The organism is Xaviernesmea rhizosphaerae (assembly GCF_001938945.1).
Classification (GTDB): Bacteria; Pseudomonadota; Alphaproteobacteria; order Rhizobiales; family Rhizobiaceae; genus Xaviernesmea; species Xaviernesmea rhizosphaerae.
In genome coordinates, this window is record NZ_MKIO01000032.1 from 1 (window position 1) to 43062 (window position 43062).

44 protein-coding genes and 3 pseudogenes are annotated in these 43062 nt (G+C 61.8%); 24 read left to right on the forward strand and 23 right to left on the reverse strand.

Annotated elements, in window-relative coordinates; genetic code table 11:
- The 5 genes and pseudogenes from BJF92_RS26085 to BJF92_RS26335 form a co-directional block, all read left to right on the forward strand.
- Positions 1–648, forward strand: a pseudogene (locus BJF92_RS26085) (IS630 family transposase); the annotation flags it as partial.
- 304 nt (positions 649–952) lie between these two features.
- Positions 953–1879: an ArdC family protein gene (locus BJF92_RS14975; protein ID WP_075635569.1), complete on the forward strand. Its 927-nt coding sequence runs from the start codon at positions 953–955 to the stop codon at positions 1877–1879.
- 218 nt (positions 1880–2097) lie between these two features.
- Positions 2098–2625: a hypothetical protein gene (locus BJF92_RS26325; protein WP_342585795.1), complete on the forward strand. Its 528-nt coding sequence runs from the start codon at positions 2098–2100 to the stop codon at positions 2623–2625.
- Positions 2626–2742: 117 nt separating this feature from the next.
- Entirely contained in the window at positions 2743–3060 is a 318-nt protein-coding gene (locus BJF92_RS26330; RefSeq protein ID WP_342585796.1) for a hypothetical protein, read from the forward strand.
- A 122-nt stretch (positions 3061–3182) separates the two neighbouring features.
- Complete coding sequence (locus tag BJF92_RS26335) at positions 3183–3362, forward strand: hypothetical protein (RefSeq protein ID WP_342585797.1); 180 nt, start codon at positions 3183–3185, stop codon at positions 3360–3362.
- 576 nt (positions 3363–3938) lie between these two features.
- On the opposite strand, the gene BJF92_RS25790 is transcribed toward BJF92_RS26335, so the two are convergent.
- The gene (locus tag BJF92_RS25790) at positions 3939–4133 is read right to left on the reverse strand and encodes a hypothetical protein (RefSeq protein ID WP_198931559.1); all 195 of its coding nucleotides are present in this window, start codon (positions 4131–4133) and stop codon (positions 3939–3941) included.
- A gap of 127 nt (positions 4134–4260) precedes the next feature.
- On the opposite strand from BJF92_RS25790, the gene BJF92_RS14985 reads away from it, so the two are divergent.
- Positions 4261–4572: a DUF736 domain-containing protein gene (locus BJF92_RS14985; RefSeq protein ID WP_075635570.1), complete on the forward strand. Its 312-nt coding sequence runs from the start codon at positions 4261–4263 to the stop codon at positions 4570–4572.
- 319 nt (positions 4573–4891) lie between these two features.
- Entirely contained in the window at positions 4892–5041 is a 150-nt protein-coding gene (locus BJF92_RS25795) for a hypothetical protein (protein WP_198931560.1), read from the forward strand.
- A 202-nt stretch (positions 5042–5243) separates the two neighbouring features.
- Here the strand turns inward: BJF92_RS25795 and BJF92_RS14990 are convergent, their stop codons facing one another.
- Complete coding sequence (locus tag BJF92_RS14990) at positions 5244–5498, reverse strand: WGR domain-containing protein (RefSeq protein WP_075635571.1); 255 nt, start codon at positions 5496–5498, stop codon at positions 5244–5246.
- A 391-nt stretch (positions 5499–5889) separates the two neighbouring features.
- Between BJF92_RS14990 and BJF92_RS14995 the strand changes: the two genes are divergently transcribed.
- The 4 genes from BJF92_RS14995 (at position 5890) to repC (ending at position 10301) form a co-directional block, all read left to right on the forward strand.
- Positions 5890–6069 (forward strand): hypothetical protein, encoded by a 180-nt coding sequence (locus tag BJF92_RS14995; RefSeq protein WP_075635572.1) that lies wholly within the window; start codon positions 5890–5892, stop codon positions 6067–6069.
- Between the two features lie 606 nt (positions 6070–6675).
- Positions 6676–7893 carry a plasmid partitioning protein RepA gene (gene repA / locus BJF92_RS15000; protein ID WP_075635573.1) on the forward strand — a complete coding sequence of 406 codons (1218 nt, stop codon included), beginning with the start codon at positions 6676–6678 and terminating at the stop codon, positions 7891–7893.
- Complete coding sequence (repB, locus tag BJF92_RS15005) at positions 7890–8885, forward strand: plasmid partitioning protein RepB (RefSeq protein ID WP_075635574.1); 996 nt, start codon at positions 7890–7892, stop codon at positions 8883–8885. The genes repA and repB overlap by 4 nt, the downstream gene beginning before the upstream one ends.
- Positions 8886–9083: 198 nt before the next feature.
- Positions 9084–10301, forward strand: a complete 1218-nt coding sequence (gene repC / locus BJF92_RS15010; protein ID WP_075635575.1) for a plasmid replication protein RepC — start codon at positions 9084–9086, stop codon at positions 10299–10301.
- Between the two features lie 29 nt (positions 10302–10330).
- Here repC and BJF92_RS15015 read toward each other — a convergent pair whose 3' ends face one another.
- The 3 genes from BJF92_RS15015 to BJF92_RS15025 are packed head-to-tail and all read right to left on the reverse strand — an operon-like array spanning position 10331 to position 11625.
- Positions 10331–10567 (reverse strand): GapR family DNA-binding domain-containing protein, encoded by a 237-nt coding sequence (locus tag BJF92_RS15015; protein ID WP_075635576.1) that lies wholly within the window; start codon positions 10565–10567, stop codon positions 10331–10333.
- A gap of 48 nt (positions 10568–10615) precedes the next feature.
- Positions 10616–10936 (reverse strand): ribbon-helix-helix domain-containing protein, encoded by a 321-nt coding sequence (locus BJF92_RS15020; RefSeq protein WP_075635577.1) that lies wholly within the window; start codon positions 10934–10936, stop codon positions 10616–10618.
- Complete coding sequence (locus BJF92_RS15025) at positions 10933–11625, reverse strand: ParA family protein (protein WP_075635578.1); 693 nt, start codon at positions 11623–11625, stop codon at positions 10933–10935. The genes BJF92_RS15020 and BJF92_RS15025 overlap by 4 nt, the downstream gene beginning before the upstream one ends.
- 567 nt (positions 11626–12192) lie before the next feature.
- Between BJF92_RS15025 and BJF92_RS15030 the strand changes: the two genes are divergently transcribed.
- Positions 12193–12579 (forward strand): hypothetical protein, encoded by a 387-nt coding sequence (locus BJF92_RS15030; RefSeq protein WP_143524050.1) that lies wholly within the window; start codon positions 12193–12195, stop codon positions 12577–12579.
- Positions 12572–15778: an LPD7 domain-containing protein gene (locus BJF92_RS15035; protein ID WP_075635605.1), complete on the forward strand. Its 3207-nt coding sequence runs from the start codon at positions 12572–12574 to the stop codon at positions 15776–15778. The genes BJF92_RS15030 and BJF92_RS15035 overlap by 8 nt, the downstream gene beginning before the upstream one ends.
- Before the next feature lie 290 nt (positions 15779–16068).
- Here BJF92_RS15035 and BJF92_RS15040 read toward each other — a convergent pair whose 3' ends face one another.
- The 3 genes and pseudogenes from BJF92_RS15040 to BJF92_RS15050 form a co-directional block, all read right to left on the reverse strand.
- Positions 16069–16284: a hypothetical protein gene (locus BJF92_RS15040; RefSeq protein WP_075635580.1), complete on the reverse strand. Its 216-nt coding sequence runs from the start codon at positions 16282–16284 to the stop codon at positions 16069–16071.
- Positions 16284–16699: pseudogene (locus tag BJF92_RS15045) on the reverse strand (PIN domain-containing protein). The gene BJF92_RS15040 and the pseudogene BJF92_RS15045 overlap by 1 nt, the downstream one beginning before the upstream one ends.
- A complete protein-coding gene (locus BJF92_RS15050; protein ID WP_075635581.1) occupies positions 16696–16944 on the reverse strand; it encodes a FitA-like ribbon-helix-helix domain-containing protein in 249 nt (82 codons plus the stop codon). The pseudogene BJF92_RS15045 and the gene BJF92_RS15050 overlap by 4 nt, the downstream one beginning before the upstream one ends.
- 225 nt (positions 16945–17169) lie before the next feature.
- Between BJF92_RS15050 and BJF92_RS15055 the strand changes: the two genes are divergently transcribed.
- Together BJF92_RS15055 and BJF92_RS15060 are read left to right on the forward strand one after the other, a co-directional pair.
- Positions 17170–17727 (forward strand): polysaccharide deacetylase family protein, encoded by a 558-nt coding sequence (locus BJF92_RS15055; protein WP_245294776.1) that lies wholly within the window; start codon positions 17170–17172, stop codon positions 17725–17727.
- Positions 17688–18371, forward strand: a complete 684-nt coding sequence (locus tag BJF92_RS15060) for an aspartate/glutamate racemase family protein (protein ID WP_143524051.1) — start codon at positions 17688–17690, stop codon at positions 18369–18371. The genes BJF92_RS15055 and BJF92_RS15060 overlap by 40 nt, the downstream gene beginning before the upstream one ends.
- 212 nt (positions 18372–18583) lie before the next feature.
- Here the strand turns inward: BJF92_RS15060 and BJF92_RS15065 are convergent, their stop codons facing one another.
- The 3 genes from BJF92_RS15065 to BJF92_RS15075 are packed head-to-tail and all read right to left on the reverse strand — an operon-like array spanning position 18584 to position 20276.
- Entirely contained in the window at positions 18584–19633 is a 1050-nt protein-coding gene (locus BJF92_RS15065; protein ID WP_075635584.1) for a tyrosine-type recombinase/integrase, read from the reverse strand.
- A complete protein-coding gene (locus BJF92_RS15070) occupies positions 19633–20019 on the reverse strand; it encodes a type II toxin-antitoxin system VapC family toxin (protein WP_075635585.1) in 387 nt (128 codons plus the stop codon). Before BJF92_RS15070 ends, BJF92_RS15065 begins: the two co-directional genes overlap by 1 nt.
- Positions 20019–20276, reverse strand: coding sequence for a type II toxin-antitoxin system VapB family antitoxin (locus tag BJF92_RS15075; RefSeq protein WP_075635606.1), 258 nt, complete (start codon positions 20274–20276; stop codon positions 20019–20021). Before BJF92_RS15075 ends, BJF92_RS15070 begins: the two co-directional genes overlap by 1 nt.
- Before the next feature lie 169 nt (positions 20277–20445).
- On the opposite strand from BJF92_RS15075, the gene BJF92_RS15080 reads away from it, so the two are divergent.
- From BJF92_RS15080 to BJF92_RS15095, 4 genes are all read left to right on the forward strand, one after another.
- Entirely contained in the window at positions 20446–21399 is a 954-nt protein-coding gene (locus BJF92_RS15080) for a DUF1403 family protein (protein WP_075635586.1), read from the forward strand.
- Between the two features lie 2 nt (positions 21400–21401).
- The gene (gene scpB, locus BJF92_RS15085) at positions 21402–22088 is read left to right on the forward strand and encodes an SMC-Scp complex subunit ScpB (RefSeq protein WP_075635587.1); all 687 of its coding nucleotides are present in this window, start codon (positions 21402–21404) and stop codon (positions 22086–22088) included.
- A gap of 502 nt (positions 22089–22590) precedes the next feature.
- A complete protein-coding gene (locus BJF92_RS15090) occupies positions 22591–22740 on the forward strand; it encodes a hypothetical protein (RefSeq protein WP_425356473.1) in 150 nt (49 codons plus the stop codon).
- A gap of 258 nt (positions 22741–22998) precedes the next feature.
- Positions 22999–23391, forward strand: a complete 393-nt coding sequence (locus tag BJF92_RS15095) for a nuclear transport factor 2 family protein (RefSeq protein WP_075635589.1) — start codon at positions 22999–23001, stop codon at positions 23389–23391.
- Between the two features lie 10 nt (positions 23392–23401).
- Here BJF92_RS15095 and BJF92_RS15100 read toward each other — a convergent pair whose 3' ends face one another.
- The 3 genes and pseudogenes from BJF92_RS15100 to BJF92_RS15110 all read right to left on the reverse strand — a co-directional run bounded on the left by BJF92_RS15100 (position 23402) and on the right by BJF92_RS15110 (position 27377).
- Entirely contained in the window at positions 23402–25873 is a 2472-nt protein-coding gene (locus tag BJF92_RS15100) for an ATP-binding protein (protein WP_143524052.1), read from the reverse strand.
- An 890-nt stretch (positions 25874–26763) separates the two neighbouring features.
- Positions 26764–27087, reverse strand: a complete 324-nt coding sequence (locus BJF92_RS15105; RefSeq protein WP_075635591.1) for a helix-turn-helix domain-containing protein — start codon at positions 27085–27087, stop codon at positions 26764–26766.
- Positions 27077–27377, reverse strand: a pseudogene (locus BJF92_RS15110) (type II toxin-antitoxin system RelE/ParE family toxin). Before BJF92_RS15110 ends, BJF92_RS15105 begins: the two are co-directional and overlap by 11 nt.
- Before the next feature lie 206 nt (positions 27378–27583).
- Between BJF92_RS15110 and BJF92_RS15115 the strand changes: the two are divergent.
- Positions 27584–28423: an IS5 family transposase gene (locus tag BJF92_RS15115; protein WP_075635592.1), complete on the forward strand. Its 840-nt coding sequence runs from the start codon at positions 27584–27586 to the stop codon at positions 28421–28423.
- A 223-nt stretch (positions 28424–28646) separates the two neighbouring features.
- Here the strand turns inward: BJF92_RS15115 and BJF92_RS15120 are convergent, their stop codons facing one another.
- The 9 genes from BJF92_RS15120 to BJF92_RS15160 all read right to left on the reverse strand — a co-directional run bounded on the left by BJF92_RS15120 (position 28647) and on the right by BJF92_RS15160 (position 38018).
- Positions 28647–29459, reverse strand: a complete 813-nt coding sequence (locus BJF92_RS15120; protein ID WP_075635593.1) for an ABC transporter ATP-binding protein — start codon at positions 29457–29459, stop codon at positions 28647–28649.
- A 10-nt stretch (positions 29460–29469) separates the two neighbouring features.
- Positions 29470–30510 (reverse strand): FecCD family ABC transporter permease, encoded by a 1041-nt coding sequence (locus tag BJF92_RS15125; RefSeq protein WP_075635594.1) that lies wholly within the window; start codon positions 30508–30510, stop codon positions 29470–29472.
- Positions 30507–31538, reverse strand: coding sequence for a FecCD family ABC transporter permease (locus tag BJF92_RS15130; RefSeq protein ID WP_075635595.1), 1032 nt, complete (start codon positions 31536–31538; stop codon positions 30507–30509). Before BJF92_RS15130 ends, BJF92_RS15125 begins: the two co-directional genes overlap by 4 nt.
- Positions 31535–32503, reverse strand: a complete 969-nt coding sequence (locus BJF92_RS15135; protein ID WP_075635596.1) for an ABC transporter substrate-binding protein — start codon at positions 32501–32503, stop codon at positions 31535–31537. Before BJF92_RS15135 ends, BJF92_RS15130 begins: the two co-directional genes overlap by 4 nt.
- 230 nt (positions 32504–32733) lie before the next feature.
- Positions 32734–34161 carry an MATE family efflux transporter gene (locus BJF92_RS15140; RefSeq protein ID WP_075635597.1) on the reverse strand — a complete coding sequence of 476 codons (1428 nt, stop codon included), beginning with the start codon at positions 34159–34161 and terminating at the stop codon, positions 32734–32736.
- 6 nt (positions 34162–34167) lie between these two features.
- A complete protein-coding gene (locus tag BJF92_RS15145) occupies positions 34168–35226 on the reverse strand; it encodes a PLP-dependent cysteine synthase family protein (RefSeq protein WP_075635598.1) in 1059 nt (352 codons plus the stop codon).
- Positions 35223–36557, reverse strand: coding sequence for a type III PLP-dependent enzyme domain-containing protein (locus tag BJF92_RS15150; RefSeq protein WP_075635599.1), 1335 nt, complete (start codon positions 36555–36557; stop codon positions 35223–35225). Before BJF92_RS15150 ends, BJF92_RS15145 begins: the two co-directional genes overlap by 4 nt.
- Entirely contained in the window at positions 36548–37543 is a 996-nt protein-coding gene (locus BJF92_RS15155) for an ornithine cyclodeaminase (RefSeq protein ID WP_075635600.1), read from the reverse strand. Before BJF92_RS15155 ends, BJF92_RS15150 begins: the two co-directional genes overlap by 10 nt.
- Positions 37443–38018, reverse strand: a complete 576-nt coding sequence (locus tag BJF92_RS15160; protein ID WP_075635601.1) for a ParB N-terminal domain-containing protein — start codon at positions 38016–38018, stop codon at positions 37443–37445. The genes BJF92_RS15155 and BJF92_RS15160 overlap by 101 nt, the downstream gene beginning before the upstream one ends.
- A gap of 175 nt (positions 38019–38193) precedes the next feature.
- On the opposite strand from BJF92_RS15160, the gene BJF92_RS15165 reads away from it, so the two are divergent.
- Genes BJF92_RS15165 through BJF92_RS15180 form a run of 4 tightly spaced genes read left to right on the forward strand, consistent with a single transcriptional unit; the run spans position 38194 to position 42843 of the window.
- The gene (locus BJF92_RS15165) at positions 38194–39714 is read left to right on the forward strand and encodes an ABC transporter substrate-binding protein (protein WP_075635602.1); all 1521 of its coding nucleotides are present in this window, start codon (positions 38194–38196) and stop codon (positions 39712–39714) included.
- Entirely contained in the window at positions 39702–40643 is a 942-nt protein-coding gene (locus BJF92_RS15170) for an ABC transporter permease (protein WP_075635603.1), read from the forward strand. Before BJF92_RS15165 ends, BJF92_RS15170 begins: the two co-directional genes overlap by 13 nt.
- Positions 40640–41443 carry an ABC transporter permease gene (locus BJF92_RS15175; RefSeq protein WP_075635604.1) on the forward strand — a complete coding sequence of 268 codons (804 nt, stop codon included), beginning with the start codon at positions 40640–40642 and terminating at the stop codon, positions 41441–41443. The genes BJF92_RS15170 and BJF92_RS15175 overlap by 4 nt, the downstream gene beginning before the upstream one ends.
- Positions 41440–42843, forward strand: coding sequence for an ABC transporter ATP-binding protein (locus BJF92_RS15180; protein ID WP_198931561.1), 1404 nt, complete (start codon positions 41440–41442; stop codon positions 42841–42843). The genes BJF92_RS15175 and BJF92_RS15180 overlap by 4 nt, the downstream gene beginning before the upstream one ends.
- Positions 42844–43062: the final 219 nt, after the last annotated feature.

Consider the following 43062-nt stretch of genomic DNA (forward strand, 5'->3'; position numbering starts at 1 on the left):
AATGGGCTACCGCAAACTCTCGGCTCGCCCCAGGCATCATGCCCAGGATGCCGAGGCGGCTGAGGCATTTAAAAAAACTTTTCCGCCGCAGTGGCAGAGATCGCCGCCGGTTCCTCCAAGGGCAAAGTGATCGAAATATGGTATCAGGATGAAGCCCGTGTCGGGCAAAAGAACAAGATCACCCGCCGCTGGGCCAAGCGGGGATCGAGGCCATCCGCCCCCCAATGACCAGCGGACACGCTCGGCCTATATCTTCGGCGCGATCTGCCCCAGGCACGGCAAGGCCGCAGCCCTCGTCACGCCTTGGGTAGCGATACCCATGCCATGAACCAGCACCTGATCGAGATATCCCGCAACGTCGCGGACGATGGCCACGCTATCCTCATCATGGATCAGGCCGGATGGCACATGTCCAACAACCTCATCGTTCCTGAAAACATTACCATCCTGCCACTGCCGCCCAAGTCACCCGAGCTGAACCCGGTCGAAAACATCTGGCTGTTCATGCGGGACAACTGGCTCTCAAACCGTGTCTTCAAGTCATACGAGGAGATCGTTGACCCTTGCGGCTACGCCTGGCGAAAACTCCAGCAGCGGCCATGGAACATCATGTCCATCGGCCGACGCCAATGGACCCATGGGTTCTGATCAATGAGGGTTGGTATAACTCTTCGCAAAGGAACGTTATTTGCGTTCCTGCGCCCAGGATCAGGCGATATCGTGAAATCTGGAGAGGGAAAAGAAGGCTGCGGCCATCGCAACTCCGTCCCGTTTCGGGTCCTGCCGCGGCCTGCCGTTCGCGCAACGGCTTTGCCGTCCTCCACTTCGTTCCGGCCCTTCGGCTGGCGCCTGCGTCGCCCGCTTGGGTGCGCGACCGTCCCTCGCCCCCGGCTTCTGGACCCCCGTGACGGGGTCGCGATCGGCGCGACCTCCGTGAACGGAGGTTCTGGAAATGAAGAGAAAAAGCCAAGGCGCATGCCTGGATGTTTACAGCCGCATCACCGAAAAGATCGTCGCCGATCTTGAAAGGGGCGTTCGTCCCTGGATGCGGCCCTGGCATTGCGGACATGCTGCGGGCAGGGTGGCGAGACCGCTGCGCCACAACGGTTTGCCCTATTCGGGGATGAACGTACTGCTTCTCTGGTCGGAGGCGGTCGCGCGAGGGTTCGCCGCACCGATCTGGATGACGTTCAAACAGGCCGTCGAACTGGGCGGCGCGGTTCGCAGGGGCGAAGCCGGAACGACGGTGGTCTTCGCCAGCCGCTTCACGAAGACCGAAAAGGACGCTCATGGCGGTGACGTCGAGCGCGACTTCCCTTTCCTGAAGACTTACACCGCCTTCAACGTTGAGCAGATCGATGGGCTGCCGGAGCGCTATTACGGTCCCGCTGCGCCCGTCCAGAACCCGGCCGAGCGGATCGAACACGCTGACCGCTTCTTCGCCAATACCGGTGCGATGATCAGACATGGCGGTGACAAGGCCTTCTTCTCATCCGCCGGCGACTTCATCCAGATGCCTGCGTTCCAGATGTTCAGGGACGCGGCGAGCTATTATGCGACGCTCAGCCATGAGAGCTGCCACTGGGCCGGCGGCCCCAACCGGTTGAACCGTGATCTAAGCCGCTATCATAAGGACCGATCCGAACGCGCCCGGGAGGAGCTCATTGCAGAGCTTGGCAGTTGCTTCCTTTGCGCGGATCTCGGCATCGCTCCCGAGCTTGAGCCGCGGCCGGATCATGCGAGCTACCTCGCCTCATGGGTTAAGGTTCTATCGGACGATCGTCGTGCCATCTTCCAGGCCGCAGCCCATGCGCAAAGTGCGGTCAGCTATTTGCATAATCTCCAGCCTGCTCCAGCCGGCGAAAGAGAGGCCGCCTGATGACGACCTCGCTCTCCCCTCGCCCGCTGAGCCTTGCATGTTCATCGAGCAAGCGAGACGACCCGACATCCATGCCCGCAATCCAGCCTTATAACGATCCGCTTTGGCAAACGCTTCGTACCGCCGATCCTCATCGTGAAAAGGCCTAGGTCGTCTTCCTCTCCGCGACGCTCGGCTTCCGTGCAGCCAGCACCCCGATCGAGTTCTACGATGCCCGGATGGCATCCGACATTGCCGAACGCATGGAAGCCGGCAGTCTTGGAACCCGATGGCCGCGGATAAAAGCCCGCCGCCACGTAATGCCCGAAGGCGAACATCCCGGAATGCATATCGCATTGATGCCCGGCTATCGTCGCTGTTCGTTCAACGATGTCGCCCTGGCAGGTTGTCATCTCTATCTCGACGTCATGCGCCATTTCGCCGAGCTGTTCCGGGATGCGGCTATATCACCGCTGACTGATGCGCGGATCACCAAGATCAACGGTCCGGTCGGCATGATGCGCCGAGACCTGCGGACCTGGTTGCTCGGGAGCATATCTGATGATCCTCGATCCTTTAACAGAAGGGCAGGGCCAGGCGCCGTCCTCCATCCGACTGCGCGTGCTTCCGCTCCTCGCCGGAGCCCAGTCCACCACCCTGACGCCGTTGGCGGCGTCTGGCGAGATCGGGTCGAAGCCCGATTGCGCGATCTTCACGGATACCGGCCGGGAGTCCAAGCTCGCGTTACGATCACCTCGATCGCCTGAAGTCACCCAATGCTCTGCCGTTCCCGGTCCACATCGTCTCGGCCGGGAACATTCGCGGCAAACTGATCGACACGGCTGCTGGCCGGCGCTGGGCATCGCCCCCGGCTTTTGCAAAGCATGACGCCGGCTGGCACCGAAGCACCCGACATCGATGAAAGTGAGGATGGCAAACTGGTCGAGATCGTCACCCAGCGGACATCGACCGAGGCCACGTCCATCGGCATGATCCGCCGCGCCTGCACGACCGACGACAAGCTCGTTCCTACTTCCCGGAAAATCCGCGAACTGCTCGACCTGACGCGAAAGCGGTTTCCTGCCATTCCGGTCGTGGAGCAGTGGATGGGCATCAGTGCGGGTGAAGCGAGCCGGATAAAGCCGAGCTTCGAGGTTTGGCCGGTCAAACCCTTATCACTGATCGAGAAGCGGATGACGTAGCGCTATGGTCTGGCATGGTTGCGGCGGCACGAATATCCCGAGCCTCCGCAATCCGCCTTTATCGGCTGCCCGTTCCATGATGACATGCGTTGGAGCTTCATGTGCGGGCATGATGCCAATACGTGGGGGTCAACGCGGTCGAGATCGATCACAAGCTGCGTACCGGCCTGTGGGGCACCTGCGGCGAGATTTATCTGCACCGGTCCTGCCTGCCGCTCGATGAGGTCGATCTGTCGACAGCTGGCGACCAAGGTCGACACGATCTGTGGCCGAACAAATCCGAGGGGATGTGTGGTGTCTGATCATTCCTCCGAACCGGAGGTGTGGTCTCCTTCAGATTGGTCCTAAGCAACACGGCCGTTCCGGAGATTGCCGATGGATATGAAATCAAGCAGTACGTCCTGAGACACGATCCCGATTGAAGCGCGTGATGGTGCTGCAGGTTGCCCAGCTTTCAACTGGAACGGACTACCGGTTCCGTTGCAGCGTCCTGGAAAGCCCCCCTGATCCGCAGCAGTGGTTATTCCCTGGGCAGTCGATTAAAGACGCCTAATGACGGGCTGAGAGGCTCCGCCTTCCGGGTGAGGCCGGTAGTCTCCTGAAAACCTCCCACCCCGATCAGTTCCAATTCACCAATTTCCGCCATCCTGATCGCTCGGCCACATCGCAGAATGGAAGGTGCGTTGCGCGGAGATCATGAATAGTAAGGGTCGTGGAAACGTCGTGGCCGCCATCGCTCCTGGTTCTGGTTCCTGTCGTGCCGAGTGCCGCAGTACCGCCATGACCTGAAAGTCCGGGGTGACGCGGGAAGGAAGCCGCAGGAATCCAATGGACGTCGCCATGAAAGGCCGTGAAGACGGATCACGTCTGATTATGTCTCAGGCGGACGGTGAGATTAGCCGATGACCGCCATTTTCGACATCCTTTTCGATGCGGTCTTCATCGGGCGCGGCCACCGCGGCCTCGATTTGACATGTCTGACCGCAAACCGGCGTCGCCTCGATCGTCCTTCCGCAACGGCTGTCGGTGGCTTTCTTCCCCTGCCGGCTGCGCCGCCATTCCTCGCGGCTCAAGAAAGCCGTCTCCTACCGTCCTCCACTGCGTTCCGGCCCAGGGGTGCGGCCCGATCGTTCGCGATCTTGTCGACAGTCATCGAGGTCGCGATGGTCGCGGCCCGAACAAATCGAAAGGATCTCGAAAATGGCAGCCATCGGCGAATTCACCACCAACGGCAACACCATCGTCGGCAACGTTCGCACCCTTACGGTCTCCATGAAGGCGCGCCTGATCCCCATCGAGCGGACTTCCCGCGACGCTCCGGACTTCCGGATCATGGCGGGTGCGGCCGAAGTCGGAGCGGGCTGGAACAAGGTCTCAGGCGATGAAGAGGCATATATCTCTGTCTCCCTCGACGACCCGAGCTTCAATGCCCCGATCAACGCAGCGCTGTGGCCGAGCGAGAGAGAGGGCGACTACTCGCTCGTGTGGAACCGCCCGAAGCGCGAAGCCTGATAGAGACTACCGGCCCCGCCCGAACGGCGGGGCCTCGCCCTCCTTGTGACGGAAAAGGAGCAGGGCATCGAGCCCTGTCCCTTTCTGGGGGCGATACGGATACGAAAGGTCTGCTCAGACCGGCCGATTGTACAATGGCGAAAGATCGGCCTCAAGGACGAGCAGTCCCCCCAATTTTCAGCCATCCCCCCTTCGGGCGGCGTCAGAAAATCGGCTCCCCCACTCGCCGCCTCCAGCGGTCGCGTTCCGCGATCCTTGACCCCTCACCCCCACCATCGCCGGGATCATCATCTTTCTCATGCATCAGGAGATGACGACGATGACGATCGAACAGCACATTGAGGAACTGCGCGCTGAGCTGAAGAATGCCGTGGACGCTGCAGAGCGCCGCAAGGTCATGGCCGAGTTGGAACTTGCACAAGCCGAACTCGCCGTGCTGTTGGCGGAGGACGTCAACCCGCCCATCTGACAGGGAATGTCGCATTGTGAGCCCGCACCCCGGATCGACCGACGAAGCGGGCTTGCATCAGCAATAGGTCAAATGGCTGCAAGCGGTTCAACGATAAAATGCCAGACCTTCACTGACCAGGGACGGCAGGCTGGATCACCATCACAATGAACAATGCGACCGGCAACACGGTGCGTCTGGGATCGTTCTGGCATTCCTTAGTTCAGAATACGGTGACCCTGGGGCGGTAGCCTCGTCGACGCTTTTGCCGTAGCAGGTCAAGGAAAAGCCTTACCGCTTCCTCCTCGCGACCGAAATGGTGCTCCATCCTCTGACCGTTCGACCCAATCCGCCCCCATGTGCGCACAAGGCAGGCCTCGCCGAACAACGTCTTCTCCACGGACATTGCGTAAAACCGCGCCATGTTCTTCTCAGCGTCAATTCTTTCGATACAGATGCGATAGGGCTGGATGGTCATAAGCGCAGATTCGTTCCTGCAACCCATTCCGTCCAACGACAAATTTGAATCTGTAAGGCTATAACGATTCATTGGCGTGAAGCATCGGGCGGGCGACCTGATGGCTGAGCCGCCGCAGTCCATTCGCAGCGCCTGCGTGCGCTCACGAAGCCGCCGTCCAAAGTCTTCGCCTTCAGTCACGATCCCGGCCGCAAATGATCGAGGCTGGAGCGACCGGCCTCGATCATTCGCGGCCGGGATCTCTCTTTGACGTCCCATGATGTACCCGCGGCTCCAGCGTCAAGGACGAGCCGACCTCACTGGCCGCCGCAGGCGGTCGCGTTCCGTGATCCTTGATCCCCCACGTTTTCGGTTCGGGATCCTACCGTCAGAAGGACGAAAAGATTTTTTGATGACTCGGGACAACACCCTTTTGCTGATGGTGAAGCTCTCCGGCCTCAAACTGCTCGTCCGGATCACCAGGCTCAGCTGGGATACCGATCTAGTCCGTAACGTCCATGATGTTGTCACGGCGGTCCTTCATGCCTTCCGCATAGACCTTGAGGCGCTGGTCGGAACCTTTGCTGGATAGGACCGGATGCATCTGATGATCCCATGAACGAATTGTGCGCAAGAGGTGTCGATCTGCACAGCTATTGGCTCGACAAAGGTCAACCTTGAGCCGTTAGCGGATGCCTGCATGTCGTTAACGTCGGGGATTGCCGCACTGCGGACACGCACGATCTCGAACGTCATGGCTCATGGTACCGAGTGCGCGTGGTTGCCGAGCCCGAACTGTGAGGCTTGGCTCCTATCCTCGATCAACTGGCTGACGAAGCGGGACTGATCCGGCCGACTATCATCATCTATTACCTGCCGGATGCCGGTGTAAATCCATCCTAAACTGCGACTATTGGATCCGTATGCTGCGATCCCTCGGTGACGGCTGGATCAAGGACGGCGGCCACAGCGCCCTGCGATGACGGAATCGATTCTATCCGATTCCTGCGAAGACACATTTCCTCCGAATATCGATCGGCGAGAATTGTCAGCTGACAATCCCTGCAAGCCTTTGAAAAATCACGATATCGCCTAGAACGCAAAGTCGCTAAGACGCATTAACTAAAAATAGCTTGACGAGCCTACGCGCATGATCATCATTCACGCAAAATACCACGAATTTTTAGGATTGGCGTGAATGGCGAACAGGGCGGCAATTTCTGCAAAACTGGGACATAGCAATCGCGTTTCGATCGACGAAACGATTGGAACGGACTCTGCTGTCTTGAGTTCGAAGCTGCAAGAGCTGTTTGAGCGCTTATTCTCTCCAAGCTCTAAAAAGTCACTCCGGCGGTTCAGCAGCGGCGAGACCGCAAAGCTTCTCGGCGTCACAGACAGCTATGTCAGGCATATCGCCGCCCAGGAAGATGCGGTCACCTCAGAGAAGACAGCGTCGGGCAAGAGAACATTCGCGCTGCACGAGGTGCATACGATCAGGCAAATCCTCGGGCGGACGAAGCCCACTTACCTGCCTAATCGTCGGGAGCATGACCACTTACAAGTCATCGCTGTCACGAACTTCAAGGGCGGCTCAGGCAAGACGACGACCGCAATCCATCTCGCGCAGTTTTTGGCGTTGCGCGGTTATCGCGTGCTCGCAGTAGACTTGGATCCGCAGGCATCGATGTCGGCAATGCTAGGCTTTCAGCCGGAATTCGATGTCGACGAAAATCAGACGCTCTATGGGGCTATCCGATATGACGCGCATCGACGGCCCGTCTCAGAGATCGTCAGGAAGACGTATTTCGCAGGCTTGGATCTGATCCCCGGTAATTTGGAGCTTCACGAGTTCGAGCACGACACGCCGCGTGCTCTAGCGTCACGAGATGCTGACGATACCGATATGTTCTTCATGCGTGTCAGTTCGGCGCTGATGGAGGTGCAGGACAGTTATGATGTCGTCGTAATCGATTGCCCTCCGACGCTTGGGTTTCTCACCTTATCGGCACTCTGTGCCGCCACGGCCGTGCTGATCACTGTCCATCCGCAGATGTTGGACGTCGCTTCCATGAACCAATTCCTGTCGATGACAGCCGATCTTTTGAACGTTGTGAGGGAGGCAGGCGGGAACCTCGACTATGACTGGATGCGATATCTCGTCACACGCTATGAGCCGAATGATGGGCCGCAGGCGCAAATTGTCGCTTTTCTCAGGAGTATTTTTGGTGAACGCGTCCTGACATCGATGATGGTGAAATCGACCGCTGTTTCGGACGCTGGCCTTTCAAAGCAGACGATCTACGAGGCAGGCCGAGAAACGATGAACCGGCAAACCTACGATAGAGCCGTCGAGGCGATGGACAGTGTCAATGCTGAGGTCGAAGCATTGGTGCGCAATGCGTGGAGTAGAGCATGAAGGCCAGGGACGTCCTTAAAAACCTGATCAGTGAGTCTGGTCAGAGCACAGGCGGTGCTCCGGCCGCACCGCAAGCTCACAAACCAAGTGGCGCTGTTCGCGCGATGAATCTGTCCATGGAGCGCCTGAGTGGAGAGGCAGCGGCTGCTAAGGAGCTTCGGCAGGTGCTTGCCGCGGGTGACAAAGTCGTTGAACTCGACCCGGCATTGATCGACACAGCATTCATACAAGACCGCATCGAGGTACAGAACGATCCGGAATTCGATCGGTTAGTGCTGTCGATTTCAGAGAGCGGCCAACAGGTTCCGATCCTAGTGAGGCCGCATCCTTCTCGTCCAGGACGTTACCAAGCAGCATACGGCCACCGCCGACTGCGCGTTGCTGCGATGACAGGCCGCCCCGTCCGTGCGGTTGTCAAAGTGCTGTCAGATGAGGAAGTGGTTTTGGCACAGGGCCAAGAAAACGGTCCTCGTATAGATCTTAGCTTTATCGAGAAGGCGCTTTTCGCCCAGCGCCTGGACACGCACGGTTTCGATCGCGACACGATCGCGAAAGCCTTGTCTGTCGACAAGCCTGAAACCTCTCGTCTGCTTCAGGTCGCAGAAGGTGTGGGGCAAGATTTGATTTTGGCCATTGGCCCTGCGCCAAAGGTAGGTCGGCCGCGTTGGCTTGCAATCGTCGAACGCTTGAAAAATGCCACCGCAGCACAGCGGGCCCAATCTGAAATTCGATCTCTTGAGTTCCTCCAGGCGGATTCAAACACTCGTTTCGAGCGGCTTTGGAAAAGCGTTCAGGAGCCTGCTCCAACAAAGCCGAATCGAAAAGAGCCGATCCGGACCAAAGATGGGCGGGTCCTTGGAGCATTTGAGCACGGATCGCGCGCATCGAAACTCGCGGTGACGTCGAAAGAGTTTGCTGCGTTCCTATCGGACCGCATGCCGGATCTCGTTACAGCCTTCGAAAAGGAAATAGACGCGAAGGCAGACACTTAACCGAATTGTCAGCTGACAATTCAACGCGAAACTGGAGACGAAACCGCAAAAGAAAAAGGCCCCCAAACGACCTAAGTCGTGGAAGCCCTTCTCGTATTCTCTAGCAAGGTCGAGATTCGCATTTCCATGAATCGCTGTCAAGCCTTTAGCGCCGTTTTGGTGAGCGGATTTCTTTTGCCTTTTGAAAGGTGAAGGAAGATGCGGAGTGGAAGTGTGACGACGCCCTTTGGGCGGCGACCGGCGAAGCTTGCCTTGGTCAAGGCTCAGCTTCATGCGGCAGAAACGAAGCCGAACAAGCCAATCGGGAAATGGCAGGTCTTCCGAGATGCGTGTGAGGCACGGGAACATCTTGGACTGCAGGATCGGGCCTTGGCGGTTCTTCATGCCCTGTTGAGCTTTTATCCCAACGACGAACTATCCGAAGAGGACGGCCTGATCGTCTTTCCGTCGAACAGGCAGCTCTCGTTGCGTGCTCATGGTATTGCTGGAACGACCCTTCGCCGTCATCTCGCTGCCCTGGTTGACGCCGGGCTGATCCAGCGCCGCGATAGCCCGAACGGCAAGCGCTATGTTCATCGAGACGGGGACGGGGAGATTGAACGCGCCTATGGTTTCGATCTGACACCCTTGTTGACGCGTGCTGCAGAGCTTGCCGGCCTTGCACAGGAAGTCGTCGCGGAACGCAGACGTCATAAGCTGGCACGGGAAGCCCTTACCATCTGCCGGCGTGATGTGCGGAAGCTACTAAGTGCTGTGATCGAGGACGGCACGGACGGCGACTGGACCAGCATCGAGGCGCAATATATCGCCATTTTGACGGCACTTCCACGTAATCCGAGCCGGAGTAAAGTCGAAGCTGCCCTGGATGAGATGTCACTGCTACGTAGCGAGATCGTCAGTTGCCTGGAAAATCAGCTAAAAACAGAAAATACGGATGGCAATGATAGCCAAAATGAACGCCACATACAGAATTCAAAATCCGAATCCATCTATGAATTTGAACCTAGCTCCGGAAAGGAGCAGGGCGCAGCCGTTGCGACAAAATCGAGGCCGACGCAACCGGCGCTAAAGTCATTCCCATTGGGTTTGGTGCTGCAAGCCTGCCCGCAGATCAGCGATTACAGTCGCGACGGCAAGATTGCGAATTGGCGCGACCTCATGGGGGCCGCCGTCGTGGTGCGCTCAATGCTGGGGGTCAGCCCGTCCGCCTATGAGGACGCCTGCATTGCCATGGGGCAGGAAAACGCGGCAACCGCGATCGCCTGCATTCTCGAGCGGGCGGAGCATATCAATTCGGCCGGCGGATATCTGCGTGATCTCACCCGACGCGCTGAACGGGATGAATTTTCGCTCGGGCCGATGCTCATGGCATTGCTGCGCAACAGCAGCGGCAGCCAGCATCGATCTGCGTCGTAAATGCCCGAATTCCTATGGCAACCTCGCAATCAATCGAGCAAGGCATGATATCTCTGGACGGTGGTTTCGTGCGCCGCGATCTTCACCGGATCGCCGCGTCGGCTTCGCCTACTGTCGGCAATGATCTCCTTCAGGGCTCGGACATCGTAACCTCCCGCCTTCGCCCGCTTGTAGACACCGACCTTCCTAACGTTGAGTTCATTCGTGTCGTCCTCTATGTCCTCGATCTTCTCTACGAGTTCCTTCAGATCCGGGTCTTTTGCCATCGCGTTGGTTCCCTCGCGTGCGCGTGCAGGCACACGCGCGAGAGACCGTCATGTTTCGAGGTTGAGATACTGCCGCAGCGCCAGCTCGACGATCTCCGAAGGAGCCACCTTCCTCTGCAAGGCGGCGTGTTTGGTCGCGACAATGACGGCCGGGTCGATCGATATCCTGAAGCGTTCGACTTGGCTCTGGGCGGCGGTGTCGCGAGCAGGACGTCTGCGTTCTATGTCCGGGCGTTCTTGTTGGGGAGATGAAGAAGGCAGGGGTGAGCTCATCGGGGCGACGTCTGACTTACCGATCGAGGCATCGATCAGGGCGTTGAGGTCAGAGAGATCGCGGCCGGACCGGGGGAGAGAAGGGAACTGTGTCATTTGGCTTGGTCCTTTGTTGGGGGTGGGCTGATAGCAGCCGTGATGTCGCCAATGAGGCTGACGATGTTGGCGCGCGCTTTGGTTACCTGGTCGGATTTCGATGGGTCCTTGCCGATGCGTTCAAGCGAGCCGGCATCCCGAGCAAACTGTTCGTAGACCTTCCGTGCGCGAACAAAGGTCGATAGGGCAGGGAGCTGGTGTTCTCGGATCATCCGCACGGCGTCCTGAAACGCCGCTGTGTTCGTGTCGATACCTTCCACACGATTGAGCACCAGATGAAGGGGCGCGCGCCTGAGGTTGGTCTGCGCCCAATCGAAGAGTTTCACCGTTTCGACCATCTCCATGACATTGGCCTTGGTCGGGACCAGTGTGATGTCGCTTGCGACGATTGCCGCAATCAGCAGATCGTTCATCGAGCCCTGCACGTCAATCAGGATGATCTCGGCGTCGGTGCTCCTGAGCAGGCGTTTGAGATCCTCCGGCTTTGTGGCAATCTCGCCCGTGAGTGTGTTCGGCCGAGACCCGGCCAAGTGGCATCGCGCGATCCATTGCAGACAGGATTGCTGCTTCTGATCAGCATCGATGATGAGAACGCGCCGTCCGCTTTGGGCAAGCTCGGAGGCAATGAGAAGGCATAGGGTCGATTTGCCGACCCCGCCTTTGGAATGGGCAAAGGCAAGAATGGTCATAGCGACCTCTGATAAGTATTTTAATATCGTATATACGATTAAACATAAACTCTTGTCTGTGCAAGCCTATGCGACCACACCAGGTCGCAAGAGGATCGTTGGCCCATAAGCCCTCGGTGGCTTGGCGTCCATAAGGATCCGCATGGCCACCTGTCGGCATGCGAGCAACAGGGGCCCACGTGCTCCCCGGACCACGGGCATTACGACCAGTCGAGGCTATGCGACCATCATCGGCTGTATAGCCACTAAGGCCAATGCAGCGATGGTGGGTCGAAGCGCCATGTAAGCCACTGTTGGCTATAGCATATCACACGGTTTCGGCTATCGCGGCCACTGAGAACTCAAGAGCCTCAACGGCCACTACAGCCACAACCGCCATTGAAGCCCCTAAAGGCTGAGCAGCCACATAAGCCATTGAAAATAAATAGTTTGTCCTGTTTTTGGATGGCAGGATAGCAGTTTTGGTGATACAAAACAGGCATGTGCCCGAGACGGGCGAGGGGCGCCTCCCGGCAGTCGCTTGAAACCGACCGGGAGGCCAAGACCGGCGGCATCAGAGGGACGGGGATGAAGAAGGCAGTCCGTGGAAAAGTCGTGCATGTGCGCTTGAGCGAGGACGAGTTTCTCGCTCTGCAGGCCTTCAGTGCGAAAGCCGGATGCAGCGTCAGCGCGGTGCTTCGCTCCCTGTCGCAGCAGGCAGTGGGCCTTGGGGAGACGCGTGGACGAAATTCAGAAATTGCAATAAAGTCGTATATAGGTGAGTTAACTGCAATTCGCCTGTTGCTAGAAGCGATCGCGTGTGATTTGCAGGGACCGGAGGAGCCGCGATTTGACGTGCTGATCGATAGCATGTCCCGCCTCGCCCTGCTGTTGAGCGATCACGCCTCGGACGTCGAGGCTATGTGTGATGCTTCCCGCCATCGAAACCGAGAGGGGGTCGCCGGCGATGTTTGATCTCCAGGACTTTCTCGGCCTTCTCGATGCGGCCGAGCGTCAGCGCCGGACATCGTCTGTTGTCCGTCAGAGCGGTCGCCCCTGGACAGGTCCGACGCCGCAGCCAGTGCCGTTCGATGATGAAGCGCGGCGGCGCCCCGGCAGTGGCTCGGGGGGCCGAAGGGCCATTTCTGGCAGCGTTGGACGGAAGGGGCAGGATGGCGCCTGGGTAGACCAGACTGCGCCGTCGGATATGCCTGCGGCGTTCCGGCAGTCGATTGCGCGCGGATCGCAGCCCGCTGTGGTCAAGCTGGTCAGCTTCGCGGCCGGCAAGACGCGGGTTGGCAAGTTGCTCGGCTATCAGAGCCGCGATGGTGAGCTCTCCGTCGAGAACGAAACCGGCGAGACTGTTGAGGGCCGCGACTGGATCAAAGCGCTTGCGAACGAGTGGGCCGAAGAGGATGGCCGCAAGCCGTCAAAGGATGTGCTGCACCTATCTCTCACCCTGCCGCCAACGAGCTGCTTGTCGGATGACGAAGTCGGAGAGGTACTGAAGGTCGCACTCGCCGGCCACCGGATCGCCTGGCAGAGACACATGGCAGGTGCGGGAGAGGGGAGGCGTGTCGAGTTAGTGATCAGCGCTGCGCGGCGACGCCTGGCCGACGAGAAGCGAGCTGGCCGGATCTTCGATAATCGCAAGTCTCTGCGAGATCTTGAAACGAGGTTGAAACGGGCGTTCGGTGCTGAGGCGCGTGTCGATGTGCATGGCTTCAGTCATGGGGTCGAGGGCGTCGCCCGCGGTCTTGGCCAGCTCCAGAAGGATGGCCGCCATCCGATCATCGCGGTTCGCATGGATAAGGCAGGCGCCTTTGTTGCGCAGCACGAGGTCGGCGGCGAACGCTCGATCGCCGATGAGGCGAGGGACTGGAAGCAAGATCTCCGCTCGCAGCAGCGCCGCGATGTCGCCCATATCGTGCTGAGCGCCAAGCCGGGGACGGCAAAGGAGGCTTTTGTCGGCGCCGCCCGCGCCATGCTCGCCAGTGAGTTTTCTGGGCATCGTTTCCTGTTCACACTGCATGAAGATCGCAATCACCTCCATGTCCATGCGGTCGTGAAGATGGTGTCGGAGACGGGCAAGCGACTGCATCCGAAGATCGAGGATCTGCGGCGCTGGCGTGCTGTCCTGGCGCACGAGGCGCGTGAGCGAAATATCCCTATGGACGCCGTCAGTCGCTTCGAGCGGGCCAATCCGCCGGGCTTCAAAATGAAGGATATCCGTCGGGTTGAACGTGGAGAGGCCTCTGAGACGGTGATGCGCCGTGTCGAGGCTGTCCGTCAGCAGGCTGTCCATATTCCGACACGAGCGGAGGGGGTGAGACGCGCGATGGCGAGCGCAGCCGGCTGGAGTGGTCATTTACAGACCGCCGAGACCGATCCTGCAGAGCCGCCGCAAAGGCCGGGCACGACACGGTTGTACCGGGTGCAGCGCGACAACGACCGGTCCGCAGCGCCGCTGTTTACCGTCGATCGAGCTGCTGCGGCGCAGATCCTGGCCCGGCAGGGCGGAACGTTGCGCTACATTGACGTCACCTCAAAGCAGCGTCAGGACATACGGCCGTCCCGCCTAAATCCCGAAGCCGTCTTCGTCGTTCCACGCGAGCTGGCCGCGGAGAGCCAGATTTTGTCCGTCACGGCCTTGGAGACCGCCGGCCTTTTCCGGCAACGTACCCTTGATGCGGTCCTGAATGGTGCGACGGCCGCGACCGAGCGAAACGCCCGTGAACTCTTGACAGCAAAGGAGCCTGGCATGGCCGATCTTGAAACGATGTCCTCGGCGTTTGCCGAGATGGAAACCAACCTCGATACACTGGCAAAGAACCTGCCGCCAGAGCGGCTTGCGGAGTTCGATGGCCTTCGCCAAAAGCTGAAGGTGAACCAGACGAAAATGATCGAAGCCCAGACCGCGATCGAGGCGAAGCGCGGGCGGATCGAAGGGGAAACCTGGGTTCAGCCGGTTCCGCAAAACTTTGTCGGCTTCGTCGCCGAGAAGCGCGGCGAGGATATCCGTTACAGCCACCGAGCGCCGGAGGGCCGGATCGGCGCTGTGGCCTTCACCGATCACGGCGACCGCGTGGAGGTCAGCCGCTCTCGGGATCGCGAGACCGTGCTGGCGGCTCTCCAGCTTGGCGCTGAAAAGTGGGGTGCGGTGCGTGTCAGCGGTCCTGATCGCTACAAGGTGCTGGCTGTCGAACTCGCCGCGGAACACGGCTTCCAGCTCACCAATCCGGAACTCCAGGACAAGCTTGCCTCCGCGCGGGACCGGATCGCACGCGAACGTCCGGAGCAGGCAAGCGTCCTCGCGGGCGCGACGCCGACACTGACGCTGGCGGACCGGCGATACGTCGAGGCTGCTGACGCTGCGCATCTTGATCGGGCTCAGGCTCCCGATCGTCGTGACACTGTCCAGGCATCCTCGCCTGCTGCTGCAGCGCGACAGAAGCGTGAGGAACAGACGATTGTGCCGGAGGCGGGTGCGAAAGGCGAGGTGGCGTCCGCCCAGACGCTGGATGGACCGAAAACGCCGCTCGATAAAGGCGATAAGGTGAAACCGTCTGATCGAGATCGCGCTTCGATTCTCGAGGCGATGCAGGTCGCGTCTGAGAAGTGGGGTGTTGTCGCGGTCAACGGCTCGGAGCGTGACAAGACAATCGCAGTCGAATTCGCGGCCGAGCACGGCTTCAAACTGTCGAACCCCGAACTTCAGGAGCGGCTCGCAGCAGCGCGGTCGAAGGTCGAGGAGCGGCAGGAGAGAGAACGCGCTCGCGAGCGCAAGCAACTCGGCTTCGTCGATGGCGCTGAAGCGGCGCCGACGGTTCGCCGATCCGACGCGGAAATCGGGATCGCGCTCGAAACGGTGAAGGAGAAAACAGAGGCTGAAGCGGCTCGCGAGGTGAAGCAGGCAAAACGGACCGCACAGATCGGAGAGCGGCCGATCGATGGTGGCGGCGACGATCATACCTACCGCACGAAGGCAGAAGCCTCAGCCGCCGTTCGGGCCGAAAAATTCATCGAACAAAACCCCACCAAACCGATCCCGGCTGATGTTGCCCAGTCGCCCGAAATTGAGCGTCAGCGGCTCGATCAAAAGGAGCTTCTCTCCGAGAAGGATGCAAACCGTCAGACGCAGGTTCGGAAGCAGAAGCCGAGGCAGCGCCGTTAGGCAAGGACCCATCGGTTGATTGTGCTTGTCGACCTGAACCGCACCGACGTGAGTCGCCTATCCCACGCTTCTGCAGCTTATCGCCGGGATTTCGATACGAGCAGTTTCCCCGCCGCCATGGATGGAACGTCAGGGACCCTTTGGAAGGCTTTGCCAGGCCCAAGCTTAAGTCCCGGTCATGAATGCTTGAGGCGCCATGCATCAAGCGCTTCTACAATGCGAGGTGTCTCGTTCGCCATGGGCGAGGGGGCCGAGTCGGTATCCGCAAAAGCCCGTCTGCCGCTCATTGGTTACAGAACCAGCCGGGCGGCCCGCCCCATTTTACGCTCGCCACTGTTATCGTAGCCCAACGCTTGGGTGAGCGTTGCGACGTCTTCGTCTGTCAGCAGTATAGCGAGTTGGTCATGGCGATCGGATGGCAGGATCGCATGCAAAGCATCGAGCTCTTCGGCACGTCGCGACGCATTCGGCGACGTTGCAAGTGGAGACTTGATCGCACCTGTCATCAACGATCCTTCCAAGGATTGACGATCGCTAGGCCAACGCCCTCGAAATCGGAGACATTTCGGGTCGCGACCGAAGCGCCGCGCGATAGCGGCGATCTGGGCGTCGAACTGACTGATTGGTCGGCCGGCACTACGGCGATCAGTCGCGATGGTCGCATAGATGTCGGCCGCCTCACGATCAAACGGTAAAACGCGTCCAAACAGATCCTCGGCAAAAATTGGCAGGATCGCCGCTTCCAGGTCTTTGCGTCGGCGGCCTTGTGGCAAAAGTACGCAAGCCGTACAGGATCTCGGCTTCGGTAACCGTGGTGGTGAAGACCGACGAAGGGTGCTGCGCCGCCAACCATTCGGTCACGAGCGTGCTCGGTGATGGCGAAAGCAGTTCCGAAATGACGTTGGTGTCGAGAACGATCACGGGCCGAGGTCCGGCACGTCGCGGATCGGCTCACGGGCGGGCAGCTCGAGATGGACACCGCCAACATTCGTCAAGCGCACACGAACAGTTTCGGCGAGATTACGCGCCGGTTTTTCGCCAGCGGCCAAGGCGCTACGAAGGATATCACGGGCTTCGTCTTCCATCGAACGGCCGTGGGTGGCGGCACGAAGTCGTAGCCTTTGTTTCAGCGTTTCATCGATATTGCGGATGGTCATGCTCGCCATTTGCCTCTCCGTACATCAATGATGGCATTGTTGTCATTGATTGCACACCTTTCAACATGGCGCCGGCCGAGCCTACTGGGCACAGTCGGCTCGAATGTGTGAAAATGGCCACACGCGCCGCCTGGTGGCGGATCATGGACCTGTTCGATCGTTATGGCTTCCCGATCACCGTCTCGGCCTGCGGGCAGGCCGTGGCGCGGGTCGCCGTTTCTGGCGCGCGATGCCGTGGCGCGAGGGCACGAGGTTTCGGCCCATGGCTGGCGTTGGGAGAGCCATGCCGGCATGGAAGAGGCGGCGGAAAAATTGGCGATCGCCCGGACAGTCGAGGCGATCCGCGCGGCAACCGGCGTCCGCCCCATCGGCTGGCACACGCGATCCGCACCCTCATCGAACACGCGCCGCCTGCTGATCGAGGAGGGGGGCTTTCTCTATGACAGCGACGCCTATAACGACGATCTTCCCTATAATCTCGATGTCGCGGGCCATCGTCACGTGATCCTGCCCTATGCGTTCGATACCAATGACATGCACTACTTTCACACCCAGCGCTTTGCGGGCCGCGATTTCGCCGACTATGTGATCGATGCGGCGGACTGGCTTCACCGCGAGGGCGGGAGGATGCTGTCGATCGGGCTGCACCTGCGCATGATCGGGCGGCCCGGCCGCATCGGCGCGCTGGCGATGATCATCGATCATCTTGCCGCGAAACCCGATATCTCGGTCGCGCGGCGCGCCGATATAGCATGGCATTGGCTGTCACTTGCGGGGGAGGCGCCACGGTGAGGCCTAAACTGCTGATCGCCAATCCCAATACGTCCTGCTCGGTGACGGACCGCCTGGTCGCCGTGGCCCGGCGTCTGGCAGGACCACGAGCGGAGATCATCGGCGCGACCGCGCCATTCGGGGCCACTGCCTTGGTAACGACGCGCGATATCGAGATCGCCGAACTGGCCGTCCTCGCCATGGCCGGTGCTCATGAGGAAGTGGACGGCATCCTGGTCGCCGCCTTTGGCGACCCTGGCCTCTCAACCTTGCGGGCCATCAGCCGGGTTCCCGTTCAAGGGCTCGGCGAGGCCGGGCTGCTGAGTGCCGCTCAGGCAGGCAAGCGTTTTGCGATCCTGACGCTCGGCCCTTCCCTAAAAACGGCGATTGAGGAAAAAGTCCGCACGCTCGGTCTTTCATCCAGGCTTGCGGCCATCCGCTTTCTGGATTGCGGTGTCCTCGATCTCGCGGCCCAGCCTGCCCGCTATCACGACGACATCCTTCACAATGTCCGGTTATTGAAGGAGGAGACGCGGGCCGAAGCAGTACTGTTGGCTGGCGCGCCCTTCTGCGGCCTTGCCGGCGAACTTCGCTCGCGCGCATGCGCCCCGCTTTACGACGGGCTTGACGCTGGTATCGGCAGGTTCCTGCTGCCCTTTGTCTAAGGAGCTAAGAGGTTTATCATTTTGAACAGGGCTTTCTCTTGGCCGTTGACGAACAGGAGGGTTTGATAGCCGCAGCTTCGACGAAGCAAGCGTCCTGAGGACCATAACGTCGCTGTCACGGCTCCTGGATATCGGCCTGATGAACGATCGCGTCTCAAATGCTCACGTCCTTTTTGGTTTCACACTCGGCTTCTCCAACGTTCTGCTGGTCGTTATAAGCCCGCTGCTTTCGTCAAGTTCACGCGGAACCGGTCGCGCCGCCGCTGATACCGCCGCGTCATCTCGGCCGACGCATGCCCCAAATGTTTCTGCACATAGCGCTCGTCGACCTCGGCCGATGAGGCGAGGCCGGCGCGCAGTGAGTGGCCGGAGAACCTCAAGGCGCGCTCGATCTCGCTGAGATCGCCGCGAATGCCAGCCGCCATCGCCGTCCGCTTCACCAGCCGCGCCACCTCCTTGTCGTTCAACCGCTCGGAGCCAATGGCCTTGCCCTGACCCGTCACCCTGCGGAAGAGGGGACCGTGCGCCAATTTGGCGAACGTGATCCACATCTCGACGGCCGCGATCGGGCAGGTGGCGTCGGATGAGCCACGGCCGATCTCGACCTCGCGCCATCCGCTTTTGCCGCGCAGGGTGACGAGCAGGCCCTTGTCCAGGATTTCGATCCAGCCGCGCCCGTCCTCCGTCTGCTCCGCCTTCAGATCGAGACCGACGATCTCCGAGCGCCTGAGACCGCCGGCATAGCCGATCAGCAGCATGGCCCGATCGCGCAGGCCACGGAGTGTGCCGCGATCGAGCGTCTCGATCATGGCGATGATTTCGTCCGCCAGCACCGCTTCCTTCTGCGCGGGCGGACGGGCATGGCTCTTGCGGATGCCGGCCATGACGGTGGCGATATGTCTGTCCTTCCGATCGAGGATGAGACCGCGCTGGGCATAGTTCCAGCTGAGTGAGGACAGGCGCCGTTCGATCGTTGACACCGAATTGGCCTTCATGCCCCGGTCGGCAGCACCCGACGCACAGGCTGTGATGTAGAGCCCGACCGTCTGTGGATGCGGGGGGAGGGGAGAGAGGCCGGATCGGCGACACCAGGCGGAAAAGTGTTTCCAGTCGGATGCATAGGCTTTCCGGGTGTTGCTCGAGCTGGAGGCTTCGACATATCCACGCGCACGATCGGTCAGATCCTGCAAATGCTGCGGCAAAGGAGGGGAGGCTACGGCCTGCGGAAGGTCTGTGTCACCAACGCCATCTTCGCTGATCATCACGCCGCCTCGATATCCGTTTGTTTGAAGTCCTCCCCGATGAAGAGCAGGGCGTCATCGACACGTTTGGCCAGAGCGTATGAGAAGCAATCGGCGAAATTCAGTCCTGCCGGATGGCGGCCCTTGCCATAGGTCAGCCAGGCCTGGGTGGCCAGATCGACAAGCTCTGCATCGACCGGAATGATCTCAGCTGCAATCTTTGACAGCCATAAGTCTATTTCGGCCAGCGCATGCTCGCCGCGCCGGCTGACCATAACCATGCGGGCTTCGAACACGCAGGTCGCCGGGATCAGCCGGATTGGGTCAGCGACGATAGCTCTCTCAAGCCGTTCTGCCTGCGGCTCGTCGCGCAGGATCGCAACCACGGCGGACGTATCGATGACCATCAGTTTGGAATTCCCTGGTCATCGAACCCGACGATCTCTTCGTCGGTTCGCTTTTCCAATTCCGGTAACCGTGCCAGTCTTTTCCGGATAGCGCGAAGTTCGTCCAGCATGTGATCCTTCGGGACGTCGCTGTACCCAAGCCGATGAAGTCGTTCGGTGAGCGCCTGATGGATCGCCGCCGTTTTGCTGATACCTTGGCGGCGAGCGAGTTCATCGACCAGCGCGACTGTTGCTGGGTTTTTGATGTTCAGGGACACGGGAATCTCCAAAAATCTACCTTTTTATCTGTTTCTACCGCATTCTCTGACCTCCGTCAAATAAGTCCGATAAGTCAACCTTATCGGACGTTTTTTTGCGGCCGACACGGCGTGCGGTTTATGAGGTTTGAGATAGCATCAACCGCACCTATCGTGTAACGTCTTCGACATGAAGTTGCCCGCCGCCACCCCTGCTTCGACCACTCGCCCGCTGGCCCCGTTGCCGGCCTGGGCTCTGCCGCGAGATCGCGCTCTGCCGGAAGCAGACGCCGCCTTTGCGGCCGGCATCGCTCTGAAATCCCTCGACGATCTGGTTCGTATCAACCCTGTCTGGAGCGGCGGCTGGCGGTCCCGGCAGGCGCTCACCTGCGCCGAGGCAGCGGTGCGGTGGATGGGCCGCAAGGAGGACAAGCAGGCGCTACGCGATGCCGTGCTGCTGACCGCTGCCCACGGCGATCCCGGCCCGGCCGGAAAAGTGCTTTTGGCCTATCAGCGGCTGGCCATGCGCAGGCCCGGCTTCTCGTCCCGGGCGATCATGGAGCTGGCAGATCTTCTCGGTCAGGCCTGGGACAACCGTCTGGCGTCGGCCGTCGATCATGCTGACAATGCCCTGCAGTCGGGTCGGCCGGCGCCGTTCGCCGCCGCGGCGCTGCTGACGGCGATTGTCGCGGTTCGTCCGGATGCCGAGCCGCTCGCCTGGGCGCTGGCCGATCTGCTGATCGCCTTGATGCTGGGGTGGAACCGGCCCGTGCCGCTGCTGATGGCCGAGCGTGATGGCCCGGCGTTCCGCGTGGCCGCGGGGCGGGGACGGGTGCGCCCGGGTGACGCTGATTTCGCGCGGGCGGTTTGCCTGGCCCTGGTCGATGGCGCCAGCAGCGCCCTGCGTTCGGCGAGCGACATTGCCCGACGCGCCGACACGCTGCTGGCTTGCGCAGCAAAGGTGCGGACCAAGGGCGCCGCGCCGGTGATCCAGGCCTTGCTTGATGAGGACGCCGTGGCAGCCTCGGCGCCCGGAAGCAACCTGTCGCGCTGGGCCGCATCCCGGCTGTTCGACCGGCTCGAGGGCTTTGGGGCCGTGCGCGAGCTCTCCGGACGATCCGCATTCCGGATTTATGGACTGTGACGATGGCTGAGACGGGCACGAGGAAGAAGCAGCGGACGGGCAACGTCACGTCCGAAAGGGATGGTCTCTACGACCGCGAGCTGGCCGACCTACCGCCGGGGCTGCGCTGGCGCGAATGGATGCTGCGCGTCGAAGCGGTGATCTTTGCCTCCGCCGAGCCGGTCGGTCGCGAAACCCTAGCGCGCGTGGTGGGCAAGGACTGCAGCATTGATCTGCTGATCGATGATCTGCAGGAGGAACTGAAGGATCGTCCCTACGAGCTGGTGTCAATCGCCGGTGGCTGGCAGCATCGCACCCGACCGCGCTTTGCCGAGACCATTCGTGCGTCGTCGGCGCCAACCCGAGGAGGGGCTGCAGCACTTTCGCAGTTCGAGACGATGGTGCTGATGGCGGTGGGGTATTTCCAGCCCATCACCCGTGGCGAGCTGTCGAAGATTTTTGGCAAGGAGGTCAGCCGCGACGTCATCGGCAGTTTGCGCGGTGCGGGGTTCATCGGCTCAGGGCCGCGCAGCCCGACGCCAGGAGCGCCGTATACCTATGTGACGACGCCCCACTTCCTCTCAGCTTTCGGCCTGCAGTCGCTGCGCGATCTGCCCGATATGGAGGCGCTCGAGGATGCTGGGCTGGTCAGCCGGCAGATTGTGCAAAATGAGCAGCTCGCTCCTGAGACCGAGGCTGATGAGGAATAGAAGAAGCCCCCGTTGGGCCAAAGATCCCGAGAATGCTCTATTTAGAGCCCTGTCGCCTCACGTTATCAGCTCCACAAGGCGGACAACGGCGTAGCGGATAATCTGTCGCCGAAGGGCACAAAATCGTTGCTGTCGTACAGCACGACACCGTGGGCGAAACGGTCCGTGCATGCCTCAGCCAGTGTGTGCAGTCCTGCAGAACCGGTTGGTCTTGTCTTAGCGGAGACGCTGGTCCATTCGCAGTTCCTAATTCATGACGATTGGAATCGTCAGGCGAGATTATTGAAAGTCAGCAAGCCGCTGATTGGAAGGCATATGGCTGCCGTACCCGAAGCCGTTGCGGCTTCAGTCGTCTCATCCCTCAGGTTGATCATCGGGTTTGCAGAAATTCTAGAAAACCTGTGAATTTCGGAAAAGTAGATCCGTTGTGAGGTCGATTGTGACGGTAGCAGCCAGTTCGAGGAATTTTGGCGCTCATTGGCATGCTGCCGTGCAAGAGCCCGTGATCATCACCGGGAATGGTTGGCCGCGTGCGGTCACATCGCCCACGAAGACTGTCTTCGCCTGGCCAAGCGTGATTGATGACGAAGAAATTCCTGCAATCGAGGCATCGATGATGGAGCCAAGCCTTGATCATCGTAATGCCGAATGACTGATGGACAAGGCTGGTGCCGAATGGACAGCCAGCACCCCTGCTTTCTCACGTGTTTTTGCTCTGGATCAGGCTTGTGGGACACGTGAGATCAACCACCTTGGACAGATGGTAACGAGCGATCGTCTCCGACGAAATTTTGATGGCTTCAGAAACGTTCGGTCGCATCGAACGACATCGGCGCCGTCAGCGAACGCCATAGGGTTTGGGAGCATTGGACCAAAGGGCTCCCTTTTCTTGCAGGCAAAGGAGACCGCCGTGAACAATACCGAAACCATCAAGGCCCTGTACGCTGGCTTCGTCGCGGGCGATCTGCCCGCCATCCTCGTCAATATGGCGCCGGATATCGCATGGACGGAAGCAGAGGGATATCCCTACGCCGGAACATTTCATGGGCCGCAGGCGATCGTGGAAGGGGTGTTCATCCGGCTTGCCACGGAGTGGGACGGCTATCAGGCGGTCGTCGATCGCTATGTGAGCGAAGGTGACGAGGTTATCGCGCTCGGCCACTATAGCGGCACCTACAAGGCCACGGGCAAGCATTTCCGTGCGCCATTCGTACACGCATGGACTGTGCGCGACGGCAAGATCGTCCGCTTCGTCCAGTATGTCGACACGGTACTGGTGCAGCGTGCGTTTGATCCGCATTGACCGCGATGCGTCAGAATTGCCAGCACATGCGGGCGGACGGCTGATAGCTGCAGAAGTTGCCGGTCCGCACGCTGTCCGCCAGGTGTTGTCCCAGCGCCGGATGCGCCGTTTCGATCTCTGCAATGGCTGCCCGGAGTGTGCGCGTGACATTCACGCGCATGCGCTCGGCAAAAGAACTCGTGCGCCGGACTCGACCATCCAGGCCAGTGCTTCGCGCAAGTTCCTGCGAGACGAATGCATGTTCCCGGCGTACCGCCGCGCGACGCTCGTCATCCAGCGTCTCGCTGTCCAGCGCAAGCGCCTGATCAAGCAGGCGTAGCCGCTTGCGGTATTGGGCGACGGCCTTGGGATCAAGGACGGCGTCCCCGCTGATCACCTCGCGGCATTGGCCGTCCGCGGCCACGGCGAGTTCGCCTGCTGAAATCTCTTGCCCGGGCTGTTGAAGCAGATGCCAGAGTTGCCGCAGGCCTCTGCTTTCCGGCAACATCACCGTGTTGTCCTGAAGGCCCACGACCCATATGCTTCCCTGGCGCTTGAAAATGCCATTCACGGGCGAGGGGGCTGACAGTCTTTCCAGCACGGCGGCTGCCATGGCGGCGGCAGCCATATCCTGCAAGGCCTCGGCTGCCGCCTGCGCTTCCAGGGCGAGGGGCCGGGCATTGGCGAGATCGATGTCGGCGGCAACGCGCACATGCGCGCAATCGGCCAGCAGACGCGCCAGCGAGCCATGGACGTCGCCAAGGCGCGTAAGGCCGACCTGTCGGCAAAGGTGCAAAGCCTCGTCGAACAACGGCACGGCTTCTGCCGGGCTGCCCTGGCTCTCCAGCGCGCTGGCCAGGCTCTGGCACCCGATCATCCGCACCACCAGGCTGCCTTCGCGCTGGGAGGCGACGACCCGCTCATAGTGCGTCACCGCCTGCCGCCAGTCGCCCGCGCGCTCGTAACCGAATGCCACGTTCCACGCGGCGAAGCCTTGCCCCCACTGGTCCTGCGCGAAGCGGGCTATAAGCTTGGCCCCTTCTAAGGCGCTTTCCAGCCCGGCCTCAGGCGCACCCGCCATGATATCGCATTCGCCGCGCAAACACAGCAGATAGCCGCGCAGCCTTTCGGCCTCGGCATCATCAGAGGATGCGAGAAGGTTCAGCCCTCGGTCCAGCTCGATCGCCGCCATCGCCCAATCGCCGGTGTCGTGCGCACCGAGGAAGCCGAGGCTGAACTGCGCCGCCGCCTGTAAGATGGGAGGGGCATCCTGCGCCTGTCCCGACGCCGCGAGGATCCAGCCAATGCCTTCCCGGTGTCTGCTTGCCGTCCACCAGAATGTCGTCAGGGCGGCGGCGAGCGCCAGCGCCTCGATGCCGCGCCTGGCATCGAGCATGGTCCGCAGTGCGACCTGAAAATTGTCGATCTCGACTTGCAATCGCGGCAGCCACTGGTCTTCCGGTACAAAATCGACGCCACGCGCCTGCATGCCAAGAGCTGCGAAAAACTTGGCATGGGCCTCGCGTGTCGCGTTGAACGCACCAGCGTCTTGCGCGAGCCTTATGGCGAACAGGCGAACTGTATTCAGCAGACGGTAGCGCCCGGACGGCAGATCGAACTGGACCAGCGAATGCTCGACGAGTTCGCGCAGCGCCAGCCACAGGTCTTCACGCGTCTGCTCCCTTGCCATGCAAATCCCGGACACCGCCTCCATCCCGAAGCTGCCGGGAAAAACGGCAAGCTGCTGCAGCAACAGCCGCGCCGGGGGCGACAACAGCGTGTAGCTCCAGGCGATCGTATCGGTGAGCGTCGCATGCCGCGCCGTCTGGGCCCGGGGGCGTTGCAAAAGATCCAGTCCCTGAGCGATGTGGATTGCGATATCCTGGATCGGCAGCGCGCCTATCCAGCCGGTGGCCAGTTCAATGGCCAAGGGCAGGCCATCGACCGCTTGGCAAATCGCTTTGATCGCCTTCAGCGCGGCATCATCCTGCTCGAACCCATGCACACGTTCCTGGCAGCGGGCGAGGAAGAGGTCCTGCGCTTCAGCTTCGTTGAGTGGCAACAGGCGCAGATGCCGTTCTCCGGCAATGCCCAGCGGCGTTCGACTGGTGGCGACCACACGCACGCCCTGTGTACCGCTCAACAGCGCGCGGACCAGGATCACCACCGGGTCGGCGACATGCTCACAGTTGTCGAGCACCAGACACAATCGGGTCTCGCGCAGCCATTGGACTATGGCATCCACATAGGGCTGGCCACCTGTATTGGGCAGGCCGACCGCCGCCGCCACGGCGCCGAAAACGGCGGAGCATTCGTTCAGACCATCCAGACGGACCAGGATCCTGCGACCGCTCTTCGCGCTCTCGCCGGCCTTCATCCACTCCAGCACCAACCGCGTTTTTCCCACGCCACCGGGGCCGGAAACCGTCAACAGCGGCGTGTCGCATACCAGGCTCTCCAGATCCTGCAGAGGCTGAGACCGACCGATGAAAGAGTCACGCATTACATCCATGCGCAACGATCCGAGTGGAGGCGGGGGAAGCCTCCTCTCCTGCTAAGCATTTTCATCACACGCCTCCACCACGCGCCTGCGGCTGGCCTCAACTCCTATCTCGAAAGCTCTTCCGCGGAAAGATCAGGGCGATCTATCCTTTGAAAAGCTCCAGGAAAGTGCAGGTTTGACTGGTTGTCGTTGCGTGATCCCCCTTGTCATCAAGGGACTTGAAGACGCTCGATTGTGGAGCAAAACTGCCGTGTTGAGAAGCAGCTTGCGTTCGATGTGGAAAGCGATGATGAATAGAGCTGCCGCCAATGTAATAGTTTGTGGGCTATCGCTCCCTATATTGCTTGCGTCGGCTTGGCGATATTCCGCCAAAACACCTTGGAAAATCTCTTCAATCTGCTTTGCTTGGACCGCGCCCAACGAAGGCGTCAACCGATGACATGTTTTGCGGAGATGATGCCGCGCACGCTTGACGCTAGATAGGAGCGCTTCGGGAAGGCGGCATGTTGATCGGAGGCCATGGGCGACTGGCCGGTTCTAGCATAGGGAAGGCCCCGTAACACCGGAGAGTCCTTGAGGCGTTACCGGCGATGGCAGCTGCGATAAAATGCCGATCGTCAGGGTCAAGCAATTCAAGCCTCGGGATCAACCGATGATGGTTGACCACATTCATCCGGTCAACGGTTGCAGCGATCAGCCGCTCGGTCGTCAACGTCGGCGTGTTGTCAGCGAGATTGCAGATCCATTTGTCATGGATGTCACCTGTCCAGTGTGCTGCTATGAGGCCGTCTAAGGCACACTGGATCAGAACGTTGCGCAGATGAAATAGCAGGCATATGTCTGATTAATCTTCCAGACGACGGGATTTTCGCACGAAACGGAGGATCCCGTCATGCAAGCATCTGCAGCCCGTGCTTCTGCACCAGGGACAGCAGTTTCAGCGCCGGCCCGCTCGGCCGCTTGGCACCCGTTTCCCATTTCTGGACCGTCGACTGGCTCGTGTTCAGATAACGGGCAAAGACCGGCTGGCTGACATGATTGTTCTCGCGCAGCGCTTTGATTTCGCCAGGCGTCAGTTCGTGCGGGGTTACAAGGCAATCCTCATCGAAGGTCCGCATCGTTTCCTTGTCGATGGTCCCGGCCGCAAGCATGCCTTCGACCGCACTGTGGATCGCCTCGAAGGCATCGCTCTTGAACCTGCGTTTAGCTGCCATGGTCTATCTCCAACAGGGCGCCGGTCTCGATTTCCGCTTCGAGGTCGGCTTGCCTTTTCGCCGGTAACGGTCCGCAAGCCTCCGGAATGCCAAAAGCTCGTCGTCATCACTGTTCGCCCGATCCTTCTTGGCGAAGAGATAGGCGAAGACCCAGAACTCCCCGGCCTTTGCCAGAACGATGGATCGATGCAGGTGCCGTTGAGCCGCTTCTTGAAAACGCCTCCCCCGAGATCGTCTGCCTGGCCGAGGGCAACCTGATGGATTGCATTCGACAGCGCCTTGTCGGAGATGTGCGTCTTCTTTGCCGCCTTGGCGAGTCATGCTGTTTTGAACAGGCGTTCTGACATAAGTTCATATAGCATTAAGTGCTATACTTAGCAGGGTTGGAAGACGGGGGCTATGCCGCCTCCCACACCTGAGAGCCTGACCGAAAATTGCGTTGAGCGATTTCAGGAGCTTATGATTCCCCGTTGTTTGCGAAGACGACGAGGAAGCCATGGGCTGGACTGAAACCGCTCGGTGCGAGCATGACAGAAGAAGGCTACGCTACGCAAGCGACTGCACGGATGAGGAATGGGCCATCATCGCCCCGCTTCTTACCCGCACGACAAAAGTAGGCCGTCCGCGCCTTCATCGGGATCATGATGTGTGGAACGCGATCCAGTATCTGGCGGCAACGGGGTGCCAGTGGGCGCAACTGCCCCGGGACTTTCCGCCGTTTACGACGGTGCAGTACCATTTCTACCGGACGCGCGACAGCGGCCTGCTCGACGCGATCAACACGGTGCTGGTGGCTTGCGCGCGGATCGCTGAAGGCCGCGAGGCGGAGCCGAGCGCAGGCATCATCGACAGCCAATCGGTGAAGACCACCGAAGCAGGTGGGCCACGCGGTTATGACGCCGGGAAAAAAATCAAAGGACGCAAGCGTCACATCCTGACCGACACACGCGGCAACATGCTCGACGCCATGGTTCACTCTGCCGGCATCCAGGATCGCGACGGCGCGCCAGGGCTCATCGAACGCTGCAGGGACACATATCCTTCCATCATCAGGCTGTTTGCCGATGGCGGCTATGCCGGACACAAGCTCGAGACTGCTCTCGGGCATCTCGACCGCCTTGCCATCGAGATCATCAGGCGTTCCGATACAAAGGGCTTCGTCGTTCTGCCCAGACGCTGGGTCGTTGCGCGCACCATCGCATGGCTTAATCGATGCCGACGCCTTGCCAAGGATTGGGAGGCATCCGTCGCATCCTCGCAAGCCTGGCTCCTCATCGCATCCATCCGGCGCATGACACGACGAATAGCAAAGTTCAAATTATGCGTCAGGCTCTGAGCCTAGCTGGAGGTTTTTGGACAGATGCGGTTGCCGGGTGGGGGCACAGCACCAGATGTGTTTCACCTCGCGGATGACCTCGCCTTTCGGGTCCGCCGGCAAGCCCGCCGCGCGCAGGCCTCATTAGGCTCGAAGCCCTATCGGCCTGATCATGCGAGGAGCCGCTATCGAGAAAGCCTTCACAACCACTGCATCTGATCGTTATCGCCAATCAAGGCACCGTTCATTGTCGCGCCAATCCACCAGTTCTCATCTGCCGGTGCGCCAGCTCGACATCGAAATGCGGCGGTGCGTTTGGCGCAATCGGCACGAAGGTGCCTCTGACGCGGAAGACCGTTTCAATGAGGCCGGCTTCGGCCAGATCTTTCGGGTCGCCATCAAAGACCGTTTCACCCTTCGCCAGAAGCGAAATCCGGTCGCAGACGGACATGGCTTGGTTGAGATCGTGAATGGCCATCACGATGCTCACGCCCCGCTCCCGGCTGAGCCGATGGACGAGATCGATGATCTCGACCTGATAGCCGATGTCGAGAAAGGAGGTGGGCTCATCGAGCAGGAGGATGCGCGCCTCCTGGGCGATGGCCGCCGAAATCCAGGCACGCTGTCGTTCGCCGCCGGAGAGTTCGCGCAAGGGACGGTCGGCCAGCGCTAGGAGGCGGGTGCTCTCCAGTGCCCAGCCGATGGCGGCCTCGTCCTCGGCGCGGTAGCTGCGCAGCAGGCCGACATGCGCGAAGCGCCCTTGGCGGACGAGTTGCGCAACGGTCATCTCATCGGGTGCGGTCGGTTGCTGGGGCAGATAGGCCAGTTGACGTGCCAGGCGGCGGCGCGGAATGGCGTCCACGGCGAGCCCGTCGATCAAGGCGTGTCCACCCGATGGCCGGAGCAGGCCTGCCATGGCCTGCAAGGCGGTGCTCTTGCCCGAGCCGTTCGGTCCGATCAAGGCGCGCACTTCGCCAGGCTTCAACGTGAGGTCGAAGGATTTCAGCGCTGTGCGCCCGGAATAGGTGACGGTGAGTTTGGAGCAGGCCAGGAGCATGAGCGGGTCCTCAAGGGATTTTTCGCAGAAAGACGATGAGAAGAGGCACACCGCAGACAGCGGTGACGACACCGATCGGGATCTCGTCCGCCTGGCCAGCGAGGCGACCAAGCAAATCGCCTGAGGTGACGGTGATGGCGCCAAGCGTCACGGTCACCGGCAAAAGAAGCGGGGTGCGCGTAGCGACGAGCGCACGGGCCAGATGCGGCACGATCAGCCCGACAAAGACGATCGGCCCCACGGCTCCGACCGCACTTGCCGCCAGCCCACAGGACAGAAACAGGGCGAAGGAGAAGTGCTGGCGATAGGCAAGGCCGAAGGAACTCGCCACCGGCGCCTCGAACTGCAAAAGATCAAGCGCGCGGCGGATCGGCAGGAGAGCCAGCAGTCCAGCGATGGTGAAGGGCGATAGGAAGAGCGCGTGCTCCCAGCTTCGGGCATAAAGACTGCCAGACAGCCATTCGAGCAGCACCTCGATGCGCGCCGATCCCCAGCCGGCAATAACACCGATGGCGATGGCGTGCAGCACCGCGCCGATGGCGATGCCACACAAGGTGATGCGCAAGGGGCCGAGATCCCGGCGAAAGGCCAAGGCGTAGACGGCGGCGCCGGCGATTAGGCCGCCGACCATGCCGACGGCCGGCAGCCATTCTAGCGGCATCTCGGTGATGCGCGCCGTGGTGCCCGGATCGCGCAGGAACACGCTGAACAGCAGGAACAGCGTGACGCTCAGCGTCGCTCCCTGCGAGATGCCCATGATCGAAGGATCGGCCAGCGGATTGCGGGTGATGGTCTGAAGGATCAGGCCGGCCACAGCAAAATGGATGCCCGCAAGGGCACCCGTGACGATGCGTGGCAGGCGGATATCCAAAATGATCGATTGCGCCTCCGGCGAACCATGGCCCGCGAGCACCGACATGATATCGGATACAGGCAGGTCGGCCACACCAAGGAAGACGGAAAGGCCGAGCGTCAGAAGGAGGAGACCCGCCAAAGCCGGGAGGGAGGACAAACTTCTTCGGTTCCGGGCGATCTCGGGCACGGGCGTCATCGCTTGCCTCCGAACGAAAGATCGCGTCGCTGCGTCAGATAAATGAAAACGGGTCCGCCGATCAGCGCGGCGATGATGCTGATGGGAAGCTCGCGGGGCAGGGCAACGGTGCGGGCGACAAAATCCGCCGACAGCGTGATGAAGCCGCCGATCGCGGCGCTGAAGGTTAACGTCCAGCCGGGGTCCTGCGGCCGCAGGAGGCGGGCGAGATGGGGGGAGGCGAGGCCGACGAATGCGACGGGGCCAGCGACAGGGGCGACGCCGGCGACCGGAAGCACGGCGAGGACCAGCAGGACCGGCTTCCACAGCGCGAGATTGACGCCCATGCCGGCCGCCGCCTGCTCGCTCAGCAGGAACAGGCCGATGATGCGTCGGCAGATCAGTGCGCCGACGAAGGCCGCGGCGACCCAGGGGGCCATATAGCCGAGCTGCGTCCAGGATCGACCTTGGAATCCGCCGGACAGCCAGAAGAGCAGAGATGGGACCTGCGGCCCGCTCAGCATGAGAACATAGGTGGTGACCGCACTGAGGAGCAACGACACGCTGATGCCGCCAAGCGCCAAGTGCAACGGCCGGCCTCGGCCGCCGCGTGCGATCCAGAAGGTCACGGCCGCGGCCGCCAGGCCACCGATCATGCCGATCAGCGGGTAGAAGATCGAGGAGAGCCACGGCAGGAAGACGAAGCAGCAGACGATCGCCGCCACAGCGCCTGCACTCACCCCGGTCAGCGCTGGGCCGGCCAGGGGATTGCGGGTCAGGCTTTGCAGGAGGTAGCCAGAGAGGCCAAGACCGGCCCCTCCGACAAATGCTGCGAGGCTGCGCGGCAGTCGCAGCGTCCAGACCAGGATCGACTCGATCTTGCCATCGGGCGAGGACAGAGCCGTCCATAGAGCGGCCGGGCCGAGCGTGCGCGTGCCGAGAGACAGGCCCGCCACGGCGACGAGCACGGCGCCAAAGAGCAAAGCCAGCACCAGCACGATTTGGCGCGGCCCTTGCGAACCCTTATGGGCCGGTGACCGCGATGTCATTGCTGCAAGGCGGCGGGAATAAGCCTTGCGGCCTCTGCCCTGACATCAACGGCCGAGAAAGTGTCGGGATAAAGAATGTGGGCGGCCTCCTTGAGGACGATCTCACGGGCGATCGGGCCGTTCGTCTCGACCCATTGGTCCGCAACGTAGTGAACCCGCTTGTTGCGCACTGCCGAAAGCTGCTGCCAGATCGGGTTGTTCTCATGCGGTCGGTCCGGTCCGGAGTCATAGACGAAGATGACCTCGGGATCCTTCTCCAGCATGGTCTCCAGGCTCAGTTCCACGCCGAACTTGCCATCCGTTCCCATCGGCCCGGCGACATTGACGCCGCCGAGGCGGGTGACGATCGAGGCCGCGGTGTTCTCATCGTGGAAGGAGAACGGCGTATCGCCGGCCCACATGATCTGGAAGCGTGTCGGCGTCGATTTGGGCGCCTTCGCAGCATAGTCGGCGAGCTGCGCGGCGAAGCCGGCATTCAGCTCGGCGCCGCGTTCGGCATGGCCGAAGACGCTCGCCAGTTCCGCCACTTCCGCGTCGCTCTGGCTGAAGAGCTCCATATTGTAGGCGAGGTAGGGCGCGATCTTTTCGAATTGCGCGGCGTTGGCCACCGTATATCGGCGCATGGCGACGATCAGATCGGGCCGGACTTCCGACAGGAGTTCGAGATTGGGCTTGGCGCGCTGACCGAGCGGCTTCATCCGCGCGGTGAGCCCGAGAAGGAAATCCGGATCGCGGCCCTTCGTCATATAGGTCGTGGCCACCGGCATCAGTCCAAGCGCCAAGGCCACATCGACTGCGACATAGGAGACGCAGGCAATACGCTGCGGATCCACGGGCACGTCGACCTTGACGCCCCGGTCATCCGTGACGGTCAGGGTTTTGCTATCCGTGGCGCGCGCCAGCGGTGAGAGCAGGGCTGCGGCAACACCAGCCGCAGATGACAAGAGAAACGTGCGACGTTCCACCGAAAAATCCTCTTACGTGACTTTTTGCCGGCCCTTAGTGGTCGGCAGGACAGTGCGTATGCGTCATGGCAAAGGGTCTCCCATAGACGATTAGGTCTGCCGGCAATTCCGGAGAACCGAAGCCGTGGGTGGAAGACGACGCCCGGAAAGCTTGTGTTCAGGACCTCTAGCGCACAAACATGATTATTGCAATCATGTTTGTGCTGGTGAGAAATTGCTCCTGCAAACAGTCAAGCTTTGCCGGTCATCGCGGACGGCGTGTCCACGGGTTGCGAGGATTTCTTTCCATCAAGCGCATCCAGCTGAGCAGAAAACTGTCGCCACAGGAGCGCGCTCGTGACGCCGAAGCCGAGGCAGAGACCGAACCAGATCCCCTCACTGCCCCAGCCGATCCCATAGCCGCAGATCGCCATCGCTGGAATGCCGACAAGCCAGTAGCCGATGATCGTGTTCGTCAAACCCGCCTTGGTATTGCCGAGGCCCCGCAACAGGCCGATGCAGATGTTCTGCGAGCCCTTGAAGAACTGGTGCGCGATCGCAAACCAGAGAAGCGTCGCTGCCGCCGATGACAGGGTAAGGTCGGGTCGATTGCCGAGAAAGGGGCGCAGCACGATGTCGGGGATGAGGACATAAGCGAGTGCGATCACGCCCATGATCGTGAAGCTGATGGTCAGGGCGCGCCGGGCGATTGCGCCGACCTGGGCGTGGTCACCTTTGCCCAGCATGCGGCTGACGAGAACCGACGCGCCATGCGAGAGGCCGATATTCAGCTGGTAGACGATATAGGCGAGCTGGTTGACGACATTGGATGCTGCCAGCGCAACCGGCCCGAATGTGCCCATGAACACCGTAGCAACAGAGGTGATCGCGGCTTCCGAACCATAGGTCAGCGCGATCGGCAGCCCCATCCGCGCGATCCGCTTCACCGTCTCCGGCCGGGCTCGCCAAGTATCCAGGCTGAGAAGCGGGCGCAGCACCGCGTCACGACGGACCGTGCGCAGATAGATAAGGAAGGTCCAGATCTGCACCAGGGTCGTTGCCAGACCTATGCCGGCGAGACCGAGACGGGGCATGCCGAGCCATCCGTAGATGAACAACGCATTGAGAGCGGCATTGACCGCGATCGAGACCAGCGTGACGGCGAAGAGTGATCCCGCCCGCCGCATACCGACGGCGAACTGGCGCAGAACATTCAGCCAGATCATCGGCAGCAGCCCGGGCGCCAAGGTGAGCATGATCGGCTTGGCGAGCGCAACGATCGCCGCATCCTGTCCAAGAAACGGCAGGAGATAACCAAGGCTGATCAGGAGCAGGCCGGCGACAATTGCCATCAGCGTCGCCAGCAGCATCGCCGCGCGCACGAGGTCATGCACCTCCTCACGCGCCTCGTCGTAGATGCTCTTCGTGCCGGTTCGCGTTTCCCCGCGACCGATGGCGCCCGCGATGAGATTGCCGAGGCCCGTCACCATGCCCACGCACATGGTGCGCAGCTGGTTATAGAGCAGCAGCGCCAAGCCACCGGCCGCGACGGCTTTGACGTCGAGAAAGCCCATCATCAGAAGGTCGGTGCTCGTCAGGGCGACCTGGGCAAACTGAATGCCGGCGATCGGCGCCGACAGGGCGATGATGTCCCGATAAGGGCGCAACGTCTCAGCCATGAGCTTTCACGCTCCTCGCGCCATCAGCGCCGCCGCGCCGAGTCGCGTCGATTCGGAATAGGCGTTGAAGAGCCGATCGATCCGCCGCTCGGCAAGCTCATCGAGGAGCCGACGCTCCCGCAACCAGTCGTCATCGAATATCGAGTCGAGATATTTCTCGCCCGCATCGTAGATGAGGACGACCATCGTGCTCTCGCGCTCGACCAGCGCCAGCCGTTTCAGCGCGACATGAAGGGCGGCCCCTGCCGTGCCGCCGACGAGCAGCCCGGTTCGGCGCGCAACGACCCGGCATGCTGCGAAGGCGTCGATATCATCCACCGTCAGCCCCTCGTCGATCAACGCATGCTCGACATTGGGCCCGACCACGAAGCCGCCGGGCGCGCCCGCGCCCGTCTGCCAGTATTTCCCGGTAGGTCCGCCGAAAATGATCGATCCTGTCGGCTCGACCCCGATGCTGACAACGTTGGAGCCGAGCCGCCGCAATTCCCGGACAGTGCCGCACAGGGTGCCGCCAGTGCCGACGAGGTAATCGATCTTCCCGCTGAGATCGTGCAGAAGCTCCATGGCGAGGCCGGCATAGCCATTGTTGTTGTTGGGGTTGTGATGTTGGTCGGGCCAGAAGGCGCCGGTGGCCGCCGCAATCTCGCCTGCGATACGGCGCCGCTCCACGGTGCTTGGCCCTTCGCCCTTTCCTTCGGCAAAGACCAGGTTGACGCCCATAGCGCGCATGGCCCCGAGCTTGTCGCGCGAGGCATGATGATCGACCACGGCTGTAAACCTATAGCCACGCTCGATCGCGACCAAGGCCAGGCCGGTGCCGGTATTGCCTGATGTCGGCTCGACGATATGGCCACCCGGCTTCAGCTTTCCCTCGCGCTCTGCCGCCAGGATCATCTCGCGCGCCATGCGCACCTTGCAGGAGCCGGTCGGGTTGAACTGCTCCAGCTTGAGGATCAGCCGGCTGCCGGAGCCTGTTCGCGCAAGCTCAAAGAGTGGCGTCTCGCCGATGAGCTCGGAGCCGTGCGTCTTGACTGCCGTAAAGGGCTGGTTGGTCAGCATATTCATCGGTCGATCCTCCAGGTGAACTCGTCGGCCTGTTGCGAAATCACGATCTTGGGCGGGAGAGGGAGTTGATGAAATTCGCTCTCGTTCTTATCCATCTGATAGCCGGCCGTGTTGGGATAGACGATCAGGTCGCCGTGACGCGGGGGCGCGGGAAAGACGATCTTGCGCCAGGTGAGGACGTCATATTCCATGCAGCTCGATCCGCCGATCGCGGCGCGAATCGGTGTCCTCGGCTGTGCCGGGCCGCGCTCGATCAGAAAGGGGGCAGGAAGGAACTCGCTGTTCTTCCACTGTTCCGAAAGGCTCATGCTCAGCCCGGCGACCGTGACGATGCCGTGCGCGTCATTGCGCTTGAAGCCCTGCACCGGAAAGATGCTCATGCCCGCGCCATCGAGCAGCGCCCTTCCGGGCTCCAGGAAGAGCTGGATCTGCGCCTCGCTCAGCAGGGACGCGAGCGTGCGGCCTTCGAACGCTGTCTCGAGAATATCCGCGAGCATCGCCGCGCCTGTCGGCGTCTGAAAATAAGGGTAGAATTGCGCGAAGGTCTCGCCCGCGTGAAACTGGTCTGCCTGGAGCGCCGCCGCCGCGGCGCGCCAATCCTCTTCGGCCACATAGGCGCAAGCAAAGCCACCGCCGATCGAGATCGCCGAGGCCGGCAAACCGTGTGAACGTGCCTGACGGCATTGTTCGATCAGTTGGGCTGCCAGCTCCGCGCGCGGGGCGACGGCATAGCCGTCAAGATGGAAGGAAAATCCTTCCATCGCCAAGCAATCGCCAGCCTTCGCGCATCGCCGCAGGGCGTTTGCAAGATCGGCTTCGTTGAAACCGAAGCGGCTATTGGGCGCGCGTGGCGGCAGGACCCGAAGAAGCACGCGCAAGCGGCCCGTATCGTGGGCGATCTGGATCGCGCGTTCGAGCTCGTCCAGCGCATCGATGGCGACAAGGGCATCGTGGCGTGCCGCGAGCCAAAGAAGCTCGTCATTCTTGGCGGCGCCTGTCACGCCGATCCGCTCGCCGCGAATGCCGTTCGCTAGGACATGAACGAATTCCGGAACGCTGGCGACGTCGACCGAGCCGTCGAGCCGCGCCACCTCGCGCAGCCAGGCCCCCGCCTTGTTGGCCTTCTTCCCAAAATAAACAGCGCCGGCGACATTCTTTGCGCGCAGCACGGTTTGAAAAGCCGCGAGATTTTCGGCGAATGTTGCGGGATGGATGAGATGGAAAGGCCCTTCCACCACCTGGCAGATCTGATCGAGCAGGGCGAGGTTCTGCCGCGCTGCCGGCGCCCAAGCAGGCTCGACGGCGCGAATGGGATCGACGGCTATTTCCACAGCTCGACCCTCCGGCCACGCCCGGCGGCAATGCCCCGGGTGGCGAGCGCATGGGCCACGGGAATGTCCGTGATGATCATGCCGCTGCTGAAGGCAAAGACCCTATCCGTCTGCGAGCGGCGACCGGGCTTCAATCCGGCGACGATGTCGGGAAGCTCGGCATCGACATGCGGCACGCCGTCCGGGCCAGCCAGCCGCTTGCCCGTCACGCCCATCTGTCCCTCATTCGTCGCGATGGCGTAATCGGCCTGGCCCAGAGCGCCAGCCTCCACGCCTTTGCTCGCGACGGAGATCAGAAGTCCTCCCGGCTTCATCCAGGCCGTCTGCACCTTGTGATGGGCCGCGCGCCCGGACGCCGCCACGACGATATCCGACGTTGCGACCGCGTCCGGAACGTCCTCGACGAGCTCGATCCGACGATCGGGGAAGTGGCGGGCGAAGGTCGAAAGGCTGAGAGCGATGCCATCCGGATGGGTGCGGAACAGACGAAGCGTCTCCAGATTGGGCAGTGCCGTGAGGAGGTAGGGAAGGGTATTCACACCCTGCGCGCCAGTCCCGATCATCAGCGCGCTGCGTGCGTCCTGCTTTGCGCAATGCTTGGCGATGATCGCGGTCGTCGCAGGCGTTCTGGACCCGCCGACGCGATGGCAATCCATGAAGGCAAAGGGCAGGCCCGTCGTGTCGTCATAGAGGCTGATCGTCGTGTAATACTTTTCCGCGCTCTCGCTTCCCTGGCGATAGGATGTCTTGAAGCCGACTTGCTGCAGCGCGCCGTCATAGCCGAGCATCGAATAGGAGACGGCGTCCCGCGCCTCATTGGGCAAAGGCATCATCAATTTGGTCGGGCAACGCGAGTTGCCCCGGGCATAGGATAGATACGCATCTTCAACGAGGCCGATAACTTCTGCCGGTGGAAGCTCGGTATCGTCGAGATCCGATCGGGTCAGGATATGGGTAGCCGGCATCCGCAGATAGGACGCAGTCATGAAGGAGACCTTTCGTGACGAAATCTGGACGTGAAGAGGCAAAGCCTGCGGGTGAAGCCTTTGAGTTGGCGGGCAGCGAGATGCAGTAACCGAGTTCCCGAAGATCGATGTCACAATTCGGGATCGGGTTTTTCCAGCTATGGCGCGTTGTCTTGCAAGGAAATAGCTTTCCGCTCCGCGCCATGTTGAAGATATCAGCAGGGGTTACGGTTTCTCCGTCGCGCCAGGAGGAAAGCTCGACCTGGCTGTAGTCGAGGAGAACAGCCGGTATGAACCGTAATCCAAGCCGCTTGGCGGTCTCAAGGCGATGATGGCCGTCCATCACGAATTTCTCGTCACGATGCACGCAGATCGGAACACGCCATCGACCAGATTGACGAACATCGGCTTCCACCTGGAACAGTCGCCGAGGATCGGTTTCCTCGGTGGCAATGACTTCGTAAGAGTCTAGTAAAACATAGGAAATCGCCCGCATATCCGCCCCCAAAGAGCAAATTTCATACGTCGCTGGCTAATTTGAGGGCACTATAGGAACAAAAAACACGTAGTCAACATAACTTGATAAAAATAATCAACTTTTCAAGTTGACACGGCATTGTTTGCTCCCTAATGAATGCGACGAAATGTTATATCGTAACACGGAGTGCTAAATGACGCCTCGGGATCTTTTCTGCACGATTGCCATGCTTCTGGGAGCGACGACCGCGCTGGCGCAAGAGCCCCTGCGCGTCGTCACACCCTTCGAGATCGCCTCGCTTGAGCCCAGTCGTGGCGGATTCAATTTCACCCGCATGGAAGTTGCCGAGACGCTGGTCGGCGCGGATGACGAAGGCCGAGCGGTTCCTGGCCTTTCGACCGCATGGACTCTGTCCGACGATCGGCTGACCTGGCGCTTCACCCTGCGCGCGCGGGCCAAGTTTCATGATGACACACCTGTCACGGCCGAGATCGTGGCGCAGTGCCTGGAGCGGGCGCGAAGCCAACCCGGCCCGCTCAAGGACGCGCCGCTGACCGAGATCCGTGCGGTCGCGCCAGACGTCGTCGAGATCGCAACCTCCACGCCGTTCATGCCCCTGCCAGCCTTTCTGGCGGAATCCTCGAGCCAGATCCTCGCTCCGTCCTCCTATGACGAGACGGGCGCGGTACGTCGGATCATCGGCAGCGGGCCCTACCGCATCACCTCGCTCGAACCGCCGCTGCGCTTCGAGGTCGAGCGGTTCGAGGGTTGGACCGGCGGAGCGAAGCCGGCGATCGAGCGGGCAATCTATCAGGCCGTCGGGCGCAAGGAAACGCGTGCGCTCATGGCCGAGAGCGGGCAGGCGGATCTCGCCTTCACGCTCGATCCGGCGGGAACCGACCGGTTGCGTCGGGCGGCGGGCGTGGCGGTGACGACGAAGTCGATCCCGCGCGTGATCACGCTGAAGCTGAACGCCCATCTGCCGGCCTTCGCCGACGTGCGGGTGCGGCGCGCCGTCAGCCTGGCGCTCGACCGCGAAGGCATCGCCAGTGCCATCCTGCGCTCGCCCGAGGCGGCGGCGACGCAGTTCTTTCCGCCGACGATGGTTGGCTGGCATGTGCCGGGCCTCGCGCCCTTGCGCCATGACCCCGCCGAAGCGCGCCGGCTGCTGGCGGAAGCGGGTTGGGCGCCGGATGCGCAAGGACAGCTCGTGAAAGATGGCAAACCGCTTCATGCGACCTTGCGCAGCTATGCCGTGCGTCCCGAGCTTCCTGTTGTCGCCGCCGCGATCCAGGCGGCCGAGCGGGACATCGGCATTGATCTCGACATCGCCATGATGAATTCCAGCGATATTCCAGCCGGCCATCGCGACGGAACATTGGAAATGGGGCTGATCGCGCGCAACTTCTCGCTCGTGCCCGATCCCATCGGTACCATGCTCGCCGATTTCGGCCCGCATGGCGGCGATTGGGGCGCCATGGGTTGGGCGTCGCCGCAGCTCACCGAGACACTTCAGGCGCTGCAAGAAACGGATGCCGCGCAAACACGCGCCGCCCTGCGCGGCCGTGTTTCCGAAATCCTGCAAACCGAACTGCCCGTCATCCCCGTTGCCTGGTACGAACTGCGCGTGGCGGCATCCAAGCGTTTGGATGGCGTCAGCATCGATCCGTTCGAACTCTCCTACCGGATTTCGAGGATGCGATGGGCAGACTAGCCGCGGTTCTTGGTCAGCGACTTGTGCAGGCGGTTACCGTCGCCGTCGTCGTCAGCCTTCTGTCCTTCGCCCTAGTGCAGCTTCTTCCCGGCGATCAGGCGCTCTTGATCGCTCAGCGGCGCTATGGGGACGATCGGGTCACCACCGCCGCCGCCGAGGCCGTGCGGGCCGAACTCGGCCTCGACCGGCCGCTCGCTCTGCAACTCGCCGAATGGATCGGCCAGACCGTCTCGGGCGATCTCGGCCGCTCACTGCTCAGCGGCGCGCCCGTTTGGGAGGAGATCCGCGATCAGCTCGGCGCCACTTTGACGCTTGCTGGGGCGGCGCTAGGGCTGGCTTTGCTTCTCGGCCCGGTCTTCGGCGGGCTCGCCGGCCTGCGGCCGGGCGGGCTGGCCGATCGCACCGGCATGGCTGCCGCCGCCGCTTTCCGCGCCGTTCCGAGCTTCGTCCTCGGCCTCGTGCTCATGGTCGGCTGCACCGTCCTGTTCGGCTGGCTGCCGGTTGGAGATTCCAGCGATGGGCTTAGCCTGCTCCTGCCAGCCCTGACACTCGGGCTCGGCCTCGCGGCGACCTCCGCGCGCATCGCCCGTGACGGCGTCGTGGCGACCCTTCGCTCGCCGTTCTTCGCCTTCGCGCGGCTGAAGGGGTTGAGCCGGACGGCGGCGATCCTGCGGCATGTGCCGCGCAATGCCGCCGTGCCGCTCATTGCCTATCTCGCGGTGAGCTTTGCCTTCCTGATCGAGGGCGTGGTGGTGGTGGAACAGATCTTTGCTTGGCCCGGGATCGGCCATGCTCTGACGCATGCGATCGAAGGACGCGACGTGCCGATGATCCAGGCCACGGCGCTGACGCTCAGCCTCTTCCTCGTCCTTCTCAATGCGCTGACCGACCTCGCGCTGCTCCTCGTCGACCCGAGGAGGCGCGGATGAGACGCGCTTCGGCCTTTATCGAGGACAAGCGATCGCGCGGGGTCTGGCTCGGCGGCGCGCTGGTTGCCCTCGTTGTTCTGACGGCGCTCGTCGGCCCCGTCGTCGTCACCGCGGACCCCAATCGGCAGGACCTTCTTCATGTCCTTGCCGCTCCCTCGCGCGAGGCGCTTCTCGGAACGGACCATCTCGGGCGCTCGGTCCTCGCTCGGCTGGTGCATGCCGCGCGCCTTTCGCTCTCGCTCGGCGCCATGGCGGTCGCAACGGCCGCCCTCCCGGGTATCGGCCTCGGTCTGGCCACCGCCTTTGCCGGCGGCTGGACGGATCGGCTTCTGACCTCCCTCGCTGATGCGATCCTGGCGGTGCCGGGGCTGATCCTGGTTCTTCTCATCGCGGCCCTGTCTCCCGGCGCCTTCTGGCCGCTCTTTCTCGGCCTGTCGCTGACCCAATGGGTGGAGTGGTTCCGCATGACGCGGGCCGCCTCGCGATCGGCGCTCGCCTCGCCGGCGGTCGAGGCGGCGCGGCTTCTGGGCTTCTCGCCCTGGCACATCCTGCGCCGGCACGTTTTTCCCGATCTCCTGCCGTTGTTCGGGACATTGGGCGCCTTTGGGCTGGGCAGCGCGGTGCTGGCACTCGGCGCGCTCGGCTTCATCGGTTTTGGCCTGCGGCCGCCGACCCCGGAATGGGGGCTGATGATGGTGGAAATGCTGCCCTATTGGAACGAGGCGCCTTTGGCCTTGCTGATGCCGCCAGTCTGCCTCCTCACCCTGATCCTCGGCTTGCAAATCCTGGCGCGGCGATGACGATGAGCTTGACGATACAAAACCTCGAGATCGCCGCCGGCGGCGTGGTGCTGGTGCGCGACGTCTCGCTGACGCTCGCGCCGCGCCGGACGGTGACGATCCTCGGCGAAACCGGTTCGGGCAAGACGCTGGTCGCCGAAGCGGCTATGGGGACGCTGGCGCCGGAACTCTCCGCCGGCGGCCGCATCGGGCTCGGGGGCGAGATATCCGACGCCTCGGATCGCGCGGCGCGGCGCGGCGCCTGGGGGCGGCGCATCGCCATGCTGCCGCAGGAGCCCTGGGTCTCGCTCGATCCGACCATGCGCTCGCTCGCCCAGGTCGCCGAGGGCCACCGGTTCGTACGAGGCCTCGGGGCCGCGCCGGCGCGTCGCCAGGCGCGTGCCGATCTGGCTGCGCTGAATCTGGCCGCTGGCGACGATCGATATCCGCATCAGCTGTCGGGCGGCATGGCCCAGCGCGTCGCCTTCGCTTCGGCGCGGGCAGGCGGCGCGCCGATCACACTCGCCGACGAGCCGACCAAGGGCCTCGACGTGACCATGCGGGATGCCGTGGTGGCGCTGCTCGGCAAGGCGGTGGAAGAGGGCGGTTCGCTGCTTTGCATCACCCATGATATCGCCGTCGCCAGAGCGCTGGGCGGCGAAGTCATCGTCATGCTGAAGGGCGAGATCGTGGAGCGGGGGGCGGCTGAGGCGGTGCTTACCGCGCCATCCCATCCCTATACGCGCCGCCTTGTCGCGGCCGACCCCGAGAACTGGCCGAGGGCTGGAGGAAAGGCGCCGGGCGAACTGGTGCTGGAGGGCGCGGGGCTGGCGGCGAGCCGTAACGGGCAGCGGCTGTTTTCGGATCTCGACCTTGCCGTTCGCGCTGGCGAATGGATCGGTGTGACCGGCCCCAGCGGCTGCGGCAAGACCACGCTCGGCAACGTGCTTCTCGGCCTCATGCCGCCGACCGCCGGCCGGGTGCGGCGCCGCGAGGGGCTGGCGCGGACGCGTTTTCAGAAGCTCTACCAAGACCCCGTCGCCACCTTTTCCCGCCATGTTTCCCTGCGAACGGCGCTCAGCGAAACGGCGGCGCGCCACCATGTGCCCTTCGGCCATGTCATGCGGTTTCTCGAGCGGCTGCGCGTGCCCGAGGCGCTGCTCGACCGGCGGCCCGGCCAGGTGTCTGGCGGCGAGCTGCAGCGTGTCGCGCTGGCCCGTGTATTGATCGCGGATCCCGTCTTCCTCTTCGCCGACGAACCGACCTCACGCCTCGATCCGATCACCCAGCAGGAGACGATGGAGGTGCTGCGTGAGGTCACGCGCGAGCGCGGCTGCGGGACACTCCTCGTCACCCATGACGGGGCCATGGCGGACAGGATCACCGAGAGGCGGATCGTGCTCGGGCCGGTCTCGAAGTGATAGACAGCGAGACGCGCGGTCCTGTCTGCCGCTCCGCCTACGTTGTTTGCTGAAACTGCCCAGCGCCGCACTTGTTGATGCCCCCGAATGATCGGACAGGATCAGAGGGAGTGTCGGGACGCGATGAAATCGCGCGGCGCTAGGCTCAGGACTCATAAATCACAACCAAAAGATAACGGTTGCAGCGATGCATATGCTTGAGAAGAAGGTATGCGCGCA

Bases quoted from the DNA above. Each gene is read 5' to 3' on its own strand.
- BJF92_RS15160 (WP_075635601.1), bottom strand. From the start codon at position 38,018: ATGCGGGCGATTTCCTATGTTTTACTAGACTCTTACGAAGTCATTGCC.
- BJF92_RS15130 (WP_075635595.1), bottom strand. From the start codon at position 31,538: ATGACATCGCGGTCACCGGCCCATAAGGGTTCGCAAGGGCCGCGCCAA.
- BJF92_RS15025 (WP_075635578.1), bottom strand. From the start codon at position 11,625: ATGACCATTCTTGCCTTTGCCCATTCCAAAGGCGGGGTCGGCAAATCG.
- BJF92_RS26330 (WP_342585796.1), top strand. From the start codon at position 2,743: ATGACGCCGGCTGGCACCGAAGCACCCGACATCGATGAAAGTGAGGAT.
- BJF92_RS15065 (WP_075635584.1), bottom strand. From the start codon at position 19,633: ATGATCAGCGAAGATGGCGTTGGTGACACAGACCTTCCGCAGGCCGTA.
- BJF92_RS15140 (WP_075635597.1), bottom strand. From the start codon at position 34,161: ATGGCTGAGACGTTGCGCCCTTATCGGGACATCATCGCCCTGTCGGCG.
- repB (WP_075635574.1), top strand. From the start codon at position 7,890: ATGAAGGCCAGGGACGTCCTTAAAAACCTGATCAGTGAGTCTGGTCAG.
- BJF92_RS15080 (WP_075635586.1), top strand. From the start codon at position 20,446: ATGAAGTTGCCCGCCGCCACCCCTGCTTCGACCACTCGCCCGCTGGCC.
- BJF92_RS15175 (WP_075635604.1), top strand. From the start codon at position 40,640: ATGAGACGCGCTTCGGCCTTTATCGAGGACAAGCGATCGCGCGGGGTC.
- BJF92_RS15180 (WP_198931561.1), top strand. From the start codon at position 41,440: ATGACGATGAGCTTGACGATACAAAACCTCGAGATCGCCGCCGGCGGC.
- BJF92_RS14985 (WP_075635570.1), top strand. From the start codon at position 4,261: ATGGCAGCCATCGGCGAATTCACCACCAACGGCAACACCATCGTCGGC.
- BJF92_RS15030 (WP_143524050.1), top strand. From the start codon at position 12,193: ATGAAGAAGGCAGTCCGTGGAAAAGTCGTGCATGTGCGCTTGAGCGAG.
- BJF92_RS15170 (WP_075635603.1), top strand. From the start codon at position 39,702: ATGGGCAGACTAGCCGCGGTTCTTGGTCAGCGACTTGTGCAGGCGGTT.
- BJF92_RS15105 (WP_075635591.1), bottom strand. From the start codon at position 27,087: ATGGCAGCTAAACGCAGGTTCAAGAGCGATGCCTTCGAGGCGATCCAC.
- BJF92_RS15050 (WP_075635581.1), bottom strand. From the start codon at position 16,944: ATGGCGAGCATGACCATCCGCAATATCGATGAAACGCTGAAACAAAGG.
- BJF92_RS15155 (WP_075635600.1), bottom strand. From the start codon at position 37,543: ATGACTGCGTCCTATCTGCGGATGCCGGCTACCCATATCCTGACCCGA.
- BJF92_RS25795 (WP_198931560.1), top strand. From the start codon at position 4,892: ATGACGATCGAACAGCACATTGAGGAACTGCGCGCTGAGCTGAAGAAT.
- BJF92_RS15145 (WP_075635598.1), bottom strand. From the start codon at position 35,226: ATGAATATGCTGACCAACCAGCCCTTTACGGCAGTCAAGACGCACGGC.
- BJF92_RS15165 (WP_075635602.1), top strand. From the start codon at position 38,194: ATGACGCCTCGGGATCTTTTCTGCACGATTGCCATGCTTCTGGGAGCG.
- BJF92_RS15125 (WP_075635594.1), bottom strand. From the start codon at position 30,510: ATGACGCCCGTGCCCGAGATCGCCCGGAACCGAAGAAGTTTGTCCTCC.
- BJF92_RS15015 (WP_075635576.1), bottom strand. From the start codon at position 10,567: ATGGCAAAAGACCCGGATCTGAAGGAACTCGTAGAGAAGATCGAGGAC.
- BJF92_RS26325 (WP_342585795.1), top strand. From the start codon at position 2,098: ATGGCATCCGACATTGCCGAACGCATGGAAGCCGGCAGTCTTGGAACC.
- BJF92_RS15060 (WP_143524051.1), top strand. From the start codon at position 17,688: ATGGCATTGGCTGTCACTTGCGGGGGAGGCGCCACGGTGAGGCCTAAA.
- BJF92_RS14995 (WP_075635572.1), top strand. From the start codon at position 5,890: ATGACTCGGGACAACACCCTTTTGCTGATGGTGAAGCTCTCCGGCCTC.
- BJF92_RS15120 (WP_075635593.1), bottom strand. From the start codon at position 29,459: ATGCTCCTGGCCTGCTCCAAACTCACCGTCACCTATTCCGGGCGCACA.
- repA (WP_075635573.1), top strand. From the start codon at position 6,676: ATGGCGAACAGGGCGGCAATTTCTGCAAAACTGGGACATAGCAATCGC.
- BJF92_RS15035 (WP_075635605.1), top strand. From the start codon at position 12,572: ATGTTTGATCTCCAGGACTTTCTCGGCCTTCTCGATGCGGCCGAGCGT.
- BJF92_RS15070 (WP_075635585.1), bottom strand. From the start codon at position 20,019: ATGGTCATCGATACGTCCGCCGTGGTTGCGATCCTGCGCGACGAGCCG.
- BJF92_RS15115 (WP_075635592.1), top strand. From the start codon at position 27,584: ATGGGCTGGACTGAAACCGCTCGGTGCGAGCATGACAGAAGAAGGCTA.
- scpB (WP_075635587.1), top strand. From the start codon at position 21,402: ATGGCTGAGACGGGCACGAGGAAGAAGCAGCGGACGGGCAACGTCACG.
- BJF92_RS15100 (WP_143524052.1), bottom strand. From the start codon at position 25,873: ATGCGTGACTCTTTCATCGGTCGGTCTCAGCCTCTGCAGGATCTGGAG.
- BJF92_RS14975 (WP_075635569.1), top strand. From the start codon at position 953: ATGAAGAGAAAAAGCCAAGGCGCATGCCTGGATGTTTACAGCCGCATC.
- BJF92_RS15040 (WP_075635580.1), bottom strand. From the start codon at position 16,284: ATGACAGGTGCGATCAAGTCTCCACTTGCAACGTCGCCGAATGCGTCG.
- BJF92_RS14990 (WP_075635571.1), bottom strand. From the start codon at position 5,498: ATGACCATCCAGCCCTATCGCATCTGTATCGAAAGAATTGACGCTGAG.
- BJF92_RS15020 (WP_075635577.1), bottom strand. From the start codon at position 10,936: ATGACACAGTTCCCTTCTCTCCCCCGGTCCGGCCGCGATCTCTCTGAC.
- repC (WP_075635575.1), top strand. From the start codon at position 9,084: ATGCGGAGTGGAAGTGTGACGACGCCCTTTGGGCGGCGACCGGCGAAG.